Origin of the sequence: Bradyrhizobium sp. ORS 111 (genome assembly GCF_045571485.1) — a bacterium.
GTDB lineage: Bacteria > Pseudomonadota > Alphaproteobacteria > Rhizobiales > Xanthobacteraceae > Bradyrhizobium.
Genome location: NZ_CP120701.1, coordinates 4,542,842 through 4,599,132 on the forward strand (window position 1 = coordinate 4,542,842; position 56,291 = coordinate 4,599,132).

General features: G+C 64.8%; 54 protein-coding genes and 1 pseudogene (2 of these 55 running past the window's edge). 24 read left to right on the forward strand and 31 right to left on the reverse strand.

What is annotated here, in order from left to right; all coding sequences use genetic code 11:
- The 3 genes in view from P6U30_RS21305 to P6U30_RS21315 are tightly spaced (at most 57 nt apart) and all read right to left on the reverse strand, a layout consistent with a single transcriptional unit that may run on beyond the window.
- On the reverse strand, positions 1–34 hold the start of the coding sequence (locus P6U30_RS21305; protein WP_407164882.1) for a hypothetical protein. The gene continues 104 nt to the left of window position 1, outside the view; only the first 34 of its 138 coding nucleotides appear in the window; it begins with the start codon at positions 32–34; its stop codon lies off the left edge, out of view.
- A 57-nt stretch (positions 35–91) separates the two neighbouring features.
- A complete protein-coding gene (locus tag P6U30_RS21310) occupies positions 92–1,243 on the reverse strand; it encodes an alpha/beta fold hydrolase (RefSeq protein WP_407164883.1) in 1,152 nt (383 codons plus the stop codon).
- Between the two features lie 13 nt (positions 1,244–1,256).
- Positions 1,257–1,685, reverse strand: a complete 429-nt coding sequence (locus P6U30_RS21315; protein ID WP_407164884.1) for a hypothetical protein — start codon at positions 1,683–1,685, stop codon at positions 1,257–1,259.
- Positions 1,686–1,844: 159 nt separating this feature from the next.
- Between P6U30_RS21315 and P6U30_RS21320 the strand changes: the two genes are divergently transcribed.
- From P6U30_RS21320 to P6U30_RS21335, 4 genes are all read left to right on the forward strand, one after another.
- Positions 1,845–2,750 (forward strand): LysR family transcriptional regulator, encoded by a 906-nt coding sequence (locus tag P6U30_RS21320; protein ID WP_407164885.1) that lies wholly within the window; start codon positions 1,845–1,847, stop codon positions 2,748–2,750.
- Positions 2,751–3,246: 496 nt separating this feature from the next.
- A complete protein-coding gene (locus P6U30_RS21325) occupies positions 3,247–3,873 on the forward strand; it encodes a glutathione S-transferase family protein (RefSeq protein WP_407164886.1) in 627 nt (208 codons plus the stop codon).
- 52 nt (positions 3,874–3,925) lie between these two features.
- On the forward strand, positions 3,926–4,282 hold the full coding sequence (locus P6U30_RS21330; RefSeq protein ID WP_407164887.1) for a YciI family protein: 357 nt from the start codon (positions 3,926–3,928) through the stop codon (positions 4,280–4,282).
- A gap of 7 nt (positions 4,283–4,289) precedes the next feature.
- The gene (locus P6U30_RS21335; protein WP_407164888.1) at positions 4,290–5,531 is read left to right on the forward strand and encodes an RNA polymerase sigma factor; all 1,242 of its coding nucleotides are present in this window, start codon (positions 4,290–4,292) and stop codon (positions 5,529–5,531) included.
- Positions 5,532–5,868: 337 nt separating this feature from the next.
- Here P6U30_RS21335 and guaA read toward each other — a convergent pair whose 3' ends face one another.
- Positions 5,869–7,467 (reverse strand): glutamine-hydrolyzing GMP synthase, encoded by a 1,599-nt coding sequence (guaA, locus tag P6U30_RS21340; RefSeq protein ID WP_407164889.1) that lies wholly within the window; start codon positions 7,465–7,467, stop codon positions 5,869–5,871.
- 137 nt (positions 7,468–7,604) lie between these two features.
- Between guaA and P6U30_RS21345 the strand changes: the two genes are divergently transcribed.
- Positions 7,605–7,976, forward strand: coding sequence for a nuclear transport factor 2 family protein (locus tag P6U30_RS21345; protein ID WP_407164890.1), 372 nt, complete (start codon positions 7,605–7,607; stop codon positions 7,974–7,976).
- 131 nt (positions 7,977–8,107) lie between these two features.
- Positions 8,108–8,419: a DHCW motif cupin fold protein gene (locus P6U30_RS21350; protein WP_407164891.1), complete on the forward strand. Its 312-nt coding sequence runs from the start codon at positions 8,108–8,110 to the stop codon at positions 8,417–8,419.
- 43 nt (positions 8,420–8,462) lie between these two features.
- Here the strand turns inward: P6U30_RS21350 and P6U30_RS21355 are convergent, their stop codons facing one another.
- Positions 8,463–8,915 (reverse strand): winged helix-turn-helix transcriptional regulator, encoded by a 453-nt coding sequence (locus P6U30_RS21355; RefSeq protein WP_407164892.1) that lies wholly within the window; start codon positions 8,913–8,915, stop codon positions 8,463–8,465.
- Positions 8,916–9,017: 102 nt separating this feature from the next.
- Between P6U30_RS21355 and P6U30_RS21360 the strand changes: the two genes are divergently transcribed.
- A complete protein-coding gene (locus P6U30_RS21360) occupies positions 9,018–10,268 on the forward strand; it encodes an MFS transporter (RefSeq protein ID WP_407164893.1) in 1,251 nt (416 codons plus the stop codon).
- Between the two features lie 137 nt (positions 10,269–10,405).
- On the opposite strand, the gene P6U30_RS21365 is transcribed toward P6U30_RS21360, so the two are convergent.
- Together P6U30_RS21365 and P6U30_RS21370 are read right to left on the reverse strand one after the other, a co-directional pair.
- The gene (locus P6U30_RS21365; RefSeq protein WP_407164894.1) at positions 10,406–11,704 is read right to left on the reverse strand and encodes an RsmB/NOP family class I SAM-dependent RNA methyltransferase; all 1,299 of its coding nucleotides are present in this window, start codon (positions 11,702–11,704) and stop codon (positions 10,406–10,408) included.
- Positions 11,705–11,726: 22 nt separating this feature from the next.
- Entirely contained in the window at positions 11,727–12,149 is a 423-nt protein-coding gene (locus tag P6U30_RS21370; RefSeq protein ID WP_407164895.1) for an MAPEG family protein, read from the reverse strand.
- 164 nt (positions 12,150–12,313) lie between these two features.
- On the opposite strand from P6U30_RS21370, the gene P6U30_RS21375 reads away from it, so the two are divergent.
- Positions 12,314–12,712 (forward strand): hypothetical protein, encoded by a 399-nt coding sequence (locus P6U30_RS21375; RefSeq protein WP_407164896.1) that lies wholly within the window; start codon positions 12,314–12,316, stop codon positions 12,710–12,712.
- 142 nt (positions 12,713–12,854) lie between these two features.
- On the forward strand, positions 12,855–13,694 hold the full coding sequence (locus P6U30_RS21380) for a metallophosphoesterase family protein (protein ID WP_407164897.1): 840 nt from the start codon (positions 12,855–12,857) through the stop codon (positions 13,692–13,694).
- A 168-nt stretch (positions 13,695–13,862) separates the two neighbouring features.
- Here P6U30_RS21380 and P6U30_RS21385 read toward each other — a convergent pair whose 3' ends face one another.
- The 3 genes from P6U30_RS21385 to P6U30_RS21395 form a co-directional block, all read right to left on the reverse strand.
- On the reverse strand, positions 13,863–14,885 hold the full coding sequence (locus P6U30_RS21385; protein ID WP_407164898.1) for an NADP-dependent oxidoreductase: 1,023 nt from the start codon (positions 14,883–14,885) through the stop codon (positions 13,863–13,865).
- A 245-nt stretch (positions 14,886–15,130) separates the two neighbouring features.
- A complete protein-coding gene (gene guaB, locus P6U30_RS21390) occupies positions 15,131–16,621 on the reverse strand; it encodes an IMP dehydrogenase (protein WP_407164899.1) in 1,491 nt (496 codons plus the stop codon).
- A gap of 175 nt (positions 16,622–16,796) precedes the next feature.
- On the reverse strand, positions 16,797–17,048 hold the full coding sequence (locus P6U30_RS21395; protein WP_407164900.1) for a hypothetical protein: 252 nt from the start codon (positions 17,046–17,048) through the stop codon (positions 16,797–16,799).
- Between the two features lie 140 nt (positions 17,049–17,188).
- Between P6U30_RS21395 and P6U30_RS21400 the strand changes: the two genes are divergently transcribed.
- Positions 17,189–18,676 (forward strand): MFS transporter, encoded by a 1,488-nt coding sequence (locus P6U30_RS21400; RefSeq protein WP_407164901.1) that lies wholly within the window; start codon positions 17,189–17,191, stop codon positions 18,674–18,676.
- Positions 18,677–19,075: 399 nt separating this feature from the next.
- Here the strand turns inward: P6U30_RS21400 and P6U30_RS21405 are convergent, their stop codons facing one another.
- A complete protein-coding gene (locus P6U30_RS21405) occupies positions 19,076–19,765 on the reverse strand; it encodes an RlmE family RNA methyltransferase (protein WP_407164902.1) in 690 nt (229 codons plus the stop codon).
- 192 nt (positions 19,766–19,957) lie between these two features.
- Entirely contained in the window at positions 19,958–21,001 is a 1,044-nt protein-coding gene (locus P6U30_RS21410; protein WP_407164903.1) for a Ppx/GppA phosphatase family protein, read from the reverse strand.
- A 205-nt stretch (positions 21,002–21,206) separates the two neighbouring features.
- Between P6U30_RS21410 and P6U30_RS21415 the strand changes: the two genes are divergently transcribed.
- Positions 21,207–23,579, forward strand: a complete 2,373-nt coding sequence (locus P6U30_RS21415) for a xanthine dehydrogenase family protein molybdopterin-binding subunit (protein ID WP_407164904.1) — start codon at positions 21,207–21,209, stop codon at positions 23,577–23,579.
- A 237-nt stretch (positions 23,580–23,816) separates the two neighbouring features.
- Here P6U30_RS21415 and P6U30_RS21420 read toward each other — a convergent pair whose 3' ends face one another.
- Positions 23,817–24,197 carry a rhodanese-like domain-containing protein gene (locus tag P6U30_RS21420; protein WP_407170504.1) on the reverse strand — a complete coding sequence of 127 codons (381 nt, stop codon included), beginning with the start codon at positions 24,195–24,197 and terminating at the stop codon, positions 23,817–23,819.
- A gap of 170 nt (positions 24,198–24,367) precedes the next feature.
- Complete coding sequence (locus P6U30_RS21425) at positions 24,368–25,165, reverse strand: hypothetical protein (protein WP_407164905.1); 798 nt, start codon at positions 25,163–25,165, stop codon at positions 24,368–24,370.
- 139 nt (positions 25,166–25,304) lie between these two features.
- On the opposite strand from P6U30_RS21425, the gene P6U30_RS21430 reads away from it, so the two are divergent.
- From P6U30_RS21430 to P6U30_RS21440, 3 genes are all read left to right on the forward strand, one after another.
- Positions 25,305–25,802, forward strand: a complete 498-nt coding sequence (locus P6U30_RS21430) for a YaiI/YqxD family protein (RefSeq protein ID WP_407164906.1) — start codon at positions 25,305–25,307, stop codon at positions 25,800–25,802.
- Positions 25,803–25,806: 4 nt separating this feature from the next.
- Entirely contained in the window at positions 25,807–27,621 is a 1,815-nt protein-coding gene (locus P6U30_RS21435) for an ABC-F family ATP-binding cassette domain-containing protein (RefSeq protein ID WP_407164907.1), read from the forward strand.
- A gap of 127 nt (positions 27,622–27,748) precedes the next feature.
- Entirely contained in the window at positions 27,749–28,828 is a 1,080-nt protein-coding gene (locus tag P6U30_RS21440; protein ID WP_407164908.1) for a D-TA family PLP-dependent enzyme, read from the forward strand.
- A gap of 380 nt (positions 28,829–29,208) precedes the next feature.
- Here the strand turns inward: P6U30_RS21440 and P6U30_RS21445 are convergent, their stop codons facing one another.
- Positions 29,209–30,111 carry a LysR family transcriptional regulator gene (locus P6U30_RS21445; RefSeq protein ID WP_407164909.1) on the reverse strand — a complete coding sequence of 301 codons (903 nt, stop codon included), beginning with the start codon at positions 30,109–30,111 and terminating at the stop codon, positions 29,209–29,211.
- A 94-nt stretch (positions 30,112–30,205) separates the two neighbouring features.
- Here P6U30_RS21445 and P6U30_RS21450 point away from each other — a divergent pair, with 94 nt between their 5' ends.
- Positions 30,206–31,423, forward strand: coding sequence for an MFS transporter (locus P6U30_RS21450; RefSeq protein WP_407164910.1), 1,218 nt, complete (start codon positions 30,206–30,208; stop codon positions 31,421–31,423).
- An 88-nt stretch (positions 31,424–31,511) separates the two neighbouring features.
- On the opposite strand, the gene P6U30_RS21455 is transcribed toward P6U30_RS21450, so the two are convergent.
- The 9 genes from P6U30_RS21455 to P6U30_RS21495 all read right to left on the reverse strand — a co-directional run bounded on the left by P6U30_RS21455 (position 31,512) and on the right by P6U30_RS21495 (position 41,497).
- A complete protein-coding gene (locus P6U30_RS21455; protein ID WP_407164911.1) occupies positions 31,512–32,687 on the reverse strand; it encodes a TIGR03862 family flavoprotein in 1,176 nt (391 codons plus the stop codon).
- Positions 32,688–32,822: 135 nt separating this feature from the next.
- Entirely contained in the window at positions 32,823–33,740 is a 918-nt protein-coding gene (locus tag P6U30_RS21460; protein ID WP_407164912.1) for an SDR family NAD(P)-dependent oxidoreductase, read from the reverse strand.
- A 252-nt stretch (positions 33,741–33,992) separates the two neighbouring features.
- On the reverse strand, positions 33,993–34,139 hold the full coding sequence (locus P6U30_RS21465; RefSeq protein ID WP_407164913.1) for a hypothetical protein: 147 nt from the start codon (positions 34,137–34,139) through the stop codon (positions 33,993–33,995).
- Positions 34,140–34,331: 192 nt separating this feature from the next.
- On the reverse strand, positions 34,332–34,811 hold the full coding sequence (locus tag P6U30_RS21470; RefSeq protein ID WP_407164914.1) for a MaoC family dehydratase: 480 nt from the start codon (positions 34,809–34,811) through the stop codon (positions 34,332–34,334).
- Between the two features lie 3 nt (positions 34,812–34,814).
- Positions 34,815–36,545, reverse strand: a complete 1,731-nt coding sequence (locus P6U30_RS21475) for an AMP-binding protein (RefSeq protein ID WP_407164915.1) — start codon at positions 36,543–36,545, stop codon at positions 34,815–34,817.
- 132 nt (positions 36,546–36,677) lie between these two features.
- Positions 36,678–37,565 carry a 3-hydroxyisobutyrate dehydrogenase gene (gene mmsB / locus P6U30_RS21480; RefSeq protein ID WP_407164916.1) on the reverse strand — a complete coding sequence of 296 codons (888 nt, stop codon included), beginning with the start codon at positions 37,563–37,565 and terminating at the stop codon, positions 36,678–36,680.
- A 25-nt stretch (positions 37,566–37,590) separates the two neighbouring features.
- Positions 37,591–38,673, reverse strand: coding sequence for an enoyl-CoA hydratase/isomerase family protein (locus tag P6U30_RS21485; RefSeq protein ID WP_407164917.1), 1,083 nt, complete (start codon positions 38,671–38,673; stop codon positions 37,591–37,593).
- Positions 38,670–39,815, reverse strand: coding sequence for an isobutyryl-CoA dehydrogenase (locus P6U30_RS21490; protein WP_407164918.1), 1,146 nt, complete (start codon positions 39,813–39,815; stop codon positions 38,670–38,672). The genes P6U30_RS21485 and P6U30_RS21490 overlap by 4 nt, the downstream gene beginning before the upstream one ends.
- A gap of 185 nt (positions 39,816–40,000) precedes the next feature.
- Positions 40,001–41,497 carry a CoA-acylating methylmalonate-semialdehyde dehydrogenase gene (locus P6U30_RS21495; protein WP_407164919.1) on the reverse strand — a complete coding sequence of 499 codons (1,497 nt, stop codon included), beginning with the start codon at positions 41,495–41,497 and terminating at the stop codon, positions 40,001–40,003.
- 119 nt (positions 41,498–41,616) lie between these two features.
- On the opposite strand from P6U30_RS21495, the gene P6U30_RS21500 reads away from it, so the two are divergent.
- Positions 41,617–42,531 (forward strand): LysR family transcriptional regulator, encoded by a 915-nt coding sequence (locus tag P6U30_RS21500; RefSeq protein ID WP_407164920.1) that lies wholly within the window; start codon positions 41,617–41,619, stop codon positions 42,529–42,531.
- Positions 42,532–42,769: 238 nt separating this feature from the next.
- Here the strand turns inward: P6U30_RS21500 and P6U30_RS21505 are convergent, their stop codons facing one another.
- Together P6U30_RS21505 and P6U30_RS21510 are read right to left on the reverse strand one after the other, a co-directional pair.
- Entirely contained in the window at positions 42,770–43,384 is a 615-nt protein-coding gene (locus P6U30_RS21505; protein WP_407164921.1) for a TetR/AcrR family transcriptional regulator, read from the reverse strand.
- A gap of 60 nt (positions 43,385–43,444) precedes the next feature.
- Entirely contained in the window at positions 43,445–43,984 is a 540-nt protein-coding gene (locus tag P6U30_RS21510; RefSeq protein WP_407164922.1) for a PaaI family thioesterase, read from the reverse strand.
- Positions 43,985–44,116: 132 nt separating this feature from the next.
- Here P6U30_RS21510 and P6U30_RS21515 point away from each other — a divergent pair, with 132 nt between their 5' ends.
- Positions 44,117–44,887, forward strand: a complete 771-nt coding sequence (locus P6U30_RS21515) for an enoyl-CoA hydratase (protein WP_407164923.1) — start codon at positions 44,117–44,119, stop codon at positions 44,885–44,887.
- 85 nt (positions 44,888–44,972) lie between these two features.
- Here the strand turns inward: P6U30_RS21515 and P6U30_RS21520 are convergent, their stop codons facing one another.
- The 3 genes from P6U30_RS21520 to P6U30_RS21530 form a co-directional block, all read right to left on the reverse strand.
- On the reverse strand, positions 44,973–46,385 hold the full coding sequence (locus tag P6U30_RS21520; protein ID WP_407164924.1) for a sensor histidine kinase: 1,413 nt from the start codon (positions 46,383–46,385) through the stop codon (positions 44,973–44,975).
- 141 nt (positions 46,386–46,526) lie between these two features.
- Positions 46,527–47,789: an MFS transporter gene (locus P6U30_RS21525; protein ID WP_407164925.1), complete on the reverse strand. Its 1,263-nt coding sequence runs from the start codon at positions 47,787–47,789 to the stop codon at positions 46,527–46,529.
- A gap of 193 nt (positions 47,790–47,982) precedes the next feature.
- Positions 47,983–48,582 (reverse strand): TetR/AcrR family transcriptional regulator, encoded by a 600-nt coding sequence (locus P6U30_RS21530; protein ID WP_407164926.1) that lies wholly within the window; start codon positions 48,580–48,582, stop codon positions 47,983–47,985.
- 160 nt (positions 48,583–48,742) lie between these two features.
- Here P6U30_RS21530 and P6U30_RS21535 point away from each other — a divergent pair, with 160 nt between their 5' ends.
- Positions 48,743–49,120: a tautomerase family protein gene (locus P6U30_RS21535; RefSeq protein WP_407164927.1), complete on the forward strand. Its 378-nt coding sequence runs from the start codon at positions 48,743–48,745 to the stop codon at positions 49,118–49,120.
- 77 nt (positions 49,121–49,197) lie between these two features.
- On the forward strand, positions 49,198–49,365 hold the full coding sequence (locus P6U30_RS21540) for a hypothetical protein (protein ID WP_407164928.1): 168 nt from the start codon (positions 49,198–49,200) through the stop codon (positions 49,363–49,365).
- Between the two features lie 109 nt (positions 49,366–49,474).
- Here the strand turns inward: P6U30_RS21540 and P6U30_RS21545 are convergent.
- Positions 49,475–50,559 (reverse strand): annotated as a pseudogene (locus P6U30_RS21545) (PLP-dependent aminotransferase family protein).
- 88 nt (positions 50,560–50,647) lie between these two features.
- Between P6U30_RS21545 and P6U30_RS21550 the strand changes: the two are divergent.
- From P6U30_RS21550 to P6U30_RS21570, 5 genes are all read left to right on the forward strand, one after another.
- Positions 50,648–51,073, forward strand: a complete 426-nt coding sequence (locus tag P6U30_RS21550; protein ID WP_407164929.1) for a cupin domain-containing protein — start codon at positions 50,648–50,650, stop codon at positions 51,071–51,073.
- A 10-nt stretch (positions 51,074–51,083) separates the two neighbouring features.
- Positions 51,084–51,545, forward strand: coding sequence for a carboxymuconolactone decarboxylase family protein (locus P6U30_RS21555; RefSeq protein ID WP_407164930.1), 462 nt, complete (start codon positions 51,084–51,086; stop codon positions 51,543–51,545).
- 32 nt (positions 51,546–51,577) lie between these two features.
- Positions 51,578–52,216, forward strand: coding sequence for an HD domain-containing protein (locus tag P6U30_RS21560; RefSeq protein ID WP_407164931.1), 639 nt, complete (start codon positions 51,578–51,580; stop codon positions 52,214–52,216).
- A 718-nt stretch (positions 52,217–52,934) separates the two neighbouring features.
- Positions 52,935–54,131, forward strand: coding sequence for a thiolase family protein (locus P6U30_RS21565; protein ID WP_407164932.1), 1,197 nt, complete (start codon positions 52,935–52,937; stop codon positions 54,129–54,131).
- A 301-nt stretch (positions 54,132–54,432) separates the two neighbouring features.
- Positions 54,433–55,743, forward strand: coding sequence for an MFS transporter (locus P6U30_RS21570; protein WP_407164933.1), 1,311 nt, complete (start codon positions 54,433–54,435; stop codon positions 55,741–55,743).
- Between the two features lie 16 nt (positions 55,744–55,759).
- On the opposite strand, the gene P6U30_RS21575 is transcribed toward P6U30_RS21570, so the two are convergent.
- On the reverse strand, positions 55,760–56,291 hold the 3' portion of the coding sequence (locus P6U30_RS21575; RefSeq protein WP_407164934.1) for an acetoacetate decarboxylase. It continues 251 nt past the right edge of the window; 532 of the gene's 783 nt are visible here — the last part of the coding sequence; its start codon lies beyond the right edge, outside the window — the gene reads right to left on this strand; it ends in the stop codon at positions 55,760–55,762.

A 56,291-nucleotide genomic window follows, 5' to 3' on the forward strand; every position in this document is an offset into this window, starting at 1 on the left:
CGGTGACGACAACCTCCAACGGCTGGAGATTCAAGTGCATCGGTCATGGCAAGGTTTCTCTTAGCCTTCAGGCGATTTTCGCGAACTTCGCCTACATGCTCCGAAGGAAGTCGATCATCGCTGTGCTGACCTCAGCCGCACGTTCCTGCTGGGTCCAATGGCCGCAAGCCGCGAGTATGATAGGCGGTCGGAGTTTGGGAACGAAGCTCGACTGCTTGGCTATGGCCTGTTCAAACGCAGTAGCAACGAAGTCGCGGTCGCCCACGATGTAGAGCGCCGGGACAGATACCGCCGTCCCGTCAAAGGGGGCCATGAGCTCCCAGCCGCGATCAATGTTGCGCCACCAGGCGAGAGGACCGTGAAACCCGCTCCGCGTGAATGCTTCGACATAAACATCGATGTCCGAATCCGTGATCCAAGCCGGCAAGGATGCCGGATCGGATAGCAAAGCACCCTGGCGGGGCATCATCCCGCCAGCAAACCCGCCGCCCGCGGACGGCGGCCTGTCACCCGAGAGCGAGTAGAACTGACCACGGAACGTGCGCCGCAAGTCCTTCCCGAGAGCCACTTCAGCCTGGGGGGTTTGGAGGAAGAGCTGGTAGAACACCGCATCTTTGGTCCGCGGCATGAGCGTCGTTGGTGGCCCCGAACTGCCAAACGCGCGCGGCCGGAACGGTGGGCTGAGAGCGATGACGGCCCGGAAGATGTCGGGGCGCAGAAGCGCCGTTTGCCATGCTATCGCGGCGCCGATGTCGTGGCCGGCGATCACCGCTTGCTTAGCACCCAGACCATCGACCAGACCCACGATGTCGCCGATGTCATCGAGAATCGTATACTTCTCCGCCTCCTCCGGACGGTCGCTCTGCCCATAGCCGCGCAAGTCGGGTGCCACCGCACGGAACCCGGCCTTCGCCAGCGCCGGGAGCTGATGCCGCCAGGAATACCAGCACTCGGGAAAGCCGTGGCAGAGGATGATGAGCGGACCGTCACCCTGCTCGGCAACGTGCAAACGGATGCCGTTCGTCTCGATCATGCGATGCGTCACCTCGGGCATCGTCGAATCCGACCAAGATGTCGACTGAGCGCTGGCCCCGCTCGACTCGGGGGTGGCAGCGCTTGACCGCTCCGCGAACGCGGCACCGACGGTGAGCGCGCCTGCCGCCCAAAGCATGTCGCGTCGCGATAGCGTCGTGTCTCGTATTGCGCTGCTCGCTTCATGGTCGCTCGGCTGCAGCTTCGGCATCACCATGACTCCTTCATTGCGCTGGTGCGGGATTGGCCATGAGCAAACCGAGCGGCACGAGTGGACCGACTGCGATGTACTCGTGGTCCATGAGATTTGCCTTGCCCAGCGGCAGGCCTTCCATGATCGTCTGCGCCTCGGCGACGTCCTTCGTATCCAGCAACAAGACGACTCCACGGCCATCGCCACGTGAATACCATTGGCGAATCTTGCCACTGAGATAGAGCTGCACGGTCGCCCGGATTTCAGCAGGCATGACGGCCATCACCTGTTCGCGCGCGACACCGGCCTTCACGCCAAGGATGACGATCACGCCGGTGGCCGTGGGCGAGAAGGTCTGAGCCTTGACAGCGGATGTGGTGGACGTAGCTCCCATCAGCGTCAGGGCGAGTGCAAAGACGACGTGACGGAGGAGGTTCGCCGTTCTCTTTTCTGCGATCATTGCGGGCTTCCTTCCAGGTGGCCGCTCGCCGGCTGCATTCTTGGTGACTTGCGCTGTTTTGGCGTCCGAGCTCTGGCCGTTCACATAGAAGCTCGAGATGTCGTTTGCCTCATCGATTTGTTCACATATGGTGTTCACAAATGAACAGGAGTGATGCCCGTGACCTGGCAGTGGGATGACGTACGCTTCTTCCTGGCCGTAGCGCGCGCCGGCAGCCTGTCGGGAGCTGCCCGTACCTTGGGCGTGGGTCATGTGACGGTTGGGCGGCGGGTCGCGCTGCTCGAGGAGCGGCTCGGGGTGTCACTGCTGAACCGGACCCCGGATGGCTTTGTGCCCACGTCGGCCGGGGAGGCCATCCTGCGCCAATGCGCGGCAATGGAGAGCGCCGCCATGGATCTTGAGCGCATTGTCGCCGGACGCGACGCGCTGCTCACGGGCTCGGTTCGGATAACCACGACCGAGGCGCTCGCCTATCAGTTGGTAGCGCCTGCCATTGCGGCGCTGCGCGAAACCCATCCGGAGCTGCGTGTCGATTTGATCGCCGGCGTTCGCTCGCTCGACATCGCGCGCCGCGAGGCCGACCTTGCGATCAGATTTCGCCGGCCGTCGGCTTCGGACCTCGTTTGTCGCAAGTTAGGCGAAGTCGCCTTCTCACTTTACGCGTCGAAGCACTACCTGGCGAGCACAGGAGTCCCGAAGCAGGGCCGGGGATTGGCGGATTTCGACCTGATCACCTTCACAGCGCCCCCAACCGCGATGAAGCCTTTCATGGGCGAGTCGCTCGAAGGTGCGCGGATAGCGCTTCGCTGCGACAACCCTCTCATCCAGCTTCGAGCCGCGGCGAGCAAAGCGGGCATTGCCGAAGCTGCCTGCTTTCTCGGCGATTCCGCGCCGGATCTGGTCCGCGTTTGGCCCGACAGGGCGCCGGCACGACGCGTGCTGTGGCTGATCGTGCATCAGGACATGCGGCGCGCCGCCCGCATCAGAGCCGTCTCAAGCGCAATCGCCGAAGCGTTCCGCCGCCAGAGACGCATTTTGGAGCACGGCAGCCTCACCCCGACTTAGGTGCACGAAGTATTGCATCCGTCCTGCCTCACTCCCACTCGATTGTTCTAAGTCATGTTAACGCGCTGATTTTCCAGCGCGAAATTTTTCTGCGTGTATCAAAGAACCGTATCCCCGATCCGTCAGAAATTCGGGCTATTGATTTCAAACAGAAATTTCGATGATCGGCAATTTGCACGATTTCAGGGACTATCGCTATCGATTGGTTGATTTCAGGCGAAATCGGGCCAGCAACCGATCACCGAGGCGCGGAAAAAAGACCGTCACAGCTGTTTGGACCGGAACGCACACCTTGCCATGCTCACAGAGCGGGTAGCGGCGGCGGACTTATTCGAGGCGGCATGGGCCCCGGATGCGCCGCGCGAAAGACCTGCGGCGCGGATCCCGTCCTCCGCCGCGCTTCACGAAATTTCCTCCCACATGTCGAAATCGCGGCCGCTCGGACGACATCGGTTCAGCGGCGCATCGGCGGCGCTTTCAGACGAGGGAGGTAGAGATGAGTGTCAAACTCTATGGATTGTCGGGCAGCCCCAACGCCCGCGGCGCGATGCTGGGTCTGGCCGAGAAAGGTGTGGATTACGAGTTGGTCAACTTGATGCCACCAGCCTGGAAGACGCCCGAACATCTGGCGCGCAATCCGTTCGGCAAAGTGCCAGTGCTCGATCACGACGGCTTCGAAATCTACGAAACCCAGGCCATTTTGCGCTATGTGGACGAGGCCTTTCCCGGTCCCGCGCTCCAGCCGACGAACGCGCGCGAAGTGGCGCGCATGAACCAGGTGATCGGGATCATAGATTGCTACCTCGGCCCGTCCTGGGCCGATGGCATTGGATTCGAGCGACTGGTCGCGCCAAACTTGACGGGCCGTCCAACCGACATGGGACAGGTCGAAGCAGCCATGCCGATGGCGCGAAGCTGCGCCGATGCACTCGAGGCTTTGATCGCTGCGCCCTACCTAACCGGTGAAGTCTTGAGTCTCGCCGACTTCCGTCTAATGCCACTTTTCGACTGGTTACGCTTGACGCCTGAGGGCGAGACGATCCTCGCTGGCAAGAGTAAGCTCGCCCAATGGTTCCGGCACGTCAGCGAGCGCCCGAGCGCTAAGGCGATCCTGCAGCACTAGCGAAGCCTTCTTGGGCTTGCGGGAAGTGGACAGTTAGACGAGGAGACCTTTCATGCAGTATATGCTGCTGATTCATGCGAACGAAACCGCCTTCGCCGCCTTGCCGAAAGATCAGGTCGAGCAGACGCTCGGCGCTTATACCGCCTATACCGAAGCGCTGAAGAAAGCGGGGGCCCTGGTCGACAGCAATCGTTTGCAGCCGATCGCGGCAGCTACGACTGTGCGCATCTCCAATGGCAAGACACAAGTTCTTGACGGTCCGTATGCCGAGGCAAAAGAGCAGATCGGCGGCTATTACTTGATTGAAGCGCCCGACCTCGACGCGGCGATTGCTTGGGCGGCGCGTTGTCCGGGTGCTTCGTATGGTACGATGGAAATTCGGCCGGTCCTCGCGATCTATTCTCAATAACTGCGTGATGAGCGGTTACGACAGCCAAGCGCATAACGCAGCCGCCATGGCGGCGCGCCGAAGCTATGGCCGCCTCGTCGCCTTGTTGAGCGCTCGCACGCGCGATGTCGCGAGAGCTGAGGACGCTTTGTCCGAGGCTTTCGCTGCGGCGCTGGCCGAATGGCCGAGGAGCGGCACGCCGCGCAATCCTGAAGCCTGGCTGCTCGCCGTCGCGCGGCGCAGATCGATCGACGCCGCGCGACATGGGCGCACGGCCACCGAGGCGAGCGGCCACCTCCAGCTGCTGGCCGAAGAGATGGCGGCGATGGCCGAAGAATCCGCGCCTATCCCCGATGAGCGCTTGAGCCTGATGTTCGCCTGCGCCAATCCCGCAATCGAAAGCTCGATACGGACGCCCCTTATTTTGCAGACCATTCTCGGCTTCGACGCCGAGACTATCGCCTCAGCCTTCCTCGTTGCGCCGGCGACGATGGGACAGAGGCTCGCCCGCGCTAAAGCCAAGATCAGGCTCGCCGGCATTCCGTTTCGCAGGCCCGACCGGGAGAACATGCCGGAGCGGCTCGACGCTGTCCTCGCTGCGATCTACGCGGCCTTCGCCGAGGGGTGGAGCGATCCCACCGGCGCTGAGGCGAAAACGCGTAATCTCGCCGAGGAGGCGATCTGGCTCGGCCGGCTCATCGCAGAACTCTTACCGAACGAGCCGGAAGTGCTCGGTCTGCTGGCGCTGATGCTCTATTCCGACGCGCGGCGGTCGGTGCGCCGCGATGCGGACGGCGAGTTCGTTCCGCTTAACGAGCAGGATCCTGTGCGCTGGGACGGCGCCCTGATCGACGAGGCCGAGACTTTGCTGAGAAGAGCGCAGCGGCTTGATGCGATCGGGCGCTATCAACTGGAGGCCGCGCTCCAATCGGCGCATGTTGCGCGGCGGCTCGGCCGCGGCGTCGATTGGCCCGCGATCGTTGAGCTCTACGACGCGCTTTGCAGCCTGACCATGTCGCCAGTCGCCGCGATCAACCGCACCGTGGCTCTGGCCGAGACCGAAGGCGCCGCCGCGGGCCTCGCCGCGCTCGACACAATTGCAGTAGACGCTCGGCTCGCCGAATATCAGCCCTATTGGGCGGTGCGCGCCGATCTACTGGCCCGAGCCGGCGAACGAGCGGCCGCGCATGAGGCTTATGATCGAGCAATCGGTCTTGAGTCTGACCCGGCCGTGCGGCGATTCTTGCAGCGGCGACAAGCGGCAGTGTGACATTGCGACGTGGAGCGCCGCATCGCCGAATTCAGCCAGGTCTGAGCCGTCGTTGCGGAGCCACAACAATTCGCCTGACGAAAAAGACCGTCAACGCGACCTGCTCGATGTGACGGTCTTTTTGTTTCCGCCAGTATCACTTCGAAAAGAACCGTCAGAAAGACCGTCAACCTGTTCAGCCATAGGGGCTAAAGCCTGCTTGCGATCAGGCAAAACCCCTCGATCAATCAATGAATTATCGGATCGTTCAGTGCTATGGACGATGCATCGCTGATGATATCATGAAGAAGATAAATCATTGAATTATATAGGTAGTTTTTCAATGGCCGCCGTCCCCTCACTCCCACTCAATCGTCCCCGGCGGCTTGCTCGTCACGTCGTACACCACCCGGTTCACGCCCTTCACCTCGTTGATGATGCGCGTGGCGGTTTCCCCTAAGAATTTCATCTCGAAGGGATAGAAGTCCGCGGTCATGCCGTCGGTCGAGGTGACAGCGCGCAGGCCGACGACGTAGTCGTAGGTGCGGCCGTCGCCCATCACGCCGACGGTCTTCACCGGCAGCAGCACGGCGAAGGCCTGCCAGATTTCGTCGTAGAGACCGTGCTTGCGGATCTGGTCGATGTAGACGGCGTCGGCGTTGCGCAGGATGTCGAGCTTCTCCCTGGTGATGTCGCCGGGGCAGCGGATCGCAAGGCCCGGGCCCGGGAACGGGTGGCGACCGACGAAGATCTCGGGCAGGCCGAGCTCGCGGCCGAGCACGCGCACCTCGTCCTTGAACAATTCGCGCAAGGGCTCGACGAGCTTCATGTTCATGCGTTCGGGCAGGCCGCCGACATTGTGGTGCGACTTGATCGTCACCGAGGGGCCGCCGGTGAAGGAGACGCTCTCGATCACGTCGGGATAGAGCGTGCCCTGCGCCAGGAATTCGGCGCCGCCGATCTTCTTCGCCTCCGCCTCGAACACGTCGATGAAGAGCCGGCCGATGGTCTTGCGCTTCGTTTCCGGATCGGTGACGCCGGCGAGCTCGCCGAGGAACTGCTTCGACGCATCCACGTGCACCAGCGGAATGTTGTAGTGGTGGCGGAACAGGTCGACGACGGTCTTGGCCTCGTCGAGCCGGAGCAGGCCGTGATCAACGAACACGCAGGTGAGCTGGTCGCCGATCGCCTCGTGGATCAGGACAGCGGCGACCGCGGAATCGACGCCGCCGGACAGGCCGCAGATCACCTTGCCCTTCCCGACCTGGGCGCGGATCTTCTCGATCGCCTCCTCGCGAAACGCGCGCATGGTCCAGTCGCCGGAGAACCCTGCGATCTTGCGCACGAAGTTGCGCAACAGCAATGCGCCGTCGGGCGTGTGCGCCACCTCCGGATGGAACTGCATCGCGTAGAACTTGCGCTTGTCGTCGGCGATGACAGAGATCGGCGAGCCCGGCGCGCGCGCCACGGCGCGAAAACCGTCGGGCAACTTGGTGACACGGTCGCCGTGGCTCATCCAGACGTCATACTGGCCGCCCTTCAGCCAGACGCCCTCAAACAGCGCGCAGTCGTCGGTGACCTCGATGGTGGCGCGGCCGAACTCGCGGTGATGCCCGCCCTCGACGATGCCGCCGAGCTGCTGGGCCATGGTCTGCTCACCATAACAGATGCCGAGCACCGGCACGCCCGCCGTCAGCACCGACATCGGCGCCGACGGCGCGTTGGCGTCGAGCACGGAGGCCGGGCCGCCGGAGAGGATCACCGCCTTCGGCTTCATCTCTCTGAAGGCGGCCTCGGCCTTCTGGAACGGGACGATCTCGGAATAGACGCCCATCTCGCGGACGCGGCGGGCGATCAGTTGCGTCACCTGACTGCCGAAATCGACAATCAGAATCTTGTCATGCGCCGAGGCCACGGAGGGCGTCGACGACTCGCGGGCTGTTTGCTGGGCTGTCATGGCAAGCAGATACGCGACACCGCCCGCCCCCGCAACCGCGCCAAGCGGCACGCCCACATTCTTCTTTGGGCATGGACAAATCCATATAGGTAAGTATTATTGACCTAATTTGGCCCAGACCGAAGACGGAGGAAATCATGCCAGACCACCACGATCCCGCCCGCCTCGCCGCGCTCGGCCGCGACTGGATCGCCGCCTGGAACTCGCACGACCTCGAGCGCGTGCTGTCGCTCTATGCCGAGGAGACCGAGATGACCTCGGACCGGATTCCGGCGCTCGGCTTCGGCGCCTCCGGCACCGTGCGCGGCAAGGAGCGCTTGCGCGCCTATTGGAGCACGGCGCTGGCCAAGCTGCCCGACCTGCATTTCGAGCTGATCGATTTGTTCGTCAGTCCCGACAGCATCGTAGTGTTTTACCAGAACGAGCGCGGCATGAAGATCTGCGAGTATCTGCGGCTCGATGCCGAGGGCAAGATCCGGCAGGGTTCGGCGAACCATCCGGTGCATTGAGCTGAGGCCGAACTTCGTCATTGCAAGGGCACCGAAGCAATCCATACGTCCACAAGCGGAGAGATGGATTGCTTCACCGCTTCGCTGCTCGCAATGACTAGTGAGATACATTCACGATCAGGACTGTGCCCATGAAGATCCCGACCCTGCCGTTCACCATCACGGACTGGAGCAAAATCGAGCCGACCGTGCATCCCGGCGAGACCGGACAAGCCCTGTGGCGCACGCTCAATATCGGCGACCTGCGGGTGCGCATGGTCGAGTATTCGCCTGATTATCTCGCCGATCATTGGTGCGATCGCGGCCACGTGCTGTTTATCGTCAAGGGCGAGAACGGCACGTCTCCTCTCTCCCGTCCCCCTGAGGAGATCGCGAAGCGATCGTCTCGACGAGCGACAGCCCCGCTGCATCCCCATCCTTCGAGACCCGACGCGCGCTGCTAACGCATAGTCCGTCGCGCGCCTATGAACGGTGAGAGTCCATCGCTCAGCGCCTGCGCGCGCCGGCTTTCCGCACGCGGGTGTCCGACCATGTCAGCGCGCGGCCAGTCCTCGACGGCAGCACCAGTTGGCCGACCGGTTGGCCTGCGCCGTCGAGCAGCATCGAATGTGCCTCGCCCCGCGCGTAAAGATGCGCCTCGCCCCATTGCCGGAGGCTGACCACGACCGGGAACAAATCCCGTCCCCTCTTCGTCAGCGCATATTCCTGATAGGCACTGCCGTCGGAGGCCGCGACCTGCTCCAGCACGCCGGTTTCAACCAGCTTGTGCAGCCGCGTCGTCAGCATGCCCTTGGCGATACCGAGGTTCTTCTGGAACTCGCCGAACCGGCGCAGGCCGTCGAAGGCGTCGCGCACGATCAGCAGCGACCACCAGTCGCCGATCGCATCCAGCGCGCGCGCCACCGGACATTCGGCCTTGGCAAAGCCGGTGCGCCTCATCCCGTCCTCCCCTCGTTCACGATTTAATGTGGTCCTGAAATAAGACTAGACAGCATCCGATGCAACTGGTCTCATTATAGGACCACATGGACGGAGGCGATAATGACAAACCGGGATGCGACGCAGGCTGGGGCGGCAAGCGCGGGCGGCACTTCGACCCGCGATCTGTCGCCGGCCACCGTGCTGCTGTTTGCGGTCGCCTGCGGCCTGAGCGTCGCCAACATCTACTTCGCCCAGCCGCTGCTCGACACCATGGCGCGGGATCTCGACATCACGCCGGCCGTGATCGGCATCGTGGTGACGCTGACCCAGATCGGCTACGCCTTCGGTCTTGTGCTGATCGTGCCGCTCGGCGATCTCGTGGATCGGCGCCGGCTGATCGTCGGACAGACCCTGCTGTCGGCACTCGCGCTCGTTATCGTCGGCACAGCGTCGAATGCGGTGGTGCTGCTCGCAGGCATGGTGCTGGTCGGGCTGTTGGCGGTCGTGATCCAGGTGCTGGTCGCGTTCGCCGCGACGCTCGCGACACCGGCCGCGCGCGGACGCACCATCGGCACGGTCACCAGCGGCGTGGTGTCGGGCATCCTGCTCGCCCGCTTCGCCGCAGGCGCACTCGCCGACATCGGCGGATGGCGGCTGGTCTACCTCACCTCGGCCGCGCTCACCCTCGTGTTGTCGGCGCTGCTGGCGCAGGCGCTGCCGCGGCATCAGCCGCAGCCGATGGCGGGCGTGTCCTATGCCAAGCTGCTGCGCTCGACGGCCGAATTATTCGTGCAGGAGCCGATCCTGCGCGAGCGCGCCACCTTCGCGCTGCTGATCTTCGCAAGCTTCAGCGTGTTCTGGAGCTCGGTGGTGCTGCCGCTCGCCGCTCCCCCGTTCTCGCTGTCGCATGCGACGATCGGGATGCTCGGGATCGCCGGCCTCGCCGGCGCGCTCGCGGCGCGCAATTCAGGCCGTCTCGCCGATCGCGGCTGGGCGCAGCGCACCACCGGCCTGTCGCTGTTCCTGATGCTCGCCGGCTGGGCTCCCATTGCCTGCCTGCACAGCTCGCTGTGGCTGGTGCTGGCCGGCGTCGTCATGATCGACTTCGCGGTGCAGGCGATCCATGTCACCAACCAGAGCCTGATCGTCGCGGTGCGGCCGGACGCGGCGAGCCGCCTGGTCGGCGGCTACATGGTGTTCTATTCGATCGGAAGCGGTGCCGGCGCGATCAGCTCGACGATGGCCTATGCGACGGCCGGCTGGATCGGCGTTTGCATGCTCGGCGCGGCGATCAGCGCCACAGCGCTGCTGTTCTGGATCGTGGTGGTGAGCAAGACGCCGGCGCGGGCGAGCTGCGTGCAGACGTATTAGCGGCGATCGTCATTCCGGGGCGCGCCAAGCGGGAACTATGGCGCGCACTTGCGCGCCTGAGAATCTCGAGGTTCCCCGGTGCGCGATTGCGTACCTGAGGTTCGATGCTGCACATCCCCCGAACGACGGAATTCAAATCACGCCTTCTTCAGCACCGACACGAAGAACCCGTCCGTGCCGGTCCGGCGCGGCGTCATCAGCCAGCCTTCGTCCGAGCGCAGTGCGGCTTGCGCAAAGCTCTCGGCCTTGTCCCACAGCACGGATGCGGTCTGCTCCGGCGGCTGTGCCGAGAATTCCGGATGGCGCGCGATGAAGGCTCGCACCTGCTCGCCGTTCTCCTCTGACAGCACCGAGCAGGTGATGTAGGCGATCCGTCCGCCCGGCTTCACCATCGGCGCGGCGCGCTCGAGCACCTCGGCCTGATCCTTCAGCCGCACCTCGAGCGCGCCGGGGCGCATCCGCCATTTGGCGTCGGGGTTACGGCGCCAGGTGCCGGTGCCCGTGCAGGGCGCGTCGATCAGGACGAGATCGGCGGAGGCCTTGATGTCGGACATCACGTCCGCCTCGCCGCGCGGCGTGCGCACCTCGCAATTGTGCACACCGGCGCGCGACAGCCGCTCATGGATCGGCGCGAGCTGGCGCTTGTCGTGATCGGTCGCGATCAACCGGCCCTTACCGCCCATCTGAGCCGCGAGCGCCAGCGTCTTGCCGCCGGCGCCGGCGCAGAGGTCGATCACCTGCTCGCCGGGCTTGGCGGCCGAGAACAGCGCGGCAAGCTGCGAGCCCTCGTCCTGCACCTCGATCGCGCCCTTGATGAAGTCCTCCTCGGAATGGATGCCGGGATTGCGGGCGTCGGCGCCGAGCTCGATGCGCAGGCCAAGCGGCGACCACGGCGTCTCCTTCGCGCCGAGATGTGCAAGTCGCGGCAGGATCTTCTCGCGCTTGCCCCTCAGCGTATTGACGCGCAGGTCGAGCGGCGCGCGGCTGGCCATTGCGGTCGCTTCCGCCGCGCGCTCATCTCCGAACACCTTGGCAAGGTACGGATCGAGCCATTCCGGATAATCGCCCGCAACCGGCGCCGGCGCACCACTGAGCGAGCGCGAGGTCAGCGCCGCTTCCTCGGTCGCGGTCAGCGGTTCCGGCGCGAAACGACTCCCGTCGAAGAACGCGGCGATCGTCGCCAGATCCATGCCGCGCTCGAGCTTGAGCATGCCGAGCACGCGCGCGCGGGCGCTGTCGTCATCCATCAGATAAGCCGCGGAGGATTGCCGGCGCAGCACGTCCCAGATCAGGCCGGAGATCGCGGCGCGATCGCCGGATCCGGCATAGCGGTGCGCGGTGCCCCATTCCTTCAGCGCCTTGGCGGCGGGAACACGCTGGGCGTCGATGGTGGCGATCAGGTCGATAGCGGCGGAGAGCCGGGCAGCAGGCGTCATTGGTCTCTTTCGGTTGGGCGCGTCAGATCGCAAGCAGGATCCGGAGCGCGAAATACAGCCACATCGCCAGCAGCACCAGCACACCGGCGAACCAGGCGAGCGAGCGCGGCCGCACGTCGTTGGAGGTGACGAAGATGCCGGCGTGAACAAAGCGCGTCACCACGAACACCCAGGACATCAGCACGATGAACAGATCGGCATGGCGCAGCGGCAGCGCCAGTGCGATCAGAACGTAGAACAGGACCGGGAGTTCGAATTGGTTGGCGAAGCAATTGCCGACCTGGGTGGCGCGGACCGGCCAATTCGGCTGGCGCAGCGCGATATCACCGGTCTTGGTTTCGCCGCTGGAAAGCGCCCGACCACGCATCGACGCCATTGCGAACAAAAGCGCGAAGGTCAATCCAATCTGGATGAAGACCGGCAGCAAAACCATTTGAATAGACATGAGAATCTCCGTCAGCCGCGGACGCTGCAGCTTCCTCTTAGCGGCCACGCCCGCCGCTGACAATGAAGGCGTCGCGGCAGTTGCTTGAACCATGATCCGAGCTGTCGTGACCAACCCACAGGGATGCGGTGGTTTCAGCCCTCTGGTCCCAGCGGGAGTTCGCGATGAACATCACTTCCCCGATCCTGGCCGGCCCAATCCGCTCGGCCGAGTTCCCGGGCGATTCCGTGGCCCCGTTGCTCACCTGGCCTGTCACCGGTTGGTTCGATGAGTCCCTGGACGGCGGACTAGGCGTGGTGATGTCGGGCCTCGCCGGTGTCGCGGCTGCGCTGCTGGTCGCAATCGTGCTCTCGTTCTATTTCCGAACCGGCTATCGTTCGACGCGCGACATCGTCAAGCACGGGCTCGCCACCGCGCTGCTGGTCGGGCTTGTGGCCTTCGCGATCTACGACCTGCGGCACACGGCACTCACCTATCTTGGGCTCACCGCCGCGACGACCACGACGGTCGTGCCACCGCACGCTGGCCTGATCGCGATCGCCGACAGGCGGTTCGCGTTGTAGGCCTCTCGCCAGCGTGCCACCGGCCAGTGCGCCATCCGACGCTGCCGCACGCGCCGCGCACGTCCCTGCGCAGCCGTGTCGGCCCCGATCGTCATCGTTCCGACTTCGCTGCGGGCTATGATCGGACCGAAAGGAACGATGCATGGCCCAGTTTCGTCTGACGCAAATCTCCGACACCCACCTCGCCCGCCGCTTCAAGCTCCTCACGGATAACTTCCACCGCGTGAGCGAGCACATTGACGTGACGCGGCCCGATCTCGTTCTCAACAGCGGTGACGTGTCGTTCGACGGCCCGACCAGCCGCGACGACCTGGCCTTCGCCAGGGAGATGCATGACGCGCTGCCGGTCGATTGCCGCTATCTGCCCGGCAATCACGATATCGGTGACAACCCGACCGCGGTCGGCCCGACGCCGACGCAATTGCCCACCGAAGAGAGCCGCGTGGCATTCCGGACCGTGCTCGGCGACGACCGCTGGCGGTTCGAGGCCGCCGGCTGGTGCTTCATCGGCCTGAACTCGCTGATCATGAACACCGGCCTCGACAGCGAGGCCGAGCAGTTCGACTGGCTCGCCACGCAGCTCGACAAGACCGCCGGCAAGCCGGTCGCGCTGTTCCTGCACAAGCCGCTCTATCTCGACACGCCGGACGATCTGGAACGCGAGGCGACCGCGATCCGCTTTGTGCCGCAGCCTGCGCGCAGCCGCCTGGTCGAAATGCTCGGCAAGGTCGATTTGCGGCTGGTCGGCAGCGGCCACGTCCACCAGCGCCGCGATTACACCTTCGGGCGTATCAGACAGATCTGGGCGCCCTCGGTCGGCTTCATCATTTCCGACGAGAAGCAGGAGCGGATCGGCATCAAGGAAACCGGGATCGTCGAATACCGCTTCCAGCCTGATAGCTTCGAAGTGCGACACGTGAGGGCCAAGGGCCAGCTCGATGTCGACCTCGACATGCTGTTCGCCAAGCAACCGGCGAACTGAAGGGCCCCAGCCCTGCGGCGCGCCTTCAGATCCCGTTGAGCGACCGGTCGTGGTGCCACTGGATGCGTGGTGCCGGTCAAGCAAATGGGGGCCAAAAGCCCCCAAAGCCTGTCGTTATGGCGATCTTGAACCGTTTCTGCGCGGAACGGGAGCCGGCGGCCGCCGCGCTCACGCCCTGTCCGGCCCAACCCGAACGAGTTGCTTGCCGAAATTGGCGCCCTTGAGCAGGCCCATGAAGGCCTCCGGCGCGCTGTCGAGCCCCTCGGTCACGAACTCCTTGTACTTGACCTTGCCCTCGCGCACCCACTGCGACATGTCGCGGATGAAGTCGCCGTGCATGGCGGCGAAGTCGCTGACGATGAAGCCTCGGAAGGTCAGCCGCTTGGTCAGGATATTGCGCATCATCGCGCCGGCCCATTTCGGTGCATGAGCTTCTGTATCGTTGTAGTGCGCGATCAGGCCGCAGACCGGGATACGCGCAAATGCATTGAGCAGTGGAAACACCGCATCGAACACCGCGCCGCCGACATTCTCGAAATAAACGTCGATGCCTTTCGGACAGGCTTCCTTGAGCTTCGCGGCAAGGTTGGGATCGCGATGGTCGAGGCAGTCGTCGAAGCCCAGCTCGTCCTTGACGTAGGCGCACTTGTCCTTGCCGCCGGCGATGCCGATCGCACGCGCGCCCTTGATCTTCGCGATCTGGCCGACGGCCGAGCCGACCGCGCCGGATGCAGCCGCGACCACCACGGTCTCGCCCGCCTGCGGCTTGCCGATCTCGAGCAACCCCGTATAGGCGGTCATGCCGGGCATGCCGAGCACGCCGACTGCGGTCGAGATCGGCGCGATCTTCGGATCGATCTTGGCGAGCCCCTTGCCGTCGGACAGCGCATGCGTCTGCCAGCCCGCGCGCGACAGCACGATGTCGCCCTTGGCAAAGCCCGGGTTGTTCGACGCCATCACCTCGCTGACGGTGCCGCCCTCCATCACGCCGCCGACCGGCACCGGCGCGGCATAGGACGGACCGTCAGCCATGCGACCACGCATGTAGGGATCGAGCGACAGCCAGATGGTGCGGAGCAGAACCTGTCCGTCACCGGGCGCAGGTGGCGTGAAGTCTTCGGTCCGGAAATTGGCGGCCGTGGGCTCGCCGTGGGGACGCGAGGCGAGAATGACGCGCTTGCCTTGGGACATGGGGATTTCCTCCGCTCGTGGTTTCGTGGCGCACACGTAGGCATGCAATCCGCCTCCCCGCAAGGGAGACGGATGTGCTGTTCCACGTAGCGCGTTGTTTGAAATGTTGTTTGAAATGACGGCCGTCAGTTCGGAGGCGGTTTGTCGCGCCGTCACTCCGGGGCGCATCGTCAGACGCGAACCCGTAAATCTCGAGATTCCGGGTCTGGTGCTAACGCACCATCCCGGAATGACAAACGATGGTGCTAACCGCCGCCCGGATAGTTCGGGGCTTCGCGGGTGATCGTCACGTCGTGGACATGGCTTTCACGCAGGCCCGCACCGGTGATGCGGACGAACTCGGCCTTGTCGTGGAAATCCCCGATATTGCGCGCGCCGACATAGCCCATCGCGGCGCGGAGGCCGCCGGCGAGCTGGTGCATGACGTTGCCGACCGGTCCCTTGTAGGGCACCTGGCCCTCGATGCCCTCGGGCACGAGCTTCAGCGTGTCCTTGATGTCTTGCTGGAAGTAGCGGTCCGCCGAGCCGCGCGCCATCGCGCCGACCGAGCCCATGCCACGATAGGCCTTGTATGAGCGGCCCTGCCACAGGAAGACTTCACCCGGCGTCTCGTCGGTGCCGGCGAGCAGCGAGCCGACCATCACGATGTCGGCGCCGGCGGCCAGCGCCTTGGCGAGGTCGCCGGAATATTTGATGCCGCCATCGGCGATGACAGGGATGTCGGACTTCTTCGCCGCGGCCACCGCATCCATGATCGCGGTGAGCTGCGGCACGCCGACGCCGGCGACGATGCGCGTGGTGCAGATCGAGCCCGGGCCGATGCCGACCTTGATGCAATCGGCGCCGGCATCGATCAGCGCCTGCGCGCCGTCCTCGGTCGCGACGTTGCCGGCGACGACCTGCACCGCGTTGGACAGCCGCTTGATGCGATTGACGGCGTTCAGCACATGGCGGGAATGGCCGTGCGCGGTGTCGACCACGACGACGTCGACGCCGGCATCGATCAGCCGCTCGGTGCGCTCATAGCCGGTCTCGCCGACCGTGGTGGCCGCAGCGACGCGAAGCCGGCCGTGCTCGTCCTTGCAGGCGAGCGGATGCGCCACGGCCTTCTCGATATCTTTCACCGTGATCAGGCCGACGCAGCGATACTGGTCGTCGACCACCAACAGCTTCTCGATGCGATGCTTGTGCAGCATCCGCTTCGCCTCGTCCTGGCTGACGCTCTCGCGCACCGTCACGAGGTTCTCGTGCGTCATCAGCTCCGAGACCTTCTGCCGCGGATCGCTGGCAAAGCGCACGTCGCGGTTGGTCAGGATGCCGACCAGCTTGCCCGGCGTGTTCTTGGCCCCGCCGGTGACGACCGGAATGCCGGAAATGCCGTGGTCCTTCATCAGCGTCAGGGCATCGGACAGTGTCGCGTCCGGGCCGATGGTGAGCGGATTGACCACCATGCCGGATTCGAACTTCTTCACCTGCCGCACCTGCGCGGCCTGGCCTTCGGGATCGAAGTTGCGGTGGATGACGCCGAGGCCGCCCGCCTGCGCCATCGCGATCGCCATGCGCGCCTCGGTCACGGTGTCCATCGCGGAGGCGATAATCGGAATGTTGAGCGGGATTGCGCGGGTGACGCGCGAGCGAATGTCGACTTCCGAGGGAAGAACGTCCGACAGACCGGGCTTCAGAAGCACATCGTCGAACGTGAAGGCTTCACGGATAGTCCGAAGTCCCGTGGCCATTGCCAACTCCTTTCAGCGGTATCAGCCGCAACGATCTTACGGATGAACGCCGCCTGCGGCGACGCTGGCTGCGTCACCGTCGAATCGGTGCCCATCGGTGGGGTTGACGCTGGTCGATAGCATGGCGGCATGACGAATCAAAGTGTTTGCCAGCCATGCACAGGCTTTTTACGGGTTACGGGGCCCGATAGCCCGGCGGCGGCCCGTGGCGGCGGATCGCCTCGACCACCTCCCGGTGGCGTCGCTCCTCCCGTTTCATATGGACCGCGATCACGGCATGGGCCGAGGGCACCACCAGCAACACGTGGAAAATCAGCCCGAAAATCGCGCAAAACACGATCAGAACCATGTTGAACAGCGCCGAGAACGGCTGCCCGTTGAGGAGCAGCCCGAGCGGCGGCAACAGGGCGGCGAGGACGTAGATCACGGCATACACCTCAAACGCTGGCGGACGCATACCAGAGTCACGCTGGATTTAGGTGGTTTGGCCGGTTCCGCAATGGCATGGCTGGCAGCAGGGTGATACAGCCCCCTCGCCCGCCTTTCAGCCCCCAACCGTCCGCTTCAATGAACAAAGAACGCCTGATCCCGCTCATCGTGGCCACCGCTCTGTTCATGGAGAACATGGATTCCACCGTCATCGCGACCTCGCTGCCGGCGATCGCCGCCGATATCGGCACCAGTCCGCTGACGCTGAAACTGGCGATCACCTCCTATCTGCTCTCGCTTGCGGTGTTCATCCCGGCCAGCGGCTGGACCGCGGATCGCTTCGGACCGCGCATCGTGTTCGCCGGCGCGGTCGGCGTCTTCATGCTGGGCTCGATCGGTTGTGCGCTGTCGTCCTCGGTGACCAATTTCGTGTTCGCCCGCATTCTGCAGGGCCTCGGCGGAGCGATGATGACGCCGGTCGGGCGTCTCGTACTGCTGCGCTCGGTCGACAAGAGCGCGCTGGTCAATGCGATGGCCTGGGTGACCGTCCCCGCCCTGATCGGCCCCGTGATCGGGCCGCCGCTCGGCGGCTTCATCACCACCTATTTCTCCTGGCACTGGATCTTCCTGATCAACATCCCGATCGGGCTGCTCGGCATCTTCATGGCGCTGAAATACATCGACCCGATCAAGAGCGTCGATCCGGAGCGCTTCGACCTCTACGGCCTGGTGCTCGCCGGCATCGGCCTTGCCGGCATCGCCTTCGGCCTGTCCGTCGCCGGGCTCAACCTGCTGCCGTGGACGATCGTCGCGGCGCTGGTCGGCATCGGCGTCGTCTCGATGACGCTCTATGTCCTCCACGCGAGGCGCACCGGTTCGCCGGTGCTGGATTTCTCGCTGCTGCGGTTGTCGACGATGCGCGCGGCCATCATCGGTGGCTTCATGTTCCGCGTCGGCATCGGCGCGCTGCCGTTCCTGCTGCCGCTGCTGATGCAGGTCGGCTTCGGCCTGACGCCGTTCCAGTCGGGCCTCGTGACCTTCGCGTCCGCGGTCGGCGCCATGGGCATGAAGACGCTCGCCGCGAGCATCATCCGCACCTTCGGCTTCCGCAATATGATGACCGTCAACGCGGTGGTCAGCTCGGCCTTCCTTGCCGCTTGCGCCCTGTTCACGATCTCGACGCCGCTGCTGCTGATCTTCATCATCCTGGTGGTCGGCGGCTTCTTCCGCTCGCTGCAATTCACCGCGATCAACACCGTGGCCTATGCCGAGGTCGAGGCTCCACAGATGAGCCGCGCCACCACCCTCGTCAGCGTCAATCAGCAGCTCGCAGTGTCCGCGGGCGTCGCCATCGGCGCTTTCTCGGTCGAAACCGTGCTCGCGCTGCATCACCAGACCGAGCTCACCGCCGATGCGTTCGCGCCAGCCTTCGTGGTGGTTTCGCTGATCTCGGCAGCGTCAGCCTGGTTCTTCTGGCAGATGCCGACCGACGCCGGCCACGAAATCTCCGGTCGCAAGGCGATCGAGATTTCCAGCCGCAAGGGCGCCGAACGCGGCGCGGCGGCCGCCGCCGTCAAACACGCAACCGAAGATACCCAGAACGCGCGGGATCAGCGGCTGGGCTAATCAATCGAAGCGGTTATTCGCGAGGCACGGACATTCAGTGCAGACGTGTCGTCCAGTTGCGTCCGGGCCTCAAGGGCGGCCGGTCATGCCGGTCGTCCGTCTGATCCGGACATTCAACAAGTTCATATTGGGGAACGTGGGTGCTCTCCAGCCACGATTCCAGCGCTGCTCCGCAGACCATGCAGATCGCGTCACCCGTATGCGGCACCAAGAACTTTTCTTCAGTGCGTCTGTACTCAGCGCCGCAATTGCATTGAACAATTGTCGACATCACCGAATTATGCGCCTGGCGTCGTTGATTTTCCAGTGCTCAAACAATCGGCCACGGGGGTCGCTGTCAAAGCAAGATGGGATTAGGCTGCCCCGTCGCGACTCGATTCAACCCGAACTCATCCCGCTTTAACCCCGGTTGGACTGCCCGCGAAAACCCGTCGCCAGCACGTAGCGCTCGGAGGAATCCTGCCGGCTCGCCGCCGGCTTGACGTGGCGGACGGTGGCGAAATCGCGCTTGAGCTGTGCCAGCAACTCCGCATCCGCGCCGCTCTGAAACACCTTCGCCAGGAAGGCCCCGCCCGGATTGAGCACCTCGCAGGCGAAATGCGCCGCGGTTTCGACCAGGCCGATGATGCGGAGCTGATCGGTCTTGCGATGGCCGGTGGTGTTGGCGGCCATGTCGGACATCACGATGTCGGCGCGGCCGCCCATCATCGCGATCAGTTTTTCCGGCGCATCAGCATCGAGGAAGTCGAGCTGAGCGAAGATGACGCCGGGGATCTCGCCCATCTCCAACAGATCGATCGCGACCACCTTGCCCTTGCCATCGGCAGAGCCGGTGCGCTTGGCCGCGATCTGGCTCCAGCCGCCGGGCGCGGCGCCGAGGTCGACCACCGTCATGCCCGGCTTGAGCAGGCGATATTTGTCATCGATCTCCAGAAGCTTGAAGGCCGCGCGCGAACGGTAGCCCATCGCCTTGGCCTTGGCGACGTAGGGATCGTTGAGCTGGCGCTCCAGCCAGAGTTTCGACGACAGCTTGCGCTTGCCGCCGCTCTTGACCGTGACGTGCAGCCGCCCGGTGGTATCTTTCGCCATTGTGCTTCTTGCGTCTCGGTGTGTGGTTCTCCCTCGCCCCGCTCTTGCGGGGAGAGGGTTGGGGTGAGGGGTTGCTTCCGCTCGCGAGATGCGTGGAAACGGCCCCTCACCCGGATTGCACCGGACGATGCTTCGCATCGCCGAGAGCAATCCGACCTCTCCCCGCAAGAGCGGGGCGAGGTGATTCAGCGTCTAGCACGCCCGCAGCGCGCCGTCCTCGCGCATCATCTCCACCAACATGCCCTCGCGCAGGCCGCGGTCGGCGACCCGCAGCCGCGGCAGCGGGAACGCGTTGCGGATCGCGTCGAGGATGGCGCAGCCCGCGAGCACGAGGTCGGCGCGTTCGATGCTGATGCAGTTGTTGCTGACGCGGTCCTCGTAGCTCATGCCAAGCAGCTTCTGGATCGTCGCTGACACGTCGGCATCGTTCATCCAGATGCCGTCGATGCGGCGGCGATCATAACGCGGCAAATTGAGGAACACGCCGGCGAGCGTCGTCACGGTGCCTGAGGTGCCGAGCATGTGCATGTCGCGCAGGTCCCTGCCGTGCTCGGCCGCGAACGGCGCGACATGTTGGGCGACCTCGTCCACCATGCGCGCATACAACTCCTTCGTGACGTTCCTGCCGCCGAAATGTTCGGCCAGCGTGACGACGCCGAGCGGGATCGACATCCACGCCTTGATGCGCGGCGGCGCGTCAGGCGCATGCGGATCGCGCTCGATCCGCACCAGTTCAGTCGAGCCGCCGCCGATGTCGAACAGGATGGCGCCCCGCCCTTTGGGATCGAGCAGCGGGGAACAGCCGATCACCGCCAGCGTCGCCTCGGTCTCGCGGTCGATCACCTCGAGCTTGATGCCCGTCTCGGCGGCGACGCGGGCGCGAAAGCTCTCGGCATTGCCAGCGGCACGACAGGCTTCGGTCGCGATCAGCCGCAACCGCCGGGCCTTGCGATGGCGGATCTTGTCGCTGCAAATGCTCAGCGCCGCGATGGCGCGCTCGATTGCGGCCTCGCTGATGGAACCGGTCGCGGCGATCCCCTCGCCGAGCCGGATGATCCGCGAAAAGGAATCGACCACGCGGAACCCGTCGCCCGACGGACAGGCGATCAAGAGCCGGCAATTGTTGGTGCCAAGGTCGAGCGCGGCGTAGACGCCGGCGTCCGCGCCTACCGCGGCTAACCCTGACAGGGCTTCGCGGGCCGGAAGACCGTCGCAAAGCCGCACATCGCTAGTCATCAAAACTGTCTTTCCGTCGGACCCGCGGTCAGCGGTCCACCGAAGAATTGTCCATTCACGGAAACTTTAGCAGCGCCAAGGGCCTGTGCAACATCCGTTCACATTGGGACCATGCCCAATCGGGCGTTGTCGTTAAGGGGGCTGTGCGTTATCTGGTCGGCGCCCGCCAAAACGGCGCAAATCCGGGCATTTCAGGTCATTTCCGATGCAAGATCACACGCCTCCCGCCTCTCTCGAGAACGCTATCGCACTGCAGAAATATGGTGTCGGCCAGCCTGTGCGCCGCAAGGAGGACGACACCCTGGTGCGCGGCAAGGGCAGATACACCGACGATTTCTCGCTCCCCAACCAAGCCTATTGCTGGATGGTCCGCTCCTCCCATGCTCACGGCGTCATCAAGGGCATCGACACTGCGGCCGCCAAGGCGATGCCCGGTGTCCTCGGGGTCTGGACCGGCGCCGATCTTGCCGCTGCCGGCTACAATCCCTTCACCTGCGGGCTACCGCTGAAGAACCGTGACGGCTCGCCGCTGCTGCAGACCAACCGCCCGGCGCTGCCGACCGACAAGGTCCGCTTCGTCGGCGACCCCGTGGCCTTCGTGGTCGCGGAAACCGCGGCTCAGGCGCGCGACGCCGCCGAAGCCGTCGTAACGGAGATCGAGCCGCTGCCGGCCGTCACCGACGCGGCCGAGGCCGTCAAGCCGGGCGCACCGCAGCTCTATGACCACATCCCGAACAACGTCGCGCTCGATTACCACTATGGCGACAGCGCCAAGATCGAGGCGGCCTTCGCCGGCGCCGCGCATGTAACCAAGCTCGATATCGTCAACACCCGCGTCGCCGTGGTCCCGATGGAGCCACGGGTGGCGCTGGCCGATTATGATAAGAAGACCCAGCGCTTCACGCTGCAGGTGCCGACCCAGGGCGTCTCCGGCAACAAGGCGATCCTCGCGCGCCTGCTCAACGTGCCGCCGGAGAAGGCTCGCATCCTCACCGCCAATGTCGGCGGCTCCTTCGGCATGAAGAACCTCAACTATCCCGAATACACCTGCATCGCGCATGCCGCGCGGGAGCTGGGCCGCCCGGTGAAGTGGCTGGACGAGCGCTCGACGAGCTTCCTGTCCGACAGCCAGGGCCGCGCGCAAAAGATCCATGCCGAGCTTGCGCTCGATGCGGACGGCAAGTTCCTCGCGGTGCGCCTGTCCGGCTACGGCAATCTCGGCGCCTACATCACCGGTGTCGCGCCGGGGCCGCTGTCGCTCAACACCGGCAAGAACCTCGCCAGCGTCTACCGCACGCCGCTGCTCGGCGTCGACATCAAGACGGTCGTGACCAACACCACGCTGATGGGCGCCTACCGCGGCGCCGGCCGGCCCGAGGCCAACTACTACATGGAGCGGCTGATCGATGCCGCCGCCGACGAGATGGGCATCAACCGTCTCGCCTTGCGCAAGCGCAACTTCATCAAACCGTCACAACTGCCCTTCCCGGCCGCTTCCGGCGTCACCTATGACAGCGGCGATTTCGCCGGCGTGTTCCAGAAGGCACTGGAGATCTCCGACTACGAGAACTTTGCCAAGCGCAAGAAGGAGAGCAAGAAGACCGGCAAGCTGCGTGGCATCGCTGTCGGATCCTATCTCGAGGTTACCGCGCCGCCGAGTGGCGAGCTCGGCAAGATCACCTTCGAGCCGGACGGATCGGTGAAGCTCACCACCGGCACGCTCGATTACGGCCAGGGCCACGCCACACCGTTCGCGCAGGTGCTGTCCGACCAGCTCGGCATCCCCTTCGAGAAGATCACGCTCGATCAGAATGACAGCGACCGCGTCCGCTTCGGCAACGGCACCGGCGGCTCGCGCTCGATCACCGCGACCGGACAGGCGATCGTCGAGGCCTCCGCACTGGTCGTCGAGAAGGGCAAGAAGGCCGCCGCCCATGTCCTCGAAGCGTCCGAGGCCGACATCGAGTTCGGCCATGGCCGCTTCACCATCGCCGGCACCGACCGTTCGATCGGGATCATGGAGCTTGCCGAGCGCATGCGCGATAGCAAGATGCCGGAGGGCACCCCCGAGACGCTTGACGTCGATCACGCCACCAAGGAGACGGCATCGACGTTCCCGAACGGCTGTCACGTCGCCGAGGTCGAAATCGATCCGGACACCGGCGTGACGCAGATCGTCCGCTACTTCGCGGTCAACGATTTCGGCACCGTGGTCAATCCGATGATCGTCGCCGGTCAGTTGCACGGCGGCGTCGCGCAGGGCATCGGCCAGGCGATGATGGAGGAAGTGAACTACGATGGTTCGGGCCAGCCGATCACCGGCTCGTTCATGGACTACGCCTTGCCGCGCGCCGGCGACGTCCCGCCGATGCAGATCGACAATCACCCCTCGCCTGCGAAGTCGAACCCGCTCGGCACCAAGGGTTGCGGCGAAGCCGGCTGCGCCGGCAGCCTCGTCTGCGTCGTCAACGCCGTGGTGGACGCGCTGTCGGACTACGGCATCAAGCACATCAACATGCCGCTGACGCCGGAACGGGTCTGGCGTGCGATCCAGGACGCCAAGGCAACGGCAGCGTAAAGGTCTCCGCCGCCCCCACAAGCAAGATGTCGTCACCCGCGCATGCGGGTGATCCAGGATTCCAGAGACGTTAGCGATGGAGCCGAAGCGCCGCAGCGTACTGGATCCCCCGCATGCACGGGGGATGACGGCTGTGAATGCGGATGGATTGCCGGGTCAAGCCGGTCAAGCCTGGCAACGACAGTTTGGAAGTTGCCGCTGCCACAACCGCTGTTGTCGTCACCCGCGCATGCGGGATCATGCCTTATCGACCGCGCCGCCGCTGTCCACCCACCCCTTGAAGCCGCCGAGATTGCGCACGTCCTTGTAGCCCATGTCCTGCAAGGTCTTACCCGCAAGCGCGGAGCGCCCGCCGGAGGCGCAGTAGACGATCACGGTTTTCTCGCGGTCGAACGCATTGTCATAATAGGGACTGGCAGGATCGGCCTTGAATTCAATCATTCCGCGCGCGACGTGTTTGGCCCCCTGAACCTTGCCTGAGGCCTGCAACTCAAGTCCGTCGCGCACGTCCACCACGAGGGCCTTGCCGCTTTCGATCAGGACTTTTGCGTCCTGCGGGCTGATCGCAGGCACCGAATTGTTCGCGGCCGCGAGCATGTCCTTGACTGAACTCGACATCGCATTCTCCTTTGTTTTGCCGTCAGGGAGAGGATCGTAACGCACTTTATGGCGAAGCGCGGTCGTTGCGCGGGGAAAGACATTTTGCCGCGAGTTGGCCGCAGGCGAGCGGCTTTCTTTGAACTGAAAGCAAAGCCGCGAGACTAAGCGGGCTGCGCCTACACCAGGCCCTACGCCGCCGCCTGCTCGCGCGGCTGGGTGATCGCGATGTGCCAGCAATGCGCCAGCGGCGTTGTGCCGTTGGCGAGCACCAGGGCGTCGAGCTCGACGAAGCGATGGCCCTTCTTGTCATAATTGCCGACGACCTTGGCCCGCGCCGTCAGTTCGTCGCCGATCTTCGATGCCGACAAAAGCTGCATGCGGGTGCCGACGTGGATCCAGGGCCCGAGGATCGCGTTGTCGACCAGCACCTTGTTCATCACCCGCGGCAGCAGGCCGGGATGGCCGAGCCCTTTGCGCAGGTAGATCGGATCGGTCTCCCTGATATCAGCGAGATATTCCTTCGCGGCATCGCCGGACCAATCGCGCGGGATGGTGCCGAGCCATTTGCCAAGCTCGTAGGACGACGCGCTGACAGGCTTGCGCTCGGCCACCGCCGCAACCTCCTTGTAGTCGTCAATCGCGACCTTCGGCGCCAAGGCCGGTAGCGACGCAGTGCCGGTGGCGCAGAGCTCACCGCGGCTACGCAGCTCGATCGACAACCCATTGCCGGTCTCCTGGCCGGTCAATTCCGCGATCTCGCCGTCATAGACCGGCTTCACGAAGCGCGCTTCGATCAGCCCGCGCTCGAGGAAATCGCCGCCCCATGTCTCGACCGGCAGGTGCATCATGTAGGCCATGACATCGACGCCGGGCACCAAACCGCCGGAGAAGCCGAATTTCCGCGCCACCGTGTCGTCGTGGATCTTGTTCTCTGACAGCTTCGAGGTGTTGTAAGCCGAGACGCGGTAGGTTTGCGGAGCTGCCATGGGTTTCCCTTATTTCGGTTGCTTTTCTGGCGATGATCGTAGTTCAACCGAACACTGTGGCAAGCCTCTCGTTTTGCTCGCAATTTTCCGCCCGATGGAGTACACGCGGGGCCCGCGCACGCCGCTACTCTCTGGATCGATGACTGAAACTCCTACCCCCACCCGAATCTATGTCGATGCCGACGCCTGCCCGGTGAAGGACGAGATCTACCGCGTCGCGATCCGTCTCGGCGTGTCGGTCAGCGTGGTTGCAGGCGGCTTCATCCGCGTTCCGCAGGACCCGCTGATCGAGCGCATCGCTGCCGGTTCCGCGATGGATGCCGCCGACGACTGGATCGCGGAACGCGCCCATGAGGGCGACGTTGTCATCACTGCGGACATTCCGCTGGCGGGCCGCTGCGTCAAGGCCGGCGCCGAGGTGATCGCGCCGAACGGCAAGCCGTTCACGGAACAATCGATCGGCATGACGCTTGCCATGCGCAACCTGATGACCGATCTGCGGTCGTCGGGTGAAATTACCGGCGGGCCGAAATCGTTCTCGCCGCGGGACCGCTCGACCTTCATCTCGACACTCGACCAGACCATCCGCCGCATCCAGCGCCGCCGCGCGGAGCAGGCGACGACGACCCAGGGCTGACGCGATGGCACCACCGCTCATTCAGCTCAAGGACATCAGCCTCACTTTCGGCGGCACGCCGCTCTTGACCGGCGTCGAGCTGTCGGTCTCAGCCGGCGAGCGCGTCTGCCTGATCGGACGCAACGGCTCCGGCAAGTCGACGCTGCTGCGGATCGCGGCCGGCCTTGTCGAGCCCGACTCCGGCAGCCGCTTCGTGCAGCCCGGCGCCACCATCCGCTATTTGCCGCAGGAGCCCGATTTCGCCGGCCATGCGACCACGCTGTCCTATGTCGAGGCCGGGCTCGGCCCGGGCGACGACCACTACCAGGCGCGCTATCTGCTCGAGCAGCTCGGCCTCAGCGGCGAAGAAGATCCCGCGCATGTCTCCGGCGGCGAGGCACGGCGCGCGGCGCTGGCGCGGGTGCTGGCGCCCTCGCCCGACATCCTTTTGCTCGACGAGCCGACCAACCATCTCGACCTGCCGACCATCGAATGGCTCGAGGGAGAACTGGAGAGCCGGCGCTGCGCGCTGGTGCTGATCAGCCACGACCGCCGCTTCCTCACCAACCTGTCGCGCACCACCGCCTGGCTCGACCGCGGCCAGATCAGGCAGATCGACCGCGGCTTCGGCGCGTTCGAGGCATGGCGCGACGAGGTGCTGGGGGAGGAAGAGCGCGAGCAGCACAAGCTCGACCGCAAGATTGTCAACGAGGAGCACTGGCTGCGCTACGGCGTCTCCGGCCGCCGCAAGCGCAACGTCAAGCGGCTCGGCAATCTGCACGCCCTGCGCGACCAGCGGAGGAACTATCGCGGCGCCACCGGCAACGCCACGCTGGCGGCTGCGGAGGCCGAGAAATCCGGCCGCCTCGTGATCGAGGCGAAGGGCATCACCAAGGCCTATGGCGAGCGCACCATCGTCGACGGCTTCTCGACGAGAATTCAGCGCGGCGACCGCATCGGCATCGTAGGCCCCAATGGCGCCGGCAAGACCACGCTGGTGCATCTTCTGATCGGCAACGATCCGCCCGACAGCGGCTCGGTGCGGCTTGGTGCCAATATCGAGATGGCGACGCTGGATCAGCACCGCGAAAGCCTCGATCCGAAGCTCACATTGGCCGAGGCACTGACCGGCGGCCGCGGCGACCATGTGATGGTCGGTGACAAGCCGAAGCACGTCATCGGCTACATGAAGGACTTCCTGTTCGCGCAGGAGCAGCGCGGCACGCCGCTGGAGGCGCTGTCCGGCGGCGAGCGCGGCCGGCTGATGCTGGCGCGTGCGCTGGCGAAGCCGTCCAACCTCCTGGTGTTAGACGAGCCGACCAACGATCTCGATCTCGAAACCCTCGACGTGCTCGAAGAGATGCTCGGCGACTACGAAGGCACCGTGATCCTGATCAGCCACGACCGCGACTTCCTCGATCGCGTCGTGACCTCGGTGATCGTGCCGGAGGGCCAGGGCCGCTGGATCGAATATGCCGGCGGCTACACCGATATGCTGGCGCAGCGCGGCGCCGACGTGAAGCGCGAGACGGTGAAGGCGCAAGCCGCGGCCGATGAGAAAAAGGAAGCGAGGGCCGCAGCGCCCGAGGCGGCGCCAAAGCGCCGGCTGAGCTTCAACGAGAAGCATGCGCTGGAAACGCTGCCCAAAACGATCGACAAGCTGCAGGCTGAGATCGCCAAGCAGCAGAAGCTGCTTGACGATCCCGACCTCTACACCAAGGATCGCAACAAGTTCAACGTCGCATCCGCGGCGATCGCCAAGGCGCAGGACGAACTCGCTGCCGCAGAAGACCGCTGGCTCGAGCTCGAAGTGCTGCGCGAAGAGATCGAACAGGCGTGAACACTATGTCCCTCCCCGTCATTGCGAGCGAAGCGAAGCAATCCATCTGTCCACGTCCGCTGATGCATGGATTGCTTCGTCGCTGCGCTCCTCGCAATGACGGGAATTCTGAACCGGAGTTGACCCGATGACCACGTCCCTCGCCGCCAAGATCGCCCGTGAATACGGCACGCCCTGCGCCGTGATCGACATGGACCGGGTCGAGCGCAACATCGCCCGCATCCAGGCGGCCTGCGATGCCGCCGGCGTCGCCAACAGGCCGCATATCAAGACGCACAAGAATCCGACGTTGGCGCAGCTACAGGTCAAGGCCGGTGCGAAGGGCATCACCTGCCAGAAGCTCGGCGAGGCCGAGATCATGGCGGACGCCGGGATCGACAACATCCTGATCAGCTACAATCTGCTCGGCGACGAGAAGATGGCGCGGCTCGGCGCTCTCCAGGCAAAAGCCAACGTCACCGTCGCGGCCGACAATTCGGTCGTCGTCGGCGACCTGCCGAAGGCGGCGGCGGCGTCAGGCCGTCCGCTCTCCGTCGTCGTGGAATGCGACACCGGCCGCAAGCGCGCCGGCGTCGAGACGCCAGCGGAGGCGATCGCGCTGGCGCGGGAGATTGCCAGCTCAAAGGGCCTGATCTTCGCGGGCTTTATGCTGTATCCGACCGAGACCGGTTGGACGGAAGCGCAGAAATTCTACGACGAGGCGCTGGCCGGCGTGCGCGCGCATGGGCTCGATGCTCCGATCGTCTCGACCGGCGGCACGCCGAACCTGAGGAATCTCGGCAAGCTGAAGGGCGGCACCGAGCACCGCTTTGGCACCTACATCTACAACGACCGCATGCAGGTCGCCGCCGGCGTCGCGACGTGGGACGACTGCGCGCTGCACATCTATTCCACCGTCGTCAGCCGCGCCGGCCCGGAGCGCGGCATCCTCGATGCTGGTTCGAAGACACTGACCACGGATACCGGCGGCCTCGAGGGTCACGGCCTGATCCTGGAGCATCCCGAAGCCAGGATCGCGCGCTTTGCCGAGGAGCACGGCTTTCTCGATCTGTCCCGCAGCAACACCCGGCCGAACGTCGGTGACGTCGTGCGGATCGTTCCCAATCACGTCTGCGTCGTCGTCAACATGATGGACGAGGTCGTGATGGTGCGCGGCGACGAGATCATCGGCACGCTGCCGGTCGCGGCAAGAGGGAAGCTGCGGTAGCCTCCGTCCACCTCTCCCGCTTGCGGGTAGGGCAATCGCATTTGGAAAAAAACGCCCTGTGGCCCATCCTTCGAGACGCCCGCCTTTGGCGGGCTCCTCAGGATGAAGTCTTGTTTTGCGGCACAATAGTAGACCCTCATGGTGAGGAGCGCCGCTTGCGGCGCGTCTCGAACCACGAGGCCGAGTACGTGCGTAGCCATCCAAGGCGGCATATGCGATAGCCCTGCGCTTGCGGGAGAGGTCGTATGGCATCGCCAGATGCGATACGGGTGGGGGCTGTCTCGACAATATGACTCGCGGTAATACCCCCACCCCAGCCCTTCCCCGCAAGCGGGAGAGGGAGCGCAGTGCCGTCGCGGTGCTATCCGCCTGAGATCGACCTACGCCCGCACCAGCGCCTGCAGCTCCTGATTCAGCGCCTCGCGAAACACCTCGATCGGCTGCGCCAATCGGCCGGCCGGCGGGCGATGCACGATCCAGGCGCGGACCGCGGGGTTGAAATCCTCGATCCTGACGATCTTGAGCCGGTTGCGGATCGGGCTGCGCTTCAGTGCCGCCGGGGTCACGAGCCCGATGCCGAGCCCGCGCGCAACCAGCGACAGGCGCAACTCGCTGTCCAGTGCCTCGACCGCGACCGTGAACGGCAGATGCGCCGCATCGAAGTGACGCTTCAGCGTCTGGCGAAAGCCGCACCCATCCTGATTGATCACCCATCCCATGCGGGACAGCCATTCGAGGTCGACCGACTTCGGCGTCTTCATGTCGCGCGCGACGACGAACACCACCGGCTGCACGCCGAGATCATCGGCAAGAAGCTCCGCCGGCGGCGCGGTGCCGTCAGGCAGGCAGACCGCGGCTGCGTCGAGCTCGTTGCGCGACACAGACTCCAGGTGATGCGGCGACCAGCCGGACACGACGCGCACCGCGAGCGCGGGAAATTCCGCGCGCACCGCATCGAGCGGCCCGGTGAGCCCCGCCTCCGACAGGAACGGCGTCAAGCCGAGCCTGAACTCGCCGCGCACCACGCCGTCATTTGCGACCCCGGACTTTAGATCGTCGAGCATGCGCAGCAGGCGTCGGCCCTGCTCGTAGGCCTCGTATCCGGCCGGCGTCGGCTTCAGCGGTTTCGACAGCCGGTCCAAAAGCTGCGCACCGAGCATTTCCTCGAGATTCTGGATCCGCCGCGTCACGCCGGGCTGGGTCAGATTCAGCCGCGCCGAGGCCGCGACGATCGATCCGGTCTCCACCACCGCGACGAAGGCGACAAGGTCATGCGTATTCATAACAGACTCGCATATTCTTCATTATCTTATTTGAATTGTAGCATATTAGGCCAATCCCCTAAAGGGGGCTTCGCAACTTCATCCGCGAGGTCCCATGACCATCTCCGACGTCACCAAGCTCTCTTCGGCCCGCCCCGTCTCGGTGCGTCCCCTGATCTGGATCGGCGCCATCACGACCGGCACCGTCGTCACCAATCTGTTCGCGCCGCAAATCCTGGTCGGACTGATGGGCCGTTCACTCGAGATGACCGCATTCGAGGCCGGCCTGATGTCGACGCTGACGCTGCTCGGCTACGCGCTCGGTCTGTTGCTGCTGGTGCCGCTGGTCGATCTGGTCGAGAACAAGCGGCTGATCCTGCGCACGCTGGCTTGTGCGATCGTGGCGGCGCTGGGCACCGCGCTCGCGCCAACGCCCGACTTTCTGCTTGCCGCAACCTTCATCCTCGGCGCCTCCTGCGCTGCGATCCAGATGGTGGTGCCGCTGGTCGCCTCCATGGTGGCGCCGGAGCGTCGCGGCCAGGCGATCGGCGACGTCATGAGCGGATTGATGATCGGCATCCTGCTGTCGCGCCCGGCGGCGAGCCTGATCGCGGACGCCTGGAACTGGCGCGGCTACTACATCACCTCGGCCATTCTGATGATTGTGCTTACCGCGGCGCTGGCGCGCTGCCTACCGACGCTCAAACCAGTCACGGCCACGAGCTACGGTGCATTGCTGCGCTCGTTTCCGACGCTGCTGCGCGAGGAGCCGGTGCTGCGCGTGCGTGCCTGGACCGCGGCGCTGGTGATGGCATCGTTCACCGCATTCTGGGCCGCGGTCGCATTGCGCCTACCCGATGCGCCGTTCAATCTCGACGCCAGGGGGATCGCGTTGTTCGCATTGATCGGTGTGGCCGGAGCCGCGGCGACCTCGGCGGCCGGCCGCTGGGGCGATAGGGGCTTTGCGCGGCCGCTCTTGATCGGCTCGCATCTGCTTATCATCATCGCGGTTGCGCTGTGCATCTGGGCCGCCATGCTCGAATCCCGGATCGCGGCACTGCTGGTGATGAGCATCGGTGCGATCCTGCTCGATCTCGGCATCACCACGGATCAGACGCTCGGCCGCCGCGCGGTCAACCTGCTGCGGCCCGAGGCGCGCGGGCGCATCAATGGCCTGTTCGTGGCGCTGTTCTTCATCGGCGGCGCAGTCGGAGCTGCGGCCGCCTCCGCCGCCTGGAGCTTTGGCGGCTGGACGATGGTGTGCGTGGTGGCCGGCGCCTTCGGCGTGCTCGGCGTCATCACCGATCTCGCAACAAAGACCGGGTCGTCATGAGATGTCGTAGGATGGATAGAGCGCAGCGAAACCCATCAAATCTCATCGGTGCGGAAGCTTGATGGGTTTCGCTGCGGCTCTACCCATCCTACCGTTTGAGCCATCTGAGCGCACCATTCCCTGCGGCGACACCGGTCGCGAACGCCGCCTGCAACAGATAGCCGCCGGTCGGAGCTTCCCAGTCGAGCATCTCGCCGGCGGCGAAGGTACCAGGCAGCCGGCGCAGCATGAAGTGGTCGTCGAGCTCGTCGAACCTGATCCCGCCCGCGGTCGAGATCGCACGCGCGATCGGCGCCACGCCGGTGATTCGGATCGGCACCCTATTGATCATTGCGGCGAGATCGGCCGCCGGCAGCGACGCGAGCGGCCGGCCGGCGATGGCTGCGGCCTCCTGCAACAACCCGATGCCGACCGGCGAGAGCTGCGCGGCCTTGCGCAGGAAGTTGGAGAAGGATTGCTTGCCCCTCGGCGCCGACAACCGGGTGAACAATTCGTCCGTCGCAACGTCGGGACGCAATGCGACGTGGAGCGTTGCCGTTCCTTTCGCCAGCACCGCCTCGCGCAGCTCCGCCGACAGCGCGTAGATCGCGCCGCCTTCGATGCCGGCGCGGGTGACGATGGCCTCGCCGCGCACCGCGTGCGCGCCGATTGTGAATGCGACGCTCTTGAGCGGTTGGCCTTCAAACCTGTCGCGGAAGAGATCGGACCAGGCGACGGTAAACCCGGAATTGGCCGCCGTCATCGGCGCAATGGCAACGCCCTTCGCCGCGAGTATCGCCGTCCATGCGCCGTCAGACCCAAGCCGCGGCCAGCTCGCGCCGCCGAGCGCGAGCACGGCTGCGTCCGCATGACATACGCGTTGACCGTCCGGCGTCTCGAACAGGAGCCCGCCCGCCTCATCCCATCCGACCCAGCGATGCCGGAATGCAAACCGCACGCCCGCGGCATCGAGCCGCCGCAGCCAGGCGCGCAGCAGAGGCGATGCCTTGAACGCCTTGGGGAAGACGCGGCCGCTCGTGCCGACGAAGGTCGGCTGCCCCAGTGCTTCACACCACGCACGCAGGCCCTCAGGTGGAAACGCCTCGACCGCGGCCTTCAGATGGGGCCTTGCCTCGCGATAGCGCGCGAGGAATTCCGGCAGCGGTTCGGAGTGAGTGAGATTGAGCCCGCCGCGGCCGGCCATCAGGAATTTGCGACCAGCCGACGGCACCGCGTCATAGACGGTGACGCCGGCACCACCAGCCGCGAGCACCTCCGCTGTCATCAGCCCCGCGGGGCCGCCTCCGATGACAACGACGTGTTTGGTAGGTGGGGACGACATCAAACGACCGTCCATTTGCATGAACGTCATTCCGGGATGGTGCGAAAGCAGCAGACCCGGAATGACGAACGAAATCGCTTATAGCTTGATCCCCGCGCGCGCGGCGGCCTGGGCGACATATTTCTGCGTCTGCTCGAACGCGCCCTGCAGCGCCTTCGCGGTGGACATGTCGCCGACCTCGTTGAAGTGCGCAGCGACCGCGTCTGGCGTCCAGTCGGACTGTGGAAGGTTGACGCCTTCGGTCTCCAGCACCTTGATGATGGCGAACGAGCCGGCGCCGGCGCCCATGATGGTGCGGGTCGGCGCGTCCTCGCTGAGCAGAAACTCGACCGCCGGCGTGATCGCTTCCGGCTTCATCAGCGCCAGCGCCTGCGGCGGCAGCAGTTCCTCGGTCATGCGGGTCGCGGCGGTCGGCGAGATCGTGTTGACCTTGATGTTGTTCTTGCGGCCCTCTTCGGCGAGCACGTTCATCAGGCCGACCATGCCGGCCTTGGCGGCGCCGTAATTGGCCTGGCCGAAATTGCCGAACAGGCCCGACGACGAAGTCGTCAGCACGATGCGGCCGTAGTTGCGCTCGCGCATGCCGGCCCACACCGCCTTGCAACAGTAGAACGTGCCGGTGAGATGCACGCCGAGCACCTTGTCCCAGTCCGCGACCTCGAGCTTGGCGAACGACTTGTCGCGCAGGATCCCGGCATTGGCGCACAACAGGTCGACGCTGCCCCACTCCTTGGTGGCGCGCTCGACCATCGCGGTGACCTGCTCGAAGTTCGAGACGTCGGCGCCGTCGGCCATCGCGGTGCCGCCCGCCTTGCGGATTTCCTCGACCACGGTCTCGGCCGGCGACAGCGAGCCGCCGGTGCCGTCGCGCGCGCCGCCGAAATCGTTGACCACGACCTTGGCGCCGCGGCTGGCGAGCCCCAACGCATGCGCCCGTCCGAGACCATTGCCCGCGCCGGTCACGATAGCGACGCGTCCGTCAAACCTGATTGCCATGCCGTCGATTCCTGTACTTCTTCCCTTCTGCCCCTTGTGGGAGAAGGTGGCGCGCAGCGCCGGATGAGGGGTTCTCTCCACAGATGAGCTCGCGGAGAGAGACCCCTCACCCGGCTTCATCTCGCTCCGCTCGATTGCGCCACCCCTTCCACAAGGGGAGAGGGTGCCGCTCGAACGGCCTGAAGAGGCTGGAGACGTTTTGAGCAGCGATGGATGGCCGGGTCAAGCCCGGCCCTGACGGCCACGGGCACGCTATACCGAAGGGGCCATCGATCCGCAGGGCTTCAAGGTTTTGAGCAGGTGCCCGTTCCAGCACTCGTGGTGCTCTTGGGCGAAGCTAATGAGACCAATCACAATCAAAGCGACCACGACAAGTCCGGCGACGATGTTCTGCACCATGGCTGCCACTCCCGGGACCGCACCGCCTACGGAGGGATGATGAACACCAGGGATCGTCGCCGTCAATGCGCTACGTGGACCAAGCGAGCAATGCACCAGCTATGACGGCGGGTTGAGCCGGGCTCGCTCCACCTCTCCCGCTTGCAGACCCGCAAGCGGGAGCGCAGTCTCTTCACTCGATCTCATGACGCCTTAGTTGAAATAGATCAGGCCGAGCCAATCGGCGACCAAAGCGGGCTTTTCCTCGCCCTCGATCTCGACCGTGACGTTGGTGCGCGACAGCAATTCCTTCGGCTTGCGCAGCGTGGCTTCCGCCAGGACGAAGCGGCCGCGAACGCGCTTGCCGGCGCGCACCGGCGAGATGAAGCGCAGCTTGTCGAAGCCGTAGTTGACGCCCATCGCGGTGCCCTCGACGACGGGCATCACCTCGTAGGACATGATTGACATCAGCGACATCGTGAGGAAGCCGTGCGCGATCGTGGTGCCGAAGGCAGTTTCCTTGCTGGCGCGCTCGGGATCGACATGGATGAACTGGTGATCTTCGATCACGTCGGCATAGGTGTTGATGCGGCCCTGATCGATCAGATGCCATGAGGACACGCCGATCTCTTTGCCGACCATGCCCTGGTAGGTTTCCAGGGACACCGGCGGCTTCTTCCAGACTTCATTCATCGATTAGCTCTCCGAACCCGACCGCACTTTCTGCAGCTCCGGGAATTCTTCCTCACGAAACTCGACTCCGCGCAACGCATCGCTGCGATTATCGTCATGTTCGAGCCGGCGCAACTGCACCCGGCGGATTTTTCCGGAGATCGTCTTCGGCAGCTCGGTGACCAGTTCGAGCTTGCGGATGCGCTTGAACGGCGCAAGGCGGCTGTGCAGATGCTTGAAGATCGAGAGCGCCGTCTCCGGGGTGCGCTCGACGCCGGAGACCAGCAGCACATAAGCCTTCGGGATCGCGAGCCGGATCGGATCCGGACTCGGCACCACGGCAGCCTCGGCCACCGCATCGTGCTCGAGCAGCACGCTCTCGAGCTCGAACGGCGAGATCCGGTAGTCGGAGGACTTGAACACGTCGTCGGTGCGGCCGACGAAGGTGAGATAGCCTTCGTCATCGGCGAACACGACGTCGCCGCTGCGATAGATGTCGCCGTCGGCGCCGCCGAGCTTGCCGTCATCGCCCTGGTAGCCCTGCATCAGTCCAGCCGGCCGGTCGACGCCGAGCAGCAGCGTCACCTCGCCTTCCCTCGCCGGCTGGCCATCATTGTCTGACACCTGGACGCGATAGCCCGGCAGCGGACGGCCCATCGAGCCGACCTTCACCTTCTGCCCGGGCGAGTTACCGGCGAGCGCCGTGGTTTCGGTCTGGCCGTAGCCGTCACGGATGGTGAGGCCCCAGGCCGATTTGACCTGGTCGATGATCTCGGGATTGAGCGGCTCGCCGGCGCCACAGACCTCGCGCAGCGAGACCTTGTAGCTCGCAAGCTGCTCCTGGATGAACATCCGCCACACCGTCGGTGGCGCGCACAGCGTGGTGACGCCGCAACGGCCGATGATCGAGAGCAGTCCTTTCGCCTCGAAGCGTGGCTGGTTCGCGATGAAGATCGTGGCGCCGGCGTTCCACGGCGCGAAGAAGCAGCTCCAGGCGTGCTTGGCCCAGCCGGGCGAGGAGATGTTGAGGTGGATGTCGCCGGGCTGCAGCCCGATCCAGTACATCGTCGAGAGATGGCCGACCGGATAGCTGCGCTGGCTGTGCCGCACCAGCTTCGGCTTCGCCGTGGTGCCCGAGGTGAAATAGAGCAGCATCGGGTCGTCGGCCTGGGTCAGGCCATCGGGCGTGAAGCTCTCGGACGCTTTGGCCGCATCCTCGAACGGCAGCCAGCCCTCGGGCGCCTGCGTCGCACCGATCACGATGCGCACGAGCTTGTCGCTGCCAAGGCCCGCAAACTTCGCAGCTTGATCGTGGGTGGCGACAACCGCCTTTGCCTTGCCGCGATCGAGCCGGTCACGCAATTCGTCTCCCGTCAGCAGCGTGGTCGCGGGGATCACCACGACGCCGAGCTTGATCGCCGCCAGCATGGTCTCCCAGAGCGGCACGACATTGCCGAGCAGCAGCAGGAGATGATCGCCGCGCTTCAGCCCCTGCGCACGCAGGAAGTTCGCCACCCGGTTGGAACGGCGCGACAGTTCGGCGAAGGAGAGCTTCGTCTCGTTGTTGCTGGCGGCATCGACGATCCACAGCGCCGGCCGGTCGCGACTGTCGGGATGGCGTGCCAATTCGGCGTCGAACCAGTCCAGCGCCCAGTTGAACGGCACCGGGTCGGGCCAGCGAAAATCTTTGACCGCGGTGTCATAGTCGGTGCGGTGCTTGAGCAGAAAAGCGCGTGCGTCCTGAAATGTGGTCATGGTGCTTCACCACGTCTTCTCGGCGTCATCCTGAGGAGCCGCGCCATTGCGCGGCGTCTCGAAGGATGGGCCACGGGCACCGCATCCTTCGAGGCTCGCTGGCGCTCGCACCTCAGGATGACGCAACCAAAATTACTTTCCAGCGAGGCTCCGAACGTGCTGGATAATCCCGGAAAAGTCGACCCCGCCATGGCCGGTTGCGTCGAAGGTCTTATAGATCTCCTGCGCATGCTGGCCGAGCGGCGTCGCCGCCCCGGCGGTCCTGGCTGCGTCTTGCGCCAGCGTCAGGTCCTTCAGCATCAAATTGGTGGCGAAGCCCGGCTTGTAGTCATTGTTGGCTGGTGAGGTCGGCACCGGGCCGGGAACCGGGCAATAAGTCGTCAGCGACCAACACTGCCCCGACGAGGTCGAGGCGACGTCGAACAGCGCCTGGTGCGACAGGCCGAGCTTTTCGCCGAGCACGAAGGCTTCACCCACCGCAATCATGGAAATGCCGAGGATCATGTTGTTGCAGATCTTGGCTGCCTGCCCCGCGCCGGCAGCGCCGCAATGCACGATCTTCTTGCCCATGTTCTCCAGCACGGGCTTTGCCGTCGCAAACGCCTTGTCCGCACCGCCGCACATGAAGGTCAACGTCGCGCCCTTGGCGCCACCAGTGCCGCCCGAGACCGGCGCATCGACCGAGGCCATGCCGTGCTTGGCGGCAAGCGCGTGCGCCTGCTTGGCGCTTTCGACGTCGATGGTCGAGCAGTCGATGATCAGCGTGCCCTTGGCCATCACCGGAAGAACGTCGGTCCAGACGCCGAGCACATGCTTGCCGGCCGGCAGCATGGTGATGACGACGTCGGCACCCTTGACCGCAGCAACGCTGCTTTCAGCGATCGCGGCGCCATCTGCCTTGGCCTGATCGCGCAGCGCCGCGACCAGATCGAACGCGGTGACCTTGTGGCCGGCTTTGACCAGATTGGCCGCCATCGGCCCGCCCATATTGCCGAGCCCGATGAATGCAACGTTTGCCATGGAAGCTCCTCCGCTTGCGACGTTTCTATTTGCTGTCTGGAAATGTCAGTTCGTCAGCGCCGATCCCGGCGAAGTATGGCGCCACCATCTCCGGCGTCACATCCTCAATTCGCGGCGGCGACCATTTCGGATTGCGGTCCTTGTCGATCACGGCGGCGCGCACGCCCTCGCGGAAGTCATCGCTGGCGAACACTTCGAGCGCGGCGCGATACTCGCGCACCAGGCACTCCTCCAGCGTTGCAGTCGCCCGCGCCAGCCGCAGCAGCTTGAGCGTCACGATCATGCCGCGCGGCGACTTCTCGCCCAGCGTCGTGAGCGTCGCCTGCGCGAGGTCGGACCCGTCGGCCTTCAGCGCCTCGACAATGTCTTCCATCCGACCGCGCGCGAACCAGCCATCGATTTTCGCCTGCAGCGCTGCGACCGGACCCGCCGTCTCGCCGGTGGCAAAGCCGCGGATCACGCTGTCGATCGCGGCCGACGTCGTGCCCGGCCGAACTTGGGTCAGCGCTTCACGCAGCGCCGCAAGCTTCGCGCTCGGCACCACTGCGTCAGCGAACTTGGCGTAGATCGCGTCAGGGCCATTCATCGTCGCCCCGGTCAATCCAAAATAGGTGCCGAGCTCGCCTGGGGCGCGTGACAGCAGATAGGTGCCGCCGACATCGGGGAAGAAGCCGAGCCCGACCTCGGGCATCGCGAGCTTGGTCTTCTCCGTCACCACGCGATGACGGCCGTGCGCGGACAGTCCGACGCCGCCGCCCATCACGAGGCCGTCCATGAACGCGACGTAGGGCTTCGGATATTTCGCGATCCGCGCATTCATGATGTATTCCTGGCGCCAGAAGACCTTGCCGAGGTCTCCCCTCACCTTCGAGCTCTCGTACAGCCCGCGGATGTCGCCGCCGGCGCACATGCCGCGCTCGCCGGCGCCCTCCAGCAGCACCACGGCGACCTCGCCATCTTGCTCGAACCGGTCCAGCGCCGCGTCGATGCCCTGAGACATCTCCAGCGTCATCGCGTTGATCGCCTTCGGCCGGTTGAGCCGGATCACGCCCAGCGCCCCTTCGCGCCGGACGATCAGGTCGCCGTCTGCTGCTGTCGCGTCATTCATGGCGCGCCTTCGATCAACTTGCGCGACACGATCAGTCGCATGATTTCATTGGTGCCTTCGAGGATCTGGTGCACGCGCAGGTCGCGCACGATCTTCTCGATGCCATATTCGCTCAAATAGCCGTAGCCGCCGTGCAGTTGCAGCGCCTGGTTGGCGACCTCGAAGCCGACATCGGTGCCGAAGCGCTTGGCCATCGCGCAGAGCATGCCGGCGTCGGGATCCTTGCGGTCGAGCGCGGCCGCGGCGCGCCACAGGAAGGTGCGCGCGGCTTCCAGCTCGGTCGCCATGTCGGCGATCTTGAACTGCAATGCCTGGAATTCGTCGAGCCGCTTTCCGAACGCCTTGCGCTCCTTCATGTAGGCCAGCGCCTTGTCGAGCGCCGCCTGCGCACCGCCGAGCGAGCACGCCGCGATGTTGAGACGGCCGCCGTCGAGACCCGCCATCGCGATCTTGAAGCCGATGCCCTCCTCGCCGAGCCGGTTCTCGACCGGCACGCGCGCATTCTCGAACATCACCGCGCGGGTCGGCTGCGCATTCCAGCCCATCTTGCGCTCATTGGCGCCAAACGACACGCCCGGCGTCTTGCCGTCGATCACCAGCGTCGAGACGCCGCCCGGTCCGTCGCCGCCGGTCCGCACCATGGCAACCAACAGATCGGTGCCGCCGGCGCCGGAGATGAACTGCTTCTGACCGTTGAGCACGTAGTGGTCGCCGTCGCGCACCGCGCGGGTGCGGAGCGCAGCGGCGTCGGAGCCTGCGCCGGGCTCCGTCAGGCAGTAGCTTGCCAGCAGCTCCATGGTGCACAGCTTCGGCAGCCAGTTACGGCGCTGGGTGTCGTTGCCGTAGGCATCGATCATCCAGGACGCCATGTTGTGGATCGAGATGAAGGCCGACGTGGTCGGGCAGCCCATCGCCAGCGCCTCGAAGATCAGCGCCGCATCAAAGCGGGTCATCGCCGAGCCGCCGACGTCGTCGCGGATATAGATGCCGCCGATGCCGAGGCTCGCCGCCTCGCGCATCACGTCGACAGGAAAGTGCTTCTTCTCGTCCCATTCGAGCGCGTGCGGCGCGATCTTCTCCGCGGCAAACGCCCGCGCCATGTCGCGAACCGCGATCTGGTCCTCGTTGAGAGCGAACTGCATCTCAAATGCCCCTACAGGGTGAAGTCACCTCTCCCCCAACGGGGAGAGATCGATTTGCGCAGCAAATCGGGTGAGAGGGTACCGCTCCAACGAGAGACCGTGCCCCTCACCCGGCGCTTCGCGCCGACCTCTCCCAAAGGGAGAGGTGATTTCCCGATGCTGCCGAAGCTCACTCCAATCTCGCGTTACTTCATCGTCGGGATCGAGAACTCCGCGCCCTCCTTGACGCCGGACGGCCAGCGCGAGGTCACCGTCTTGGTCTTGGTGTAGAAGCGGATCGAATCCGGACCATGCTGGTTGAGGTCGCCGAAGCCCGACTTCTTCCAGCCGCCGAAGGTGTAATAGGCGATCGGCACCGGGATCGGCACGTTGATGCCGACCATGCCGACATTCACCTTGGCCGCGAAGTCGCGTGCCGCGTCGCCGTCACGGGTGAAGATCGCAACGCCATTGCCGTAGTCGTGGTCGGACGGCAGGGCCAGCGCCTCCTTGTAGTCGTGGGCACGCACCACCGACAGCACGGGGCCAAAAATCTCTTCCTTGTAGATCCGCATGTCCTTGGTGACGTTGTCGAACAGCGAGCCGCCGAGATAGAAGCCCTTTTCATAGCCCTGCATCTTGAAGCCGCGGCCGTCGACGGCGAGCGTGGCGCCTTCCTTGACGCCGATGTCGATGTAGTTCTTGACCTTCTCGACCGCCTCGCGCGTCACCAGCGGACCGTAATCGGCGGACGGATCGACCGAGGTGCCGACCTTGAGCGACTCGACGCGCGGGATCAGCTTTTCCATCAGGCGGTCGGCGGTGGTCTTGCCGACGGGCACCGCGACCGAGACCGCCATGCAGCGCTCACCGCCTGATCCGTAGCCCGCACCGATCAAGGCGTCGACCGTCTGATCCATGTCGGCATCCGGCATCACGATGGCATGGTTCTTGGCGCCGCCGAAGCACTGGCAGCGCTTACCGGTCTGGGCCGCGCGGGTGTAGATGTATTCGGCGATCGCGGTCGAGCCGACGAAGCCGATCGCCTTGATGTCGGGATCGTCGAGGATGGCGTCGACCGCTTCCTTGTCGCCGTTGACGACGTTGAGGATGCCGGCCGGCAGGCCCGCTTCGATCATCAGCTCGGCAAGCGCCATCGGCACGCCGGGATCGCGCTCGGAGGGCTTCAGGATGAAGGCGTTGCCGCAGGCGATCGCCGGCGCGAACTTCCACATCGGGATCATCGCCGGAAAATTGAACGGCGTGATACCGGCGACAACGCCGAGCGGCTGGCGGAGCGAGTAGATGTCGATGCCGGGGCCGGCGCCTTCGGTGTACTCACCCTTCATCAGGTGTGGAATGCCGCAAGCGAACTCGACCACTTCGAGGCCGCGCTGGATATCGCCCTTGGCGTCGGGAACGGTCTTGCCGTGCTCGCGCGCCAGCAGCTCGGCGAGCTTGTCGTAGTCGCGCTGCACCAGCTCGAGGAAGCGCATCATGACGCGGGCGCGGCGCTGCGGATTGGTCGATGCCCATTCCGGCTGTGCGGCCTTGGCGTTCTCGACCGCGGCGCGGACCTCGGCCTTGGAAGCCAGCGCGACCTTACCCTGGACGTCGCCGGTCATCGGCTCGAAGACGTCAGCCGTGCGGCCCGAGGTGCCCTTGACCTCCTTGCCACCGATGAAATGTCCGATTGAGCGCATGAAAAACCTCCCTTGAAGACCTGAATCGCCAGCCTGCCGGCGAGATCGCTTTACAAACCCTATTGACCCTGCATTTTATAGGATTCAAGTCCGATAAATTGCACCATAGATGTGCGGAAATGCTGGATCAAGGCGGCGGCACAATCGACTGGGACGACTTCCGTTTCGTGCTCGCCATCGTGCGCGGCGGATCGGTTTCGGCCGCCGCCAAGCAGCTCGGCGTCGATCATGCCACAGTGATCCGGCGTGTCGACCGGCTGGAGCGTCACCTCTCCGCAAAACTGTTTGATCGCCGCAAGACCGGCTACCTGCTGACCGAGGCCGGCCAGCGCGTCGCCGACAGCGCGGAGGCGATGGAATCCACCATCGCGGCCAACCAGGAGGCGGTCGGCGGCTCGCGCGCGCATTTGACCGGCACGGTGCGGATCGGCGCCCCCGATGGGTTCGGCAGCCACTTCCTGGCCTCGCGGCTGGTCAAGTTCGCCGAGCGGTATCCCGATCTCGACCTCCAGCTCGTCGCGACCGCGCGCCTCTTCAGCCTGTCCAAGCGCGAGGCCGACATCGCGATCAGCCTGACCATGCCGAAGGAAGGGCGGATCGTCGGCCGCAAGCTGCTCGACTATACGCTCGGGCTATATGCCGCACCCGCCTATCTCGCGCAGGCGCCTGACATCACCGGACGAAGCGACCTGCCGCGCCACCGCTTCGTCGGCTACATTGAGGAGCTCCTGTTCACGCCGGAGCTGGACTATCTGCCGCAGGTCTCGCCGAAGATCTCGGCCAAGTTCCGCAGCGCCAATCTGATCGCCCAGCTCAACGCGACCATCGCGGGCTTCGGCATCGCCGTGCTGCCGCACTTCATGGCGACCGCGCATCCGGAATTGCAGCCCGTGCTGCCGGACGAGGTGCGGATCTCGCGCACCTTCTGGCTCTTGATGCACGCCGACAGCAAGGACCTCGCGCGCATCCGCGCCGCGGCCGATTATATCTACGAGACGGTCGAGGCCGAGCGTGGCCTGTTCAGCGGGTCCTAAAGCGCGATGAGATTGAGTTGAATCGTCATCGCGCTTCAGCTCGTTGTTTGAACATGATCGGAAAACGGCTGCACACTTTTCTGGAGCATGCTCCAGTCTCGTCGTCCCGGCGAAGGCCGGGACCCATAGCCACCGTCATGCGCCGTGATCGAGATCGCGGCCCCAGCGAGCTAAAGAACCAACATTCGGGGTAATGGGTCCCGGCCTGCGCCGGGACGACGTTGGGGAAGCAGCTCGCCTAATTGACCTTCGCCTTCTTCGCCGGCGCCTTCGCTGCCGCGGCGCGGCCGAGCACCGCCTCGCGGCCGGCGGCGAGCACCTCGTCGGACAATTCGCCATTGCCTGCGATCCGCGCCATCACGATGGTGCCCATCATCGTCGCAAGCGTCGCCATCGCCTGCTTGCGCGCGGTCTTGCGCGGCACGTCCAGGATCTGGTCAGCGATCATGTCGATCATCTGCTCGAGCTTGAGCGCGAACGCCTTGCGGGTCTTCGGGCTCTCGCGCGCGATCTCGGCGCCGAGCGCCGGGATCGCGCAGCCATGGCCAGGATCGTCGCGATGGACCTGCGTCAGATAGCCGTCGACGATGGCCGCAAGCCGCCTCTCAGGCGGCATCTCGGCGACAACCTTGCGCCAGCGTTCGGTGCCACGGTCCATCGCATGGTTGAAGGCCTCGATCACCAGCGCCTCGCGCGAGTCGAAATGCGCGTAGAAGCCGCCATGGGTCAGGCCGGCGTCCTTCATCAGATCGGCGACACCGATTCCGTGCGCGCCCTTTTCGCGCAGCCGGACCGATGCCTTCCGCACGATCCGCGCATGGGTTTCCTGCTTGTGTTCTTTCGAATAGCGCATACCGGTCTCATGGAATGTTTCCAATCATATAATAGCAGATTTGCGCCGGAAAAGCTGTAGTTATTTCGTCTTTGCAGCCTCCCCGAGCATCGAGAAGGTCGCGGTTGCGTGCACTGCGAGATTGGCCTTGCTGTCGCGGACGAAGCCCTCGGCGTAGCTGGTCTGCCGGCCGAGCTTGATCACGCGGCCTTCGGCCGTGATGGTTCCCGAGCGCACCGAGAGCGGGCGCAGATAGGTCAGCTTGAGATCGAGCGTCACCGAGGTCTGGCCCGCCGGAAGCATGGTCGAGAGCGCGCAGCCCATCGCGGTATCGAGCAGCGCGGCGGCGGTCGCGCCGTGCAGCAGGCCGATCGTGTTCTCCAGGCTCTCATGCGGATCGAGTTCCATCACGATCCGCTCCGGCTCGACCACGCTCATGCGGAAGCCGATCAGCTTGGCCATCGGCGGCGGCGGCAGCCTGCCGTCGCGGATCGCGCGCATGGCCTCGATGCCCGACATCGCGACCGCGGCCTTCGCCGCCGGCCCCGGAGCCTGCCATTCCACGACGCGCACACGCAGCAAATCGGGTGAGAACAGGTCGATCGTGTCTGCTGACGTCATGACGGGCTCCGTTTATATGATTGATATAATTCTATAGATGCCCCCTCGCGCGCGCAACCGCCTCGATCCCTTGACAGGAGCATGCTTTGTCCGGGAAGTGGCCCGACCAATTCCTGATGCGAGACGTTCACCATGGACATGCTCAATCCCCATTGCGGTATCGACCGCGACTCGAGAGGCGTCGTCCGCCTGACGATCTGCAATGCCGGCAAGCTGAACATCGTGAGCTCGGCGGTGACCAATGGCGTCCGCGAGGGGTTCGAGCATCTCTCCGCCGACCCGACCATCCGCGCGGTGATCCTGTCGGGCGAAAGCGAGCGGAGCATGATCGGCGGCGCCGACATCAAGGAGATGGCAAAGCTCGACCAAAAGTCCGCCGAGCAGTTCATCCGCCGCCTGCGCGACCTCTGCGAGGCCGTGCGCCAGTTTCCGGCGCCTGTCATCGCCCGGCTGCCTGGCTGGTGCCTCGGCGGCGGGCTCGAGGTCGCGGCCGCCTGCGATGTGCGCGTCGCCGCGCATGATGCGATGTTCGGCATGCCCGAGGTGCGCGTCGGCATCCCCTCGGTGATCCACGCCGCGCTGCTGCCGCGGCTGATCGGCTGGGGCCGCGCGCGCTGGCTGATGATGACGGCGGAAAACATCGACGCGCCCACCGCGCTCGCCTGGGGCCTGGTCGACACGGTCGCAAAGCCCGGCGGCCTCGACGAGGCGGTCGAGCACACCGTGAAGGCCCTGCTGGAATGCGGCCCCGAGGCGCTGCGCATCCAGAAGGATTTGCTGCGGCGATGGGAAGAGCTGCCGCTCACCGAGTCGGTCAATCTCAGCGTCGGCGTATTCGGACAGTCGTTCCTGACCGGCGAGCCGCAGCGGCTCATGCAGGGATTCCTGGATCGCAAACGGTAGCTGTCTGAAATCCCATCTACGCTTGCTACGCTCGCTTAACTTCGAAAGCATGGGGGCCGGCTGCCTTCCACCCAGTCGTCGGCCCTCAACCTGAAACGGGAATCTCGACGAATACCCGCGTGCCGCAGCCAGGCTTGCTCTCCAGCGCGATCCGGCCGCTCAGCGATGACACGACGATGTTGAACACGACGTGCAAGCCGAGCCCGATATTGCCCCGCTCCCGTCCGGTGGTGATGAATGGGTCGAACACACGCGCCTGCAAATCCTCGGCGACGCCGACGCCTTCATCGGCGCAGGCAATCCGCACCAGTGCCTGATCCGGCTGCGTCACCGTCACCGTGAACGGCCCGCCGCGGCCGTCGGGATACGCATGCGCCGCTGCGTTGAACGCCAGGTTGCTGATCACCTGTGCCAGCGCCCCGGGATAGCTGTTGAGAACGATTCCTTGCGGGCACGCGACGTCGACGATCAAGCCTTGACGGGAGAGCAACGGCCCGAGCTTGGAGATCAACTCGGCGAGCCATCCCCCGAGTTCAAATGTATGACGCTTCTCGTCGGCTTGATGGATCGCGACCTGCTTGAAGCTGTGCACCATCTCGGATGCCCGATGCAGGTTTTCAAAGGTGATCCGCAACCCCTCCTCGATCCGTCCAATGCCCTTCGTCAGGTCGGAGCGCCGGACGGACGCACCGCTCAACGCGCCGCGCAGCGCGCGCAGGTCCGCCTCCATCGCCGTGGACGTGGTCAGCGCCAGGCCGAGCGGCGTGCTGACCTCATGCGCGACACCGGCGACCAGTTGCCCGAGCGAGGCGAGCTTCTCGGCCTGCACGAGATGCGATTGAGTTGCGTGCAGATCGCGCAACGAGGCTTCCGAGCGCTCCTTTTCCTGCTTGAGCGCCTCCGCCGTCCGAAACTGCTGGCGCGCGCGGTACTCGCGCGCGGCGACGGCATAGAGCGACAGCGCATAGGCGTTGAGGACGAGGGAATGGTTGATGAAGCGCAGCCCCGGCGGCAGGCCCGGCGCGACGGATTCGGCGATACACAGCGCGATCCACGTCGTCAGACAGAACACCGCCAGCGGCCCAATCCGCAGCGGCAGCATGGTCGAGACGAACAGGATCACCATGATCATGCCGGGTGCCGCATAGGTGAAGCCCGAGGGCAAGACGAGATAGACCGTCGGCAGCACGCAGCCCGGGATGACGCAATAAACCAGGAAGATCGTCTCGGCCCAGGCCTTCATCGCGGGCACGGCGAGCAAAGCCGTCAGCGGCAGCAGAACGAACACGGCGATGCCGCCGCGGATCGCCAGCGTGGTCGACACGATCTCGGGATAGAGAAACCAGTCCCAGAACGTATATCCGGCATAGGTGAGCGCGCCGAGCAGCATCGCGACCTGGGTCCAGCCGATGTTGCCCCGCACATACTGGTCCACGAACCGGCGCTCTTCGACGATGTCGTCGAAGCGCAGTCCAAGCCGGGTCAACAGGCTGAGCATCGCGGTATCAAGGTATGAAATCTCTTGGCACGGGCAATCGGCGCGCGGAAAACGACCTACGATAGCGTCTCCCCGCCGTTGCGTCTTTGCCGCACCTCCGGCCATGGCGCGGCATCGCGCCGCGCCCCCGCAACCTGCCCCTCACCTGGCATTCGCCGGGGCGTGAAGCGGCCAGAGGTCGGCGCGCCAATGCAGCGTGATGGCGAGCATCGCGACGAGACCGGCGGCGGCGTAGAGCGTGCCGGTCGCGGAATAGCCGATCAGGTCGATCAGGCTGCCGGCCGCCAACAGGCCGAGCGGAAGGCCGTAGATCACCATCATGCGCACGCCCATCACGCGGCCGCGCAGATGGGCGCTGGCGTTGCGCATCAGCATCACGGCGGCCGAGATCATCGACATGCTCTGCGCGATACCGGCCAGCACAAGGCAGGCCATCGCCACCGGCATGGTCCTGATCTCCACGAACACCAGCAGCATCGCATACCACGCCACGGTGGCACCAATCAGGAGCCGGGCGATGCGCACGCCGCCAGCCATGCTGAGCGTGATCGAACCGATCAGCGAGCCGACCGCGAAGCTCGCCGACAGATAGCCGAGGCCGGTCTGGTCGGTCTGGAAGATGTCGCGGGCGACGTACGGCAACAGTCCGTTGGTGAGGGGAAAGGCGGTCAGATTGGCCAGGAATGCGACGCAAAGCGCCGCGCTCATTCCCGGCCCGCTCCAGGCATAGACGATGCCTTCCTTGAGATCCCGCAGCAGGGTGACCGCGAGCGTGGCATCCGCCGGACGGTCGGCCGTGCCATGGAATTGAACCGGACGGCTCATGCAGAGCATCAGGATGGCCGCCACGAAATAGAAGCAGGCGATTCCGACATAGACAAAACCGATGCCGAGCACGGCGAACAGGCTGGCGCCGGTCAGGGCGCCGGCGATGCGCGCACTGTCCTGCGTCGTGCGCGCCAGGCTGATGGCACCGACCAGTTGCCCCGGCGGCATGATGTCGGCGAGCAGCGCGCCGCGCACTCCGAGATCGGAGGGCCGAATCAGCCCCATGATCGCGACGATGATCATGACGTTGAGCGGCGCCAGGTGGCCTGACAGCGCCAGCGTCATGATGGTGCCGGAGAGCGCCGTATAGGCAAAGCGCATCACGGCCAGCAGATCGCGATGCCCCATGCGGTCGCCGATCATGCCGACCACAGGCGCGATCAGCGTCCCGACATATTGCAGCGAGGCGAGCACCGTCAGCAGCAGCACCGAGCCGGTCTCGACCATGATGTACCAGCCGAGCACAAGCGTCTCGACCTCGAATGCCCAGGAGGTGAGCAGATCGGACGGCCATTGAAAGCGATAGTTGCGGATGCGGAATGGCGCGAGCGCGGATGTCCGCGTGCCTCCCCTCAAGACGCGATGACGCGTTTCACGGCGTTTCCTGCCCTTTTCTTGCTTCTTCTGGGTCTTGATTATTTCGATTCCGGGGACAACGCCCCTTTCGGCAAAGTACCGCCGAGGTGGTCGCTGTCAATCGCGGCTGCTGCATGCGCCCATGCCAGGCGGCATGTGCTGCGCCGCAATCCAGCGATGAAGCGATGACCGTCTAGCCGCGGGCTTCGCCAAGGATGAGATCGACCGTGTGCGCTGCGATGCGGCGAAGCTTGGCCCCGTCGCCGAAAGCGCGTTCGAGCACCGCCAGGCCGCGCGTCACGGTGGCAATGTGGAGCGCCGCCGTCTCAGGCACGCCGTTGAACTCTCCGCGCGCGGCGCCCTCCGACAGCGCCGATTGCAGCAGGGCGGAGATGCGCGACATCAACGCCGCGAAGGCCTGTCGCGCGTCCTCGTCGAGCCCCTCGCCTTCGGCCGATCCCAACTCCATCAACCCGCGCGTGGTCGGACAGCCGCGCGGCGGCGAGCCCGCGCACATGTTCTTGATCGTCACGTCGAAGAACGCGGTGAGGCGCGCGCGCAGGCTCCCGGAGCTCAGCGCGCGTTCGATGGAGGCGAGATAGTCGCGTGCGTAGCGCTCATAGGCGGACAGAAACAGCGCCTCCTTGCTGCCGAAGGCGTTGTACAGGCTGCCGCGCTGGACGCCGGCATCGCGCGCGATATCCGAGAGCGACGTGCCACGCACACCTTTGCGCCAGAACTGGTCGAACGCGATGCGCAGGACATCGTCATGATCAAACTCGCGCGGCCTCACGGCTGTCTCCTCTCGATGTCCGCAGGCGATCGCCTCGGGCTCTTGCCGGATATTATTTGACACAGTGTCAAGAATGTGTTTTTGACATCACGTCAAGAACCAAACCGGTAGCTCAAGGCGACCCGGCGCTGCGCCGGCCGCCTGACCGACAGGACCCGCGATGCCCCTCGTCCACATCTCCCTGCGCGCCGGAAAGCCGGAGGCCTACCGCCGCGCCATCTTCGACGGCCTGTACCGCGCGATGCGCGAGACACTCAACGTGCCCGAAGGCGATCACTTCATGACGATCAGCGAGCATGACGCCGCCAACTTCCACTACGGCAACGGTTACGGCATCGCGCGCAGCGCCGACGTCGTCTACATCCATATCACCGTGTTCAACACCCGCACCGCGGAACAGAAGCAGGCGCTGTTCCGGCGCACGGCGGAGCTGCTCAGCGAGAATCCGGGAATCCGGCCGGAAGACGTGTTCATCGTTGTGCTCGACGCCCCGAAAGAGAACTGGTCGGTCGGCCACGGCCTTGCGCAGTTCGCCTGACGGCCGGATGCGAATGCGGCCGCTTCGCGCCGGCAGATTGTGCTAGTCTCGCGGCCTCGAAATCGCGGAGGAATGTCATGAGAGCCTTCGAAGTTTTCGCGATCTACGTGACGCCCTTTGTGATTATTGCGGTGGCGATCAAGCTTCTGATGAAGCGCTATGCCGTCGATCTGTCCGACGTCAAGAAGCAGGCCGGCGCGGCGCCGAAGCGGCGATTCCTGCTCGGAATCTGGCGCACGGACTAAGGGAAAGTCGCGCGCCTCGTATGCCGGACAATCGCGCGCGCTGATCTTGCTGAGCGTTCGGTGCCTGCGGTTCGGCCGTCTCCGAGGCGTGATGCCGCGGTCGCCTTTGTCAGATGAGCCGATCAATGATGTTGAAAAGCTGGTCGCAGGACGCCTCGATTCTCTTTTGCGGAGACGTGGCGATGCCAAGCAACAGACCGGATCGCGCCGAGGCTTTGGACGCATACCAGAGCGATAGAGGCGTAGGCGCCAGTCCGAACGAGGCCGTTTCCCTGGCGATCGAGAGGTCAGAAGCGCCGTCCGGCAACCGCAGGACTGCGGCCAGTCCACCGATCGTCACTGTTCTGCCGCGGGCCCTCAAGCATCCCGTTCCTGGGCGGCCCAATCGAGAAGGCGCGAGCGTCTTGCCAGCGATAATGTGAATCCGAGCGGCGCCTGCTGTCCCGGCGTTACGACGACGAGCGCTGCGTCACCAGCGTGGTCCAGGCCGTAACCGACGTCGATGCCATCCGTGTCAACCGGGATCGGTTCGATAGACAGCCCGGCAAGCTCGAGACCGTGCCGGGTGAAGGGAAAGCCTGGATCCTCCATCCAGACCTTCTTCCGTTCGAGACCCAGAACACGAAGCGCTAGTCCAAGGCCGCTGCTGAAGCCTCCTGTGACGATAACCTGGGACGGCGTACACTCGATGCCACGTGCCAGCGCAAGATACCCCGCGATCTCGCGCCGCAATTCCAGCTCGCCACGCGGATCCGGGTAGAGCGCCGGCGCGCTCATTTCGGCGCGAACCGCCTGGGTGTGCATTTTCGAGAATAGCTTGGCGGGAAATGTCTCCTGCGCAGGCACGCCCATCTGGAAGATGGCCGGCCCCGCGGTGAGTTCCTGGTACATCTCCATGAACGAGCCCGCATCGGGCGCTTCTTCCTGCACAGCGGCTAAGGACGGCCGATCCGCGACATGTGTTCCGGTCGCGCGCGAAGCGACGATCAGTTGAGCGGAGGAAAGTCTTTCATACGCCGCCCGCACGGTGCCTCGCGCGACACCAAGCTGAGCCGCCAAATCCTGCCACGAGGGCAGACGAGCCCCCGGGGCGAGCACGCCACTCTCGATCGCGGCGCCGATACCCTTGCGGATCTGTTCCGCCAGCGGCGTCTTCGCAGATCGATCAAGCTCCAATCGCAGCGGCCTGGCCATGCCCTCTGGTACACGATTTTTGTGCGTTCTTGGTGCTTTTTTATGAACCAAGACAGGGACACCTATGGGGGCAAAGGAGAGCCCGAGCATGCAAATTCCGTCGATCATCGCCGCCTGTGCCGCCCTCGCGATTGCCGCGGCAATGCCTGCCTCCGCCGATGGAGCGGGCCAGACGGTCACCCCCACCTTCCAGCAGCCGATCACCAACATTCCCGGCAAGTCGCTGGTTGCCGTCGTCGTCGACTATGCGCCGGGCGGTGCGTCGCCTTCGCATGTCCACGCCAAGTCGGCTTTCATCTTCGGCTACGTGCTGTCTGGAGAAATTGAATCGCAGGTCAATGACGGGCCGAGGCGGGTCTACCGCACCGGCGAAAGCTTCTACGAGACGCCGGGCTCTCGCCATCCGGTGAGCCGCAATGCGAGCAAGACGAAGCCAGCAAAGCTGCTCGCCGTGTTCGTCGTCGATACCGACGATAAGCAACTGACCATCCCCATCGAAAAGCACGACCATTAAGGAGCGCAACATGACCATGCGCCTCGACTACAACCGCATCGCGCCGGCAGGAGCCAAAGCCCTGGGCGGAGTCTACGGTTACGTCCTGCAGAGCAAGCTTCCGGCGACGCTGATCAATCTCGTCTACCTGCGTGTATCGCAGATCAACAACTGCGCCTATTGCCTCGACATGCACACGCGTGAGCTGCTGAAGAGTGGACAGAAGATCGAAAAGCTGACGCTGGTGCAGGCGTGGGCCGAAGCGGGCAATCTGTTCGACGAGCGCGAACGCGCCGCCCTTGCATGGGCCGAAACGGTGACCCGCGTCGCAGATACCGGCATTCCAGATCACTCCTACGAGGCCGCCCGTGCGGTCTTCGATGAACGTGAACTCGTCGATCTTACCATCGCGGTCAGCGTGATGAATGCGTATAACCGCATGGCAATCAGTTTCCGGAATACGCCGCAAGCAGCCATCTCGGTAGCGGCTTGATGAAGATCGATGATTGAGCGAGGAGACTGGAAATGACCAACGTGATTTCCGGCGTCAAGATTCCCGACAGCAAGCTGGCACGGGACGCCGCCGAGCTGGTGCGCCAGTACGAAAACGAGCTGTTGTTCAACCATTCAGTTCGCGTCTATGTGTTCGGCGCGATGAAGGGTATTCGCCAGAATCTGAAATTCGATTCCGAACTGCTCTATGTCGCGGCGTTGTTTCACGATCTCGGCCTGGTCGATCACTACCACACCGAGACAAAGCGATTTGAAGTCGACGGCGCCGACGCAGCGCGCGAATTTCTCCGGGCACATGGCATCGCAGAGCCAAAGGCCGATCTGGTGTGGGAAGCGATTGCGTTACACACCACGCCCGGGATTCCACAATACATGCGACCGGAAATCGCTCTCACCAACGCAGGCGTTTTGGTAGATGTCGTAGGTATCGGATATGACGACTACACGCCAGAGCAGCGCGCGCAGGTGATCGCCGCATTTCCGCGCGGCGACTTCAAGAACGAATTTCTCGAGATACAGACCTGCTCGGCCTTGAAGAAGCCTCAGACCACGTTCGGGACGGTCAACTTCGATTACATCGAGCATCGCGATCCTGCATTTCCCAAGCCGAACGCCTGCGTCCGCATCCGCAACACGCCCTGGCCTAGCTGAACCTTCATCGAGCCATCCGGATCAGAGATCAAAACATGTCGCGAGAACGCGAATGTATGACTCACAAGCTGCGCCACATACTCGCTGTCGTCCCGGCCTTGAGCCGGGACCCATAACCACGACTGCGCATTGTCTTGCGAGGTTGGAGCCCCAGTGCGCTTCAACAACGCAATCCTGTGGTTATGGGTCCCTGCTTTCGCAGGGACGACAGGGGAGAACTTGGCACTGTCGCGGGGGCATCCCGGACTTTCGCCGGTGATGACAGTGCGCTGCTTGAGATGTGAACCTGGAACTATCCCCGTCATTTGCGAGGCGCATGGCGCTGCGGCAATCCATCGTCCCGCACATGCGGACCGATGGATTGCTTCGTCGCTGAGCCGGTCATCGGGCGCGCGTTCGCGCGACCCGTTGGCTCCTCGCAATGACGGCGTTGAGGCATCGAGCGAGACCTATCCCCACCGTCGTCCCGGCCTAGTGCGCAATTGCGCACGGGGGCCGGGACCCATTACCCCAAATGGTCATTGTCACGCGACGCTGGGCCACGATCCCATTCATCACGGGGGCGGTGGTTATGGGTCCCGGCCTTCGCCGGGACGACGGCATGAGTGAATGGCCCGAATTCATGCGACCACGACAATTTGTCATGTCGGTTGCCATTTTTTGCGATGCATCATATGATACTCATAATCCAATTGCCGACACGCAAGGGAGTCCCGCCATGGCAACCAGCCACGATCCCATCGTCATCCTCTCCGCCGCCCGCACCCCGCTCGGTCGCTTCATGGGCGAACTGACGCCCTTTCCCGCGCACAAGCTGGGATCGCATGTGATCGGCGCGGCGCTGGAGCGGGCAAGACTCGCGCCCGGCCGCATCGATGAGGTGTTCATGGGCAACGTGTTGCCTGCCGGCCAGGGTCAGGCCCCTGCTCGCCAGGCTGCGCGCGGTGCCAGGCTGCCCGACGCCACTGGAGCGACCACGGTCAACAAGGTCTGCGGCTCCGGCATGAAGGCGACCATGCTGGCCCACGACATCATCAAGGCCGGCTCGGCCGAGATCGTGGTATCCGGCGGCATGGAGAGCATGAGCAACACACCGTATCTGTTGCAGAAGGCGCGCGGCGGCTACCGCGCCGGTCACGACCGCATCATCGACCACATGATGATGGACGGGCTGGAGGACGCCTACGAGACCGGCCGTTCGATGGGCGATTTCGGCGAGGCGACTGCGGAGGCCTATCAGTTCACCCGCGCCGACCAGGACACCTACGCGACGGAAACGCTGACACGCGCCCGCAAGGCGGTCGAGGGCGGCGCGTTCAAGGCCGAGATCGTGCCGATCACCCTGGCCGAGAAGGCCGGGCCGCGCGTCATCGCCAACGACGAGCATCCGCTGAAAGTCGATCCGGCCAAGATCCCCGGCCTCAAGCCGGCGTTCCGCGTGGGCGGCACCATTTCGCCAGCCGCCTCCTCGGCCAATGCCGACGGTGCCGCGGCGCTGATCCTGGCGAAGCGCTCGCTCGCCGATCGCGACGGCCTGCCTGTTCTCGCCGAGATCAAGGGCCACGCCACCCACAGCCAGGAGCCGCAGTGGTTCACCACTGCGCCGATCCCGGCGATCCGCAAATTGCTCGACAAGGTCGGCTGGAGCGTCGGCGACGTCGATCTGTTCGAGATCAACGAGGCGTTCGCCGTGGTCGCAATGGCGGCGCAGCGTGACCTTGGAATCGACAGGGACAGGCTCAACATCAATGGCGGCGCCTGCGCGCTCGGTCATCCGATCGGCGCGACCGGCGCCCGGCTGATCGTGACGCTGCTGCATGCGCTGGAGGCGCAGAACCTGAAGCGCGGCGTCGCGGCGCTCTGCATCGGCGGCGGCGAAGCCACCGCGATCGCGGTCGAGCGGGTGACGCATTAGTCCCATGCACTGTCGGTCGCTCACCGTGATGCGTCCGACGTCATGGTCGTCATTGCGAGCGAAGCGAAGCAATCCATCGTGCCGCACACGCGGAAGCATGGATTGCTTCGTCGCTGCCGCTCCTCGCAATGACGAGACTGCACTCACGGCCTCTCAGGAGGATTTGCGTCGCAGCACGACTGCTCAGGAGTCCGAAAACGAGGGAACAATGTCATTTTAGACATGGCGCCCACGTGCCATAGTGAGCATCACGAATAAGACCCTCGCCGCTTTTCACCTCTCCAATTCACCTTGGACCCCAATGATCTCGAACTGGCTTGCTTCCGCCCTCGCCCGCCGCAACATCCACTACGGTTGGGTGATGGTCGGCGTCACCTTCCTGGCCGCGCTGATCTCGGCCGGTACTGTCGGCGCGCCCGGCGTCTTCATCGTGCCCTTACAGAAAGAGTTCGGCTGGAGCACCGCCGAGATCTCGTCGGCACTGTCGATCCGCTTCATCCTGTTTGGGCTGATGGCGCCGTTCGCCGCCGCGCTGATGAACCGCTACGGCCTGCGCAACGTGACGCTGGCGGCACAGTTGATCGTCGTGTCCGGATTGCTGGCGTCCCTGTTCATGACGCAGGTCTGGCAATTGATGCTGCTGTGGGGCGTCGTGATCGGCATCGGCACCGGGATGACCGCGCTGGTGCTGGGTGCGACGATCGCCGCGCGCTGGTTTGTGGCGCGGCGCGGCCTCGTGGTCGGCATCCTCACCGCGAGCGTCGCGACCGGGCAGCTCGCTTTCCTGCCGCTGCTCGCGACCATCACCGATCACTACGGCTGGCGTGTCGCGCTCGGGCTGGTCTGCGTCGTACTCGGCGTCGCCGCCTTTGCCGTTCTGCTGGTGATGCGCGACCGGCCGAGCGATGTCGGCCTGCGCCCGTTCGGCGACGACGGCACCGCGCCCCTCCCCTCGCCACCGCCGGCCCATGCGCCGATCCTGGCGGCCGCGCTCGGGACGCTGCGCGACTCCTCGAAGTCACCTGCGTTCTGGATTCTGTTCGCGACCTTCTTCGTCTGCGGCGCCTCGACCAACGGCCTCGTGCAAGTGCACCTGATCCCGATGTGTCTCGACTACGGCATTCCGCAGGTGCAGGCTGCGAGTTTGCTCGCCGCGATGGGCATCTTCGACTTCTTCGGCACCATCGTCTCGGGCTGGCTGTCGGACCGCTACGACAACCGGTATCTGCTGTTCTGGTATTACGGTCTGCGCGGGCTGTCGCTGATCTACTTGCCGTTCTCGGATTTCACGTTCTACAGCCTGTCGCTGTTCGCGATGTTCTACGGCCTCGACTGGATCGCGACCGTGCCGCCGACCGTGCGCTTGACCGCGCAGCGCTTCGGCGCCGAGCGCGCCAATCTGGTGTTCGGCTGGATCTTCGCCGGTCACCAGCTCGGCGCCGGCGCCGCAGCATTCGGCGCGGGCCTGTCGCGGACGATCTATCAGACCTACCTGCCGGCCTTCTTCATCGCCGGCGCGCTCTGCGTGATCGCCTCGCTGATCGTGCTGGCGATCGCACGGCAGCAGACCCAAGCCGAGGTGAAACCGGCGGTCAAACCCGCGGCGGCCTGATGCAAGCCGCGTCGTGCTATTCCGCGGCGAGGTCGGCCGGCATCGTCTCCACGACTTCCTTGTTGTAGTCGAGCACGACGCGGCCGAAGGGCAGCGTGAGATCGGCGAGGAAGTGATGCGCGCCGATCACGCGCTTGACCGGGAAATCCGCCACCGGCGCGTTGACATGGGGCACCAGATGCAGCCGGCCGGGCCCGATCCACGAGCCCTTGACCACGATGTCGGTGAGGTTGATCGCGACGAGCTGGCAGATCTCGAGCTGGCCGTCGACGCCCGGGATCATCTTCAGATTGATTTGCGTCTTCGACAGTGTGGCGCGGGTGATGTCGCCATTGCCGGCCATGCTCTCGTGCTTGTAGCCCATCGTGCCCATGGCGACGAGCTGCCCGGCATATTCCAGCGTGCCGGTCAGCGTGTCCTTGACGATCTCGAGCTTGGGATGGGCGTATTTCTTCGGAAAGCCCCAGATCTCACGGCCCGCGGCGATCGGCGGGTCGTCGTCAAGATACATCTGGCAGACGAAATTGACCTCTTCGCCATTGAGCCGC

Bases quoted from the DNA above. Each gene is read 5' to 3' on its own strand.
- P6U30_RS21405 (WP_407164902.1), bottom strand. From the start codon at position 19,765: ATGGCGAAAGATACCACCGGGCGGCTGCACGTCACGGTCAAGAGCGGC.
- P6U30_RS21560 (WP_407164931.1), top strand. From the start codon at position 51,578: ATGACCAACGTGATTTCCGGCGTCAAGATTCCCGACAGCAAGCTGGCA.
- P6U30_RS21495 (WP_407164919.1), bottom strand. From the start codon at position 41,497: ATGCGCTCAATCGGACATTTCATCGGTGGCAAGGAGGTCAAGGGCACC.
- P6U30_RS21375 (WP_407164896.1), top strand. From the start codon at position 12,314: ATGAACATCACTTCCCCGATCCTGGCCGGCCCAATCCGCTCGGCCGAG.
- P6U30_RS21550 (WP_407164929.1), top strand. From the start codon at position 50,648: ATGCAAATTCCGTCGATCATCGCCGCCTGTGCCGCCCTCGCGATTGCC.
- P6U30_RS21380 (WP_407164897.1), top strand. From the start codon at position 12,855: ATGGCCCAGTTTCGTCTGACGCAAATCTCCGACACCCACCTCGCCCGC.
- guaA (WP_407164889.1), bottom strand. From the start codon at position 7,467: ATGACAGCCCAGCAAACAGCCCGCGAGTCGTCGACGCCCTCCGTGGCC.
- P6U30_RS21555 (WP_407164930.1), top strand. From the start codon at position 51,084: ATGACCATGCGCCTCGACTACAACCGCATCGCGCCGGCAGGAGCCAAA.
- P6U30_RS21570 (WP_407164933.1), top strand. From the start codon at position 54,433: ATGATCTCGAACTGGCTTGCTTCCGCCCTCGCCCGCCGCAACATCCAC.
- P6U30_RS21500 (WP_407164920.1), top strand. From the start codon at position 41,617: ATGCTGGATCAAGGCGGCGGCACAATCGACTGGGACGACTTCCGTTTC.
- P6U30_RS21310 (WP_407164883.1), bottom strand. From the start codon at position 1,243: ATGCCGAAGCTGCAGCCGAGCGACCATGAAGCGAGCAGCGCAATACGA.
- P6U30_RS21420 (WP_407170504.1), bottom strand. From the start codon at position 24,197: ATGTCGAGTTCAGTCAAGGACATGCTCGCGGCCGCGAACAATTCGGTG.
- P6U30_RS21505 (WP_407164921.1), bottom strand. From the start codon at position 43,384: ATGCGCTATTCGAAAGAACACAAGCAGGAAACCCATGCGCGGATCGTG.
- P6U30_RS21510 (WP_407164922.1), bottom strand. From the start codon at position 43,984: ATGACGTCAGCAGACACGATCGACCTGTTCTCACCCGATTTGCTGCGT.
- P6U30_RS21440 (WP_407164908.1), top strand. From the start codon at position 27,749: ATGACCACGTCCCTCGCCGCCAAGATCGCCCGTGAATACGGCACGCCC.
- mmsB (WP_407164916.1), bottom strand. From the start codon at position 37,565: ATGGCAAACGTTGCATTCATCGGGCTCGGCAATATGGGCGGGCCGATG.
- P6U30_RS21445 (WP_407164909.1), bottom strand. From the start codon at position 30,111: ATGAATACGCATGACCTTGTCGCCTTCGTCGCGGTGGTGGAGACCGGA.
- P6U30_RS21370 (WP_407164895.1), bottom strand. From the start codon at position 12,149: ATGTCTATTCAAATGGTTTTGCTGCCGGTCTTCATCCAGATTGGATTG.
- P6U30_RS21540 (WP_407164928.1), top strand. From the start codon at position 49,198: ATGAGAGCCTTCGAAGTTTTCGCGATCTACGTGACGCCCTTTGTGATT.
- P6U30_RS21425 (WP_407164905.1), bottom strand. From the start codon at position 25,165: ATGGCAGCTCCGCAAACCTACCGCGTCTCGGCTTACAACACCTCGAAG.
- P6U30_RS21355 (WP_407164892.1), bottom strand. From the start codon at position 8,915: ATGAGGCGCACCGGCTTTGCCAAGGCCGAATGTCCGGTGGCGCGCGCG.
- P6U30_RS21345 (WP_407164890.1), top strand. From the start codon at position 7,605: ATGCCAGACCACCACGATCCCGCCCGCCTCGCCGCGCTCGGCCGCGAC.
- P6U30_RS21515 (WP_407164923.1), top strand. From the start codon at position 44,117: ATGGACATGCTCAATCCCCATTGCGGTATCGACCGCGACTCGAGAGGC.
- P6U30_RS21415 (WP_407164904.1), top strand. From the start codon at position 21,207: ATGCAAGATCACACGCCTCCCGCCTCTCTCGAGAACGCTATCGCACTG.
- P6U30_RS21350 (WP_407164891.1), top strand. From the start codon at position 8,108: ATGAAGATCCCGACCCTGCCGTTCACCATCACGGACTGGAGCAAAATC.
- P6U30_RS21335 (WP_407164888.1), top strand. From the start codon at position 4,290: ATGAGCGGTTACGACAGCCAAGCGCATAACGCAGCCGCCATGGCGGCG.
- P6U30_RS21365 (WP_407164894.1), bottom strand. From the start codon at position 11,704: ATGACGCCTGCTGCCCGGCTCTCCGCCGCTATCGACCTGATCGCCACC.
- P6U30_RS21450 (WP_407164910.1), top strand. From the start codon at position 30,206: ATGACCATCTCCGACGTCACCAAGCTCTCTTCGGCCCGCCCCGTCTCG.
- guaB (WP_407164899.1), bottom strand. From the start codon at position 16,621: ATGGCCACGGGACTTCGGACTATCCGTGAAGCCTTCACGTTCGACGAT.
- P6U30_RS21455 (WP_407164911.1), bottom strand. From the start codon at position 32,687: ATGACAGCGGAGGTGCTCGCGGCTGGTGGTGCCGGCGTCACCGTCTAT.
- P6U30_RS21460 (WP_407164912.1), bottom strand. From the start codon at position 33,740: ATGGCAATCAGGTTTGACGGACGCGTCGCTATCGTGACCGGCGCGGGC.
- P6U30_RS21520 (WP_407164924.1), bottom strand. From the start codon at position 46,385: ATGCTCAGCCTGTTGACCCGGCTTGGACTGCGCTTCGACGACATCGTC.
- P6U30_RS21400 (WP_407164901.1), top strand. From the start codon at position 17,189: ATGAACAAAGAACGCCTGATCCCGCTCATCGTGGCCACCGCTCTGTTC.
- P6U30_RS21490 (WP_407164918.1), bottom strand. From the start codon at position 39,815: ATGCAGTTCGCTCTCAACGAGGACCAGATCGCGGTTCGCGACATGGCG.
- P6U30_RS21360 (WP_407164893.1), top strand. From the start codon at position 9,018: ATGACAAACCGGGATGCGACGCAGGCTGGGGCGGCAAGCGCGGGCGGC.
- P6U30_RS21315 (WP_407164884.1), bottom strand. From the start codon at position 1,685: ATGATCGCAGAAAAGAGAACGGCGAACCTCCTCCGTCACGTCGTCTTT.
- P6U30_RS21385 (WP_407164898.1), bottom strand. From the start codon at position 14,885: ATGTCCCAAGGCAAGCGCGTCATTCTCGCCTCGCGTCCCCACGGCGAG.
- P6U30_RS21565 (WP_407164932.1), top strand. From the start codon at position 52,935: ATGGCAACCAGCCACGATCCCATCGTCATCCTCTCCGCCGCCCGCACC.
- P6U30_RS21330 (WP_407164887.1), top strand. From the start codon at position 3,926: ATGCAGTATATGCTGCTGATTCATGCGAACGAAACCGCCTTCGCCGCC.
- P6U30_RS21470 (WP_407164914.1), bottom strand. From the start codon at position 34,811: ATGAATGAAGTCTGGAAGAAGCCGCCGGTGTCCCTGGAAACCTACCAG.
- P6U30_RS21475 (WP_407164915.1), bottom strand. From the start codon at position 36,545: ATGACCACATTTCAGGACGCACGCGCTTTTCTGCTCAAGCACCGCACC.
- P6U30_RS21430 (WP_407164906.1), top strand. From the start codon at position 25,305: ATGACTGAAACTCCTACCCCCACCCGAATCTATGTCGATGCCGACGCC.
- P6U30_RS21325 (WP_407164886.1), top strand. From the start codon at position 3,247: ATGAGTGTCAAACTCTATGGATTGTCGGGCAGCCCCAACGCCCGCGGC.
- P6U30_RS21535 (WP_407164927.1), top strand. From the start codon at position 48,743: ATGCCCCTCGTCCACATCTCCCTGCGCGCCGGAAAGCCGGAGGCCTAC.
- P6U30_RS21410 (WP_407164903.1), bottom strand. From the start codon at position 21,001: ATGACTAGCGATGTGCGGCTTTGCGACGGTCTTCCGGCCCGCGAAGCC.
- P6U30_RS21435 (WP_407164907.1), top strand. From the start codon at position 25,807: ATGGCACCACCGCTCATTCAGCTCAAGGACATCAGCCTCACTTTCGGC.
- P6U30_RS21485 (WP_407164917.1), bottom strand. From the start codon at position 38,673: ATGAATGACGCGACAGCAGCAGACGGCGACCTGATCGTCCGGCGCGAA.
- P6U30_RS21465 (WP_407164913.1), bottom strand. From the start codon at position 34,139: ATGGTGCAGAACATCGTCGCCGGACTTGTCGTGGTCGCTTTGATTGTG.